We start from the raw sequence: 56,460 nt of genomic DNA on the forward strand, positions 1-56,460 counted from the left end.
CGGGCAGCAGCAGCCGCCCGCGGGCCAGCAGCCCACCGCCGGCACGGGCCAGCAGCCCGCCGACGGCCAGCACGGCGATGGCGGCAAGACGTTCACCCAGGCCGACCTGGACCGGATCATCTCCGACCGGCTGGGCAAGGCCGAGCAGTCCTGGCAGCAGAAGCAGGCCGACCAGAACAAGAAGATCGCCCAGGCACTCGGGCTCGCCCCGGACGAGGAGGTCGACCCGGCGAAGGCGCTCGAGCAGGCGCAGACCACCGCGACTCAGGCGCAGGAGCGCGCGGACCGAGCCGAGGCGAAGGTGCTCGCCGCCGCCGCCGGGATCAACCCGAAGCGGGTCGACGCGTTCGTGAAGCTGTGCGAGATCTCGGGCGCGCTCAAGGGGGTGGACCGCTCGGACGAGAAGGCGGTCGCCGCCGCGATCAAGGGCGCCGTCGAGAAGGGCGTCGAGGAGTACCCGGAGTTCAAGGGCGGCACGCTGCCGAACGCCTCCGGCGGGGACCGCTCGGGCGGCCAGCAGCAGACGGTCACGCTGGAGCAGTTCAAGGCGATGGACGTCGACGAGCGCACGAAGCTGTACAGGGAGAACGAGGGCCTGTACAAGCAGCTCGCCGCCGAGGCGAAGAAGTGACGCGCGGCCGGGCGGTGACACCGTCCGGCCACCTTCACATCCGGAGGGATTCCCCGGCTACTCCACCGGGCGCCGACGGGCGGTAAACGGGACGGGGCGCGCAAGCGCAGGAGGAGCAGTACCCGAGCACTCCCTCGGGCGCAGACGAGCGAATCGTCCGTCCGAAGGAGATTCCCCGTGGCGCAGACCACGAGTGCCGACCTCGAACCGATCATCCCCGAGGTCTGGGCCGACATGCTCGAAGCTGACATCCCCAACGCGATCCGGTTCGCGCCGCTCGCGAACGTCGACACCCGACTCGAAGGCCAGCCCGGCGACCGCATCAAGTACCCGTGGTGGCAGTACATCGGCGACGCGGCCGACATCGCGGAGACCGACGTCATCGTGCCGACCAAGATGGACACCGACGAAGAGTCGATGACCATCAAGGAAGCCGCGAAGGGCGTCGAGCTCACCGACCGCGCGCGGCTCTACCCGGTCGGCAACCCCGAGCGCGAGGCGCGCCGCCAGCTCACCCAGGGCGTCGCGCAGAAGATCGACAACGACCTCGTGACCGTCGCCGCCTCGCCCGGAAACGGGCTCGTCACGGTCGGCGGCGCCACCCCAGTCCCGTTCACCGTCGACAACATGCTCGACGGCATCGCCGCGTTCGGCGAGCTGGACGAGGGCGAGTGGTCCGACGCCTTCGCCGGCGTCGTGATCTCGCCGAAGGAGCAGATCGAGGTCATGAAGGACGAGCGCGTCCAGACCGGCGACAAGGCCGGCGCGAACGCCACGCTCTTCAACGGCGCGATCGGCTCCCTCTGGGGCGTGCCGATCCTCGTGTCGAACCGGGTCGCCACGACCGGCGCGCTGCTCATCCGCCGGAACAGCCTGATCCTGGCGTACAAGCGGCGCCCGATCGTCGAGACCGACCGCGATATCCTCGCCCGCTCGAACGTGATCACGACCAACGTGCACTACGGCGTGTTCCGTCCGAACCGGCGCAAGGGCGTCGCCAAGTTCGCCCCGCAGGCCTGACGCCGATGCTGTACCGACGGCACACGCAGGCCCGCCAGGTCGAGGCATCGAAGCGCGGCCCGGAGATGGACGACGGCAACGTCGGCTACGCCGAGACCACGCAGGGCCTCACCCCGCAGGGCGCGCAGGACAACGAGCAGGACCCGGACGGCGGTAAGCCGGCCGAGGATCCGCGGTCGAAGCCCGAGCTGCAGGAGGCGCTGAAAGCCCTCGGCAAGCCGGTCTCCGGCAACAAGGACGAGCTGGTCGAGCGGCTGGCCGAGGCCGAGCAGGAGCAGGCCGAGCTGCAGGCGCAGGCCCGCGAGCTGGAGCTTGACGACTCCGGCACGGCCGAGGAGCTGCGCGCGCGGATCGACGCGAAGCTCGCCGAGTAGGGAGCCGGGAACCCCCGGGCGTGAGGTCCGTGGTGGTGGATCGCCTGGGGAAGGTGGTCACGCACCGGGGGTTCCCACCCTGTCATCATGGAGACGGAGGAAGACGCATGCCGTGGTTAGCGCAGCGCGTGGGCGGTCACCCGCACTACGCCTCTGCCGGGTCCGGCCTGGAAGCCGTGTACCGGCGGCTCGGCTACGTCGACGTGCCCGCGCCGGGTGCCGACGAGCAGGACGAGCCCGCCGACACCGTCGAGCCGGACGACGCCGCTGACACTGCTGTCTCCTCCTCGCGCGACAGAGAATGACCGTTGGACCTGAGCGACCTCGGCCCCCTGCCCACCTACGGCGGCGCCGGGATTCTGCTGGTGATCATCGCCGTCCTGACCCGGCTGTGGCTGACCGGTGAGAAGCGCCATGCCGACGAGATCAACCGCATGCGGGAGGCGCACGCCGCCGAGTTCGCCCGCATCAATGACGCGCACGATGCCGAACTGGCCGAGGTGAAGGCGGATGTCGCCGAACTCCGAGAGAAGTACGACGCCCTCGACAAACGCTTCGACGACGAGCGAGAACTCCGCCGCCGAACCGAGGACCAGCTCGCCGCCGCGCTCCGACAGATCAGGCCGCCTGATGCGTAGGACGACAATCCTTGCTCTCATCATCTCCGTGCTCGCGCTCGCGGCGGCCGGCTGGGTGGTGTGGGCGCAGGTCGCGACCACGACGGACAAGGCGGCTGTCGAGGAGCAGGCGCAGTCCCTCGCTGACCGGGTCGCGGAGGCGTGCGCGAAGGGCGGCCAGGCGGCGGCCGAGTTGGGCCGCGCGTGCCAGCAGGCCGCTGAGGTGAAGCCCGGCCCGGACACCGCCGCGCCCGCCCCGACCGTCGACCCGGCCACCGTGCGGCAGGCCGCCCGCGCCGCGGTGCTCGACTACTGCGGCCAGCCGTCCGCCCCGTGCCGCGGTCCTGACGGTTCCACCCCGAACGTCGACGCCATCGTCGCGCAGGTGCTCACCCGCATCCCGGTCCCGAAGGATGGCACGGACGGCAAGGACGGTGACGACGCGCCGCCGCTGTCCGATGATCAGGTGTTCGCGCAGGTCGCCGCGTTCTGCAGTCAGCCGAGCGAACCCTGCCGCGGCCCGGCCGGCGCGAACGGCACGAACGGCGTCGACGGCAAGGACGGGCCGACGTGCCCGGAGGGCTACGAGCTGGGCGACGCGCTGATCACCGCGCCGAACGGCTCGACCTACCAGGGCAAGGCATGCATCGACCCAGGGACGTCGCAGCCGCCGACCGAGCCCACGCCGCCAGCCAAGCCGACTAGGTGACAGCGGGCCCGCAACGTAGCGGGCATGGCGGTCATCACGTTCGGGCTCGACCAGAGCCACCACCAGGACCGGCGGGTCAACCTGTCCCAGGCGCGACGCGATGGCGTCGAGTTCTGCATCCACAAGGCCGGCCAGGGCGGGTTCATGGTCGACGACGACTTCGCCTACAACCTGGCGATCGCCGAGAACGTCGGCATGCTCAACGCGGCCTACTGGTTCATCGACTCCCGTTCCACGGCGCAGCAACACATCGACCTGATCGTCAAGACCGTACCCAAGCGGGTGCCCATCATTCCGGACGTGGAGTCCATTAAGGACAACCAGGGGAGGATCGTCTCGGCGCCGTCGCTGGAGCTGACGTGGGCCGTCATCAACGGCCTCCGCCGGCTCGGCTACGTCGTGCCGATCATCTACCTGCCGAAGTGGTACTGGCAGACGTGGGGCTCGCCGTCACTGGTCGGCCTGCCGCCGCTGTGGTCCAGCCGCTACCCGGATATGCAGGTGGGCACGCTCGCCGAGGAGTGGGCCGACGTCCCGGCGCACTACTGGGACGGCTACGGCGGGCTCGGCGTCGCCATCCTGCAGTTCACCAGCAGCGGCCGGGTCGCCGGCTACCAGCCGCTGGACCTCAACGCGTTCCGGGGCTCCCGGGACGACCTCGCCCGACTGCTCGGGCTCGGAGGCGGCGCGAGCGTCGTGCCGTCAGCAACCCCTGTGGAGGATGACGTGCAGAAGGATCTGCCCGCTGGCGAGCGCATGTTCGTCCGCCTGTTCATGGCGGGCAAGCCCCACTTCTTCTGGTGGGAGATCAACGACAGCAAGCCGGACGGCACCCCACACCAGGGCGAGATCCTGGACGTGGCGTACATCAAGCGGACCCCGCTCAACAGCGACAAGCCGGACTACGGCCGCGTCGGCGACCACGGCTACCCGGACCTGCGCGGCACCTTCCACAAGGACCGGCCCGGCCCGATCCAGATCGCCGACGACGTGGCCTTCATGCGCCTGATCGTGTCGTGCACCGGCGAATCCACGATGGGCGTCGGCTGATGCCGGGCCAACACCGCGCCTGGCCGAAGGAGAATCCCATGAGCGACAAGCTCACCTCGATCATCCGTACCGTCGTCCCCGGCGCGTGGGCCACGCTGGTCGCCTGGCTCGTGTCGCTCGGCCTGCCGGCCTTCGTGACCGACTGGCTGACCGGGCTCGGCGGCAAAGTCACCAGCCTCGTCGCACTCGCGGCCGTGTACGCGTTCGTCCGCTGGGTCGAACCGCGGCTCCCGGCCTGGCTGACCACGCTGCTGCTCGGCTCGGCCAAGCCACCGACCTACGCGCCGCAGAACCCGGACGGCTCCGTCACCATCCCTCAGGACCCGAAGCCGCCGGCCGACGGTCTGCGGTTCGCGCCCGGCGAGACGTTCGAGTGAGCGGCCACACAGCGGCCGGGTACGTCCGGATCGACGACGTGCCCAGGCTCCGGGACGCGCTCGTCGACATCGACGCGCGACTCGACGCCCTCGAACACGCCGTCGCGTCGCTGGCCTCGGCGCTCGCCGAACGAGGAGTCATCACCGACGAGAGCACCGAGCAGAAGGACCCGTAACCGTCCCCGTCGCGCAGGTCGACATCGCCACCGCGGCCATCGACTCGGCCACCGGGTGGAAGTGGAAGGCGGGCAACACCGCCAACGGATGTCCCAGTGAGGAGATGACGAGATGATCTGGGCAACCCCCGACGAAGTGCGCACCTACCTCGACGTCGACCAGCTGCCGGACGGCTACCCGGACGACCAGTTGCAGCGCGACATCGACCGCGTCACCCGTCTGCTGGCGGCGAAGGTGGTGCGATTCCCCGCGCTCAACGAGCAGGACCGCCCCGAGGACCCCGAGGTGCGGGCACACGTGATCGCGGCCGTGGCCGAGCAGATCAAGCACGCCCGGAAGCTGGCCGCGGACCGCGCCGCGCTCGACGGCGCACTCGGCGGCATGGCCGACGTCCTCCGCGCCGGCGGGTCGATCTCGACGAAGACCCTGTCGGCGTCCGGCGCGTCCCGCTCCGGGTCGTCCGGCGCGTCGCAGCGGGCAATGGACGTCGAGAACCGGCTGTCGCTCGACACGATCGACGCGCTCGTGGCCGCCGGCATGCTCGGCGGGAGCGTGGCCGCATGGTGAGCCTGCTGTCCCTCGTCGGTACCCCGAACCCGGTGCTCATCCGCCCCAGCCTCGGCGACGGCGACGACGGCCCCGAGTACGGCCCGCCCGTCGCCGGGTACGCCCGGTGGGAGGACACCACCTCGCAGATCCAGACAGCCGACGGCCGTGTCGTCACGCTCACCGGCATCATCTACGCGCCGGCCGCGCTGGACCCGAAGGTCGGTGACCTGCTCGCGAAGGGCGGCGACGCGCCGGACTGGCGGCGAGTGGAGAAGGTCGACACGGCGACGTGGTTCGACGGCACGGTGCTGCATCACGAGGTGTCGGTGTCCTGATGGCCGACGACTTCGACGCGGCGCTCGACGCGTTCGACGACGCGATCCGCGCCGGGCTGGTGCGCGGGGTGCAGGAGGTCACCGAAGACCTCAAACGCGAGTCGCAGAACCTCGTGCCCTACGACCAGGGCGACCTGTCCCGCTCTGCCAAGACGTCGATGGACACCAGCGGACCGACCGTGCAGGGCGCGGTGTCCTACGACACCGCGTACGCGGTGCGGCAGCACGAGGAGACGACGTGGCGCCATCAGGACGGCCGGACCGCGAAATACCTCGCGACTCCGCTCCGGGCGAACTCGGGCCGCTACCAGGAGCACATCGCGCAGGCCATCCAAACCGAGACCGAGTAATTCTGTGGTCTGGATGCCGGTGTTACGAGACAGCCGGAATGGAACACGCTAAAGTCACAACTACGCCTCGTTCCTCTTCCTCGGGCAGCTGTCGAGGAAGAGGAAGGAGGTTAGGCGATGACGCGCAAGCGTAAGCCGCAGGAGATCCGGATAGCTGTGACCGTGCACGTGCACACCACAGCCACCCGGATCTTGGTGACTGTCGCACCGGTGTTTGCCCTGGTAGGAGCGCTGTACCGGCGATAGTTTCGTCACCGCCTGGGGCCGTCTCTACGGGCGGCTCCAGGCCCCACATCCTCAGCCTCACGCGGGCTTCCGTCATCTTCTCGCATGCAGTGCCAACATGACAACACGTCCGACATGTCAACATTTCCGGAATGACGACAGGTTCAACCTGCAACACGAACCATAGCGCAACATCCCGCGTTTTGAGAATTCTCAATTTTGGGGAATTCCCCTATTCCCGGACTAGCGGATTGCGGTTTGGTGACACGTGCAGACGACGCTCATGACGTGTTGGTGAAGGCGGCGGCTCTGCATGTGGCTTCGCTGGGCCATGCCCGCTACGGCGAGCTAGGCCCGACTTCCGCGCGCCGGGGCTTCGTCGTCGACATGCCGTCCACACCGGACGAAGCGGTGTGCGTCTACCCCAACCCCTCGTTCCCGCCCGACGACGACCTGTCCGGCTACGACAACCCCGAGCTGCAGATCGTCGTCCGGACCGCGAAGGACGCCGGGCACGAAGCAGGGTACGACGCTGCCGAAGCGATCCGGCGCGACCTGCGCGACACCGCGTCGGTCGTGTGGGCGGCAGGCACCGAGCACGAGCAGCACATCTTCTCGTGCGACGCCAACGAATCCGCGCCCGTGAACCTCGGGCCGGACGAGAACGGCCGGCCACGGTGGTCGGTGTCGTTTCAGGTCAAGACACTCCCGGAGGTATCACCGTGACCACACCCACCCAGCCGGCACCGCTGAAGAAGCGCGCGGTCCGGTTCCAGCGGCTGGAGATCAACACCGGCACCGAAGACACGCCGGTGTGGACCCCCGTTCGCGGCCTGACGACCGTCGAGCTGCAGGTCTCCCCCGAAGAGGTCGACGTCTCGGACTTCGACTCGGAGGGCTGGGCCGACTCGCTCACCACCTTCCGGTCGTGGAACGTCAACATCGAGGGCTGGGAGGGCTACACCGGTCCTGACGACGAGCCGATCGAGGACCCCGGCCAGGACGCGCTCAAGGCGAAGGGCCTGTCGACCGGCTCGGACGCCTACGTGGACGTGCGCATGTACCGCACGGACAACAACAAGGGCTACCAGGGGCGCGCGACGGCGAACTGGTCCGGCACCGGCGGCGGGGTGAAGGGCGTCACCCCGTTCAACTGCCCGCTGACCGGGTCGGGCGCCCTCACCCCCTACACCCACACCACCACCCCGTAACGGAGCGCCAGGACCGTGACCACCTTCCCCCAGCTCGACCACTTCGAAGCCGACACCAACGGCCAGACCGCGCGACTCACCATCCGCGGCACCACCTTCACCTTCGCCCGAGCCTCGGTGCCGATGGAACGCGGCATCCAGCTCATGCGGCTCAACGCCGAGTACCGCCGCGCCGCCAAGGCCCGCCGCGAGGGCCTGTCCTACACGCTCAAGGACGTCCCGTACGAGGGCGAGAGCGGGGACGACAGCACCATCGACGCCTACCTCGACCTGATCGGCGACCAGCGCCCAGTGCTCGCCGCGGCCGGGTTCAGTTTCGACGACATGCTGCACGTCGGCGAGGTGCTGTTCGCCTGGTTCACCACCGGCCCGGCCGGCGCCCAGCGGTTGTTCGACCTGTACTTCGGGGAGGCGACGGGCCGCCCCCCGGCCGACGCTTCGGCGTCGTCGAGTCCGCCGACGACATCCCCGACTTCATCGAGCCGGAAGAAGCCGGCCAGCTCGCGGGCGGCGGCTTCACGTGGTCGGAAATCCTCGCCGAGTGGGACCTCATCGAAGCGGAAATCCACCTCCACTACGGAGTAGACCTGGCGGAGCCGGGCGCGCTGCAGCGCTACTCGATGCGCTGGTTCTGCGTCCGGCTCTTCGGCCTGCCCGCGAACTCCCGCCTGTGGACGAAGCTGCGGCAGGATCACGATGAGCGAGACGCGTCCATTGAGGACATCGATCGCGAGTTGGGGATCGTCCGCGAGTAACACCCCGACCTCATTGTGCGTCCGTGGCCTTGAACGTCGGGAAGCTCGTCGCCCTCATCGAGGGCGACGACCGCAAATACCGTGCGACCGCGCGTAACGTCCGCTCGGACGCCAAGGCCCTCAAGCGGGACGCCTCGGTCACGCTGTCGATCGACGGCGACGACTCCCCGCTCAAGCAGGCCGTGGAGCGGGTCAAGGCCCGAACCGACGAGGTGGCCCGCCAGGAAGCCGTGGTCCAGGTCGACGCGGACATCGCGCAGGCGCAGGCCCGCATCCGCGAGCTGGAGGGCTCCCGCGGCAAGGTCGATATCGACGTCGACGCGGAGATCGGCAAGGCCGAGGCCAAGCTCCGCAGCCTGCAGCAGCGCCGCCAGAACCTTACCCTCGGCGTCGACGTCGAGGACGGCGGCGCGACCGCAAAGGCCGCCCGACTGGGCCGCCAGATGGGCGATGCAGCGAAGGTCGGCATCATCTCGTCGGGCGTCGGCACCGCGTTCGCCGCGGCGATGGCCGGCGCCGCCGCGGGCGGGCCGCTGCTCATCGGGCTCGCCGGCGCGTTCGGGCTCACCGCTGCCGCGGCGTTCCAGACCGGGAAGGCGCTCAAGGCGTACTCCGACGACCAGAAGGCCGCGGAGACCGCCAGCGCGAGCGCAGCAGCGACGGCGGTGTCGAACGCGATCGCGATCCGGAACGCCGAGGAGTCGATCGAGGACGCGCGCCGCGCCGCCGGGCGGGCCGCCGACGACGTGGCCGAGGCGGAGCGTCGCGCGGGAGAGGTCGCGGTCGACGCGGCCGAGCGGGTCGCCGACGCGCAGCGGAACGAGTCCAGGGCCGCTGAGGACGCGCGCCGGGCGACGGAAGCGGTGAACGACGCCCGCCGCGAGGCCGCCCGGATCATGGACGACCTGGCCGAGCGGGTCTCCGACTACGCCCTGTCCGAGGAGGACGCGGCGATCTCGGTCGAGGAGGCACGGAAGCGGCTCGACGAGGTCAACAGCAACAGCCTGTCCACCGACCTGGAGAAGCGGCGCGCCGCGAACGACCTGGCGCAGGCCGAGGAACGGCTCCGCGACACCCAGCGCGAGCACGCCCGCGACGCGCAGGACCTCGCCGAAGCCCAGGCAGCCGGTGTCGAGGGATCGAAGCAGGTCGTCTCCGCGAAGGAGGCTGAGCAGGCGGCGAACGATCGCCTGGCGGACGCGCAGCGCGCCGTGGCTGACGCGCAGCAGCAGGCCGAGCGGGACCAGGTCGCCGCGTCGAAGGCGATCAGCGACGCGCGCGAGCGGGAGCAGGACGCAGACCGCAACGTCGCCCGCGCCGTGCAGGGCCTCGCCGACGTGCAGGCACAGCAGGCCGCCGCCGCGCAGGCATCCTCGGCGAAGACGTCGAAGTTCGCCCAGGAGATGGCGAAGCTGTCCCCGGCTGGTCGCGACTTCGTCAACACGCTGCTGTCCATGAAGGACATGGCGACCCGGCTCGGCGCCGAGGTGCAGACCGCGACGCTGCCCGGGTTCACCAACCTGCTGGAGGCATCCAAGCAGCTCGAACCGGTCGCCACCCACGGCATCCAGGTCATCGGCGATGCCATGTCCGACACCGCCGACAAGGCCGCCGACCTGGCGAAGTCGCCTGGGTTCCAGGCGGACCTGTGGTCGTCGTTCGACCAGGGCGCCGACCTCGTCCGCGCCTCCGGCGACGCCGTCGTCGACGTCACCCGCGACTGGGTGCACTTCACCGCCCAGGCGCGCCCGGCGACGAACGGCATGATCGAGCTGATCGGCGACCTCGCCGACGGCACGGGCGACTTCTTCGACAACGCCGTCCCCGGCATGGACGCCTACGGCGACATCCTCAGCTCGGTCGGACAGATCGGGCGCGACAGCCTCGGTACGCTCGGCACGCTGCTCGCCAAGCTGGCGACCGAGGGCGCCCCGTTCGTGCAGCAGCTCGCCGACACCTGGCACCACTTCCTGGACTTCCTCGAGGACTTCTCGACCGGGTTCTTCCCGTCGTTCTTCGGCTCCTGGAACACGCTGCTGGACATCCTCGACGGGCTGATGGCCATGCTGGGGCCCATCGCGCCCGCGCTCGGCGGCATCGCGGGCGCCGTGCTGCCGTTCGTGACCGCGCTCAAGCTCATCGACAAGGTCACCTTCGGCGCGGTGACCGGGCAGATCCGCGGCATCAAGGCCGAGATGGACAAGGCGGACAGCACCCGCGAGAAGTGGGGCGCCGGCCTGTCCGGGATGATCGGCACGGTCTTCAACCCGTGGGGTCTCACGATCGGAATCGCGACCGGCGCGCTGGCCATGTTCGGGCAGAAGCAGCAGGAGGGGCAGAAGCTCACCGAGACCTACCGCGCCTCGGTGAAGACGCTGACGGACGCGATCCGGGAGAACAACGGCGTCATCAACGACCACGTCCGGGAGTTGGCCGCCCAGGAGTACGGCGGCAAGGGCGTGATCGACTCGCAGAAGACGATTCGCCAGACCGCGCAGGACCTCGGCATCAACCTCGACCAGCTCACCGACGCGTTCCTCGGTAACAAGGACGCACAGGCCGCGATCCAAGGCCAGCTCGACGGCATGAAGGTGAAGTGGTACGACGTCGCCGACGGGCTTGGCCAGGCCGGCCAGGACTTCCTGTACTGGATGGGCCTGGCGGACGAGGGTGGGTTCAAGGCCGAGGACTTCTCCGAGTCGCTGGGAGCGCTGTTCAACGAGATCAACAGCACTGCCGACGCCACCAAGGCCATGTCGTACGAGCAGAAGGTCGCCCAGGACGCGGCCGATGATCTCGACGCGGACTTCAAGACGCTGGCCGACACGTCGAAGGACGTCGCGACGCGCGGCCACGCGATCATCGACATGCTGCGCACGCTGTCCGGCCAGTCCCCGACCTACGAGGATGCGGTGAAGCGGACCAACGACCAGTTCCGCGACCTCGTCGACCTGTTCGGACAATCCATCGACAAGTCGAAGGGCTGGGGTGACGCACTTCTCAATGCGAACGGCTCGATCAACACGACCACTGAGAACGGCTCGCGCCTCTACGACACGATCAACGGCATCGCCGGCACCACCGCTGCCGCGGCCCAGGCCGCCTACGACTACGCGATCCAGCAGGGCCAGGACGTGCCCGCGGCGATGGCCGCCGCGAATGACGTCGTCACCGCCCAGCACGACCGGCTGATGGACCTCGCGGGCTCGATGGGCATCTCCCGCGACGCCATGCAGGAGCTGCTGAACAAGTACGCCCTCACCCCTGAGCAGGTCATGACCCTGATCGGGCAGCCCGGCATCGAGAACGCGAAGACCCAGACAGCCGACTACCGCGACAAGTTCCTGAACAGCATCCCGGGCAACAAGAACACCACGTTCACCGTCGACCCGACGCCGGCCTACAACTCGGTGTCCCAGTTCTACGACTGGTACTTCCAGGTCATCTCGAACCCCCTGCCCGCCCCGTCGATGGGTTCGCTGGACAACCTCGGCCTGCTGTCCGGCGGACGCGCCCAGGGCGGCCCGGTCAAGGCCGGCGAAACCTACCTCGTAGGCGAGGAAGGCCCCGAGCTCGTGACCATGCCCGGCAACGGCATGGTGTACACCGCCAGCGACACGGCGGACATCCTCGGCGCGCTCGAGCAGTCGCGCGCCAGCGTCGCCGCCGCGACCGCGCCGCGCGTCCCAGCACCACGCGGCGGCGCGAGCACAGGGGGCGCCGCGCAGGCCGCGGCACAGGCCACGCTGAGCCGCGTCGCGGCGATCGAGCGGGCGGTCGCGAGCATGGCGGGCGAGATGGCAGCGCTCGCGAAGCGCCCGGTCTTGCCGACGCCGGTTCGGCTGCTGGTCGACGGGCGGGAGATCGCCCGCGCGAACGACCGCGGTCGCCTGCTGAACTCCCGCACGTGACAGCGGACGGCGACGATCACGGGCGTGTGGATCGGCTACCCGTGGGACCTCCGGCGCATCCGGAACCCGAAACGCGGGCTCACCAAGCAGTGGCTCATGCCGCAGGTCGAGCACGCCGCGCTGTCCGGGGCGATCCGCACCACGTCGCGCCGCAACACGCCGCGCCGCTGGTCGCTGGAGCTGCCCTGGATTCCCGCCGCTGACGCCGACTGGCTCGGCGTGCTCGCTCGGAAGCTCTACGGGCCCGGTCCGTTCTTCGTGGTCGAGCCGTCCACCAGGAACTACCTGGCACCGCACCAATCGATCGGCCGCGGCCCGACCCGCCAGTGGGACGCCACCTCGGGCACCCTCGCTGCGCAGCCGGACCTGTCGGTCCTGTGGTCGGGCGGCGCGGCCGGGGCCGAACTCCGCTGGGTCCACCCCGTCTGGAGCCGCTGGCCAGTCGCGCCCGGCATGACCGTCGCGTTCCGCCACGCCGCCACCGGCCACACCGCCGGCATCACCTTCCACACGCGGGCGGGGGCCGTGATCAGCTCGATCACCGATGGGTCGGGCTCCGTTGCCGGGGTCGCACCCACAGGCGCCGTGTGGGCCGCCCCGAAACTCGTCAAGGCCGGCACCGGCACGCTGACCGTGCCCGCTGCGTGTTTCGCCTACGAACAGTCGATCGGCGCGGACTGGCCGGCGGGTGAGCACTGCGGCGCGTTCTCGATCAGCAGCCCGGAGACCGTCATCGAGAAGCTGCCGGAGGCCTCGGTGACGCTGGATCTGCTGGAGCAGTTCTGATGCAGCTCGCGACGAACACCGACCTGGCCGCCGCGGTCGCGGCGCCGGACGTTCTGGTCGAGGATCTGCTCGAGTTCGACTGGAACCGCGACGGCGCCTACAGCCACGCCTGGTCCGACCTGTCGTTCCTCGCCACGAGCATCACGGACACCGCGGCGACGATCGTGTCGGATCTGCCGGAGCAGGTGAACACGCTGACGGGGGCGTCGTCTGCCGAGCTGCAGGTGACGTTGGGTGGCGCGAAGTTCGGCGACCCGGACGTCGACGCGGCGTGGAACGCGTACCTGGCTGAGCAGGGGATCGCCGCGCACCAGCTGTTCTCGCCGTGGTGGACGGCGTCACCGCTGTTCGAGGTCGAGATCACCGGCGTCCCGATGCGCTACTCGCGCACCATCGCCACGGCGGCCGGGGACATCACCGTGCGCCAGTTCACCGGATGGTTGCGGGACTTCACGATCGACCGCACAAACATGCAGGTCAAGATCAACGCCTCCGACATCGTGGACCTCCAGGGCCGGTCGATCACCCTGCCGCTGTGGGCGCTGTCGCAGGACATCTACAACGCGCAGGTCGCAGTCGAACCCACGGCGCGCCCGATCTCCGCGACGTGGGTGGTCGAGGAGGCGCTGCGGCAGGCCGGCCGCCCCTCGGGGCCGGCGACGGCGCCGAACGCGATCGCATACGTGTCCTGCAACGGGGCGATCCTGCCAAGCTTCGGCTACGGCTCCTGTGCGGACAGTGGCGAGTACGCGAACGACTACGAGCAGGCCCTCTCCACGCTCGTGCCGAGTCTGTGGGAGGACGGGAAGTACGGGCTCGCCACCGTCTACAACCCGGTGCCGGCGACGGGGGCCGGGTTGTCCCGCATCCGGTTCCGCGCCAACGCAGTGGCGCTCGTGCCGACCGCCACCACCAGCCAAGGCCCGGCCACTATCACAGTCGGCGTGTGGGTCGAGTCCAACGGCGAGGCCGTCATCACCGCGACGCCCGAGACTTACTCCACCGGCTGGGACTACCTGGTCGCTGCGCTGCAGCTCGACGACGACTACGACACCGCCGGAAACCACATCGTCGCCGGCGGGGTGTCGTTCCACGTCTTCCGCAACGGTCAGTTCTACGTGCGGGTCAAGGAGTCCACCAACCTCAGCGGCACCCGGTCGTGGATGTGGGACTACCGGACCCCGCTCCCGGCGGGCTGGCACTACATCCACACCACCGTCCGGTTCACCAACTCCTCGATCACCGCGCAGTCCCGAGTGGATGGCGCGGTGGTCGCGACGACGTCCTCCACCGTGCCGGCCGCGGGCTTCCGCTACGCCGCGAGCGTGGGCATCAACGCGGTGTCCAACGTGGTCTTGTTCTACCCGAACATCCCGACGCAGCACTTCCAGATCTGCCACGCCCAGGGGACCGCGCTCGACTACGTGCCCGGCCAGGAACACCCGCCCACTCGGGACGGGCGACCGCTGTCGGTGGTGACGCCGACGCTGTCCGAGCTGTCCTGGATCCCGGACCGCTACGACAAGCCGGCGTGGGACGTGCTCAAGGAGGTCGCGGCGTCGGAGTTCGGCGCGCTCTACACCGACGAGTACGGCACCGTGCACTACTCGCCGCACTACGAGCTGCGCAACACCGTCCCCGCGGACGTCGCGAACGCCCGCGTCATCGACGACGACGACCTGCTCGATTTCGTGGTCATGCCGTCGGTGGACCAGTACCGCAACGCGTTGTCGCTGTCCGGCACGATGCGGCACCAGGTCGTGGACATCGTGTACCGGCCGCAGGACGCCAAGCAGTTCTACACCCCCAACTACTTCACAGCCGGGAACGAGATCGCCCTGTCCGAAGTGGTCGCGCTCGACACCAAACCGCGGCAGATCGTCGCGGACATCCCGGGCTACACCACCGACCGTCCCCTCCAGACCGAGGCGTCCGCGGTGTACAAGTTCGACCCCAGCATCGACGCATCGGTCAACCCGCACGACGGCTGGTGGTACACGGTGCGGCCCCGCGCCGACCAGCGCTCGTTCGACCTCATCCGCTACGGCGGCACCTTCGAAATCTACTGGGGCGCCTACAAGGGCGCGACCCGCGTGTCCGGGCAGATCGCCGGCCGCCGCTACTCCGAACGCAGCGTCACCCGCGTCGAGCTGCGCAACGAGGCCGAGATCGCCGCCAAGGGGTACCGGGTGCTCACCCTGCCGGACAACGACTGGCGGCAGACCGCGGAGACGATCAGCGCCATCGGGCAGGTGCTGCTGGACGACATCGCCACACCGGCGCCGCTGATCGACGGCATCCGGGTGACCGCGGACCCGCGGTTACAGCTGCGGGACATCCTCAAGCTGACCTCGGACGAGGGCATCACGGGAACGATCTATGGGCAGGTGATCGGCATCAGGCGCGAATCCGGCGCGGGCGGGGCGGTCGACACGCTGACGCTGCGCGTGCTCGGCCAGCCCGGCGCGGCTGTCTGGGACGATCCCGACTCCGGCTGGGACGTGGGAAGGTGGGCGGCCTGATGGCGTTCTCCCCGATCGACCAGTCGGTCATCAACGGGATCTTCATCCCGCGCAGCGGCTTCGGTCAGAAGGTCAAGGACAACTTCGACGACCACGAAGCGCGCCTCCAAACCCTTGAAAGCGGCGGGAGTGAGGACTCGCACACTGCCCGCTACATCCAGAACTCGCCGCAGACGAACCTGGCGGGCGGTTCGACGAACGCGATGGTGTGGGACTTCGCCCAGGAAGAGACCGAAGACCTCGTACTCAACAGCGCCAAGACCGTCTGGACCGTCAAACGCGCTGGCTGGTGGCGCGCCACCGCCAACACGCGCGTGCAGACCGGCACCTTCACCGGTGAGGCCGAAGTCTTCCTCGTCATTGGCGCGGTGGCCGGCTCGAACTCGATCCGCTACGCCGACAACAACGGCCGGACCACCGTCAACGGCGCGGTCGTGAAGGTGAACTGCTCGGTGGAGCGTCGCTTCGACGTCAACGACACCATCGCGATCAACATGACCGGCGGCAACGCGGGCACCCACCAGACGCAGCCGGTCAGCGAAGCGATCTTCGCCTCGTTCAGCTGGCTCAGGGCCTAACCGCGGCGTCGGAACTCGCGCGCCCACTCGCTGAGCAACGCCCGCGCATCGTCGCCCTCGTCCGCCTGCGCCCACAGCGCGTCGAGGTACTTCCGGTAGAGCGCGCCGTCGCCCGGGTCGCTCGTGACGACCTCGGTGTGCACCAACTCGACGGCGACCGTCTCGTCGCGCACGACGAAGCTGTGCGCCACCGCGGCCGGCAGGGGCCGCCCGGCCGGGATGATCCCGAACCTCACGATGCCCTGGAGTGCGAGTAGCCGGTCGATCTGGGCGAGCATCACCGCCGCCGGCGCGACCGGGTACCGGAACGGATGTTCGGTCGTGAGCAGTTCGATCTGCTTGCTCTCGTCGTACAGGATGTGCTGTCGCTCCATCCGGCGACGGACGGCGGCCTCGGTGTCGGGTGGCGAGTCGTGCAGCGCGCTCAGGGACCGGAAGACCCAGCGCGCGTAGTCGGCGGTGTGCGCGAGCCCTGGGACCAGGGTCAGCGCGAAGCTGCTGATGGTGGCCGCCTGTTGCTCGCTGACGGCAACCGCTTCCTGGACGGGGCTGTGCCCGCCGCGCAGCTGCCGGTTCCAGCGGGCCTCGTCCAGCCGGATCGCGCGCAGCTCGGCGCGCAACTCCTCGAGCTTGCCCTCCGGTAGGGCGAGGCCGCGGGCGATCGCGATCAGGTCCCGGTCCGACACGGCCTGCTTCGCGGACCAGATCCGCGACATCTTCGACGGGTGCCAGCCCAGCTTCTCCGCGAGCTGTTTCCCGGACACGTGCGCGCTCTCGCACAGGAGACGCAGCTCGTCTCCCAATGCGAGCCGCCGCTCGTTGATCTCGGTCAAGGGCTCCTCGTGGCGTAGTAGTCGGCGTGCCTGACGGCGGCTGGCCAGACCAGGTCACGGTACCGCCGGTGCTCGTCGACGACCGCGGGGTCGGTGCTGACCTCGAGGTCGGCGAGGAGTTTGTCGGTGCCGAACCTCATGATCGCCACGCGCTCGTCGTCGAACAGGTAGAAGTCGTAGTCCGGCGCCCGCAACTCGTGTGCCTGGCTCTCGGTGATCCACCGGATGTCCTCGCCGGCGTCGATGTTGCTCTGCGTCTGTTCCAGCAGCCAGCGCAGGTACTCCGTGAGCGGTTCCGTCAGCATCCGGACGCGTTCGAACCGCACGCCGCGGCTGGTGATGTCCCGGATGTAGGCGAGCCACGGCGCTTTGCGTGCAGGGTCGTCCGGCTGGCCGTTGCGCCAGCGCCGGAGGGCGGCCTCGTCGACCGCGTAGTCGCCTTGGCACTCCCAGCGCCAGGAGGAGATGCGGAACGAGCGGAACAGGTCGTTGAGCTGGTCGGCCGGGTTCATCGCCGCTCCGGGAAGAACGCGACGAGCTCCTTCGGGATCTCGACGACGGTCTCGTGGTCGGGGATGCCGTTGCCGCGCATGCGCAGCTCGGCGAGTGCTTCCTCGTCGAGGACGCGGGCGCCTTGGACGAGGTAGGTGTCGCGGTCGGTCTCGTAGACGGTGGGGCAGTTGCCGGTGTCGGACGTGGTGCCGAGGAACGTGACCTTCATGTCTTCCTCCCTGGTGGTCAACGCCCTACATCGTCGGCGCAATTCTCGCACAATGCCACCCGCCGATCGTGGCTAGCTCCCGACTAGCCGTTGACTCTGCGTGATCACGCTAGCCCGATCGGACGTTGCTGTGCGCGAATTGCGAGAAGTTGCTTGAATTGTGCGGCGTGGTGCGCCAGGCTTTGCCGCAAGCGACGTCCCGCCCGCTGCCAGTCGAACCCAGGAGGTGCGCCATGAACACCACCCGTAGACACCGGCTCCGTGCAGTGCGACGCTTCCGACTTCGGTTCTGGCGGCACCCTGTGCGCGAGCGCGTGATCATGAACGAGGCCCACGGTTGGCCTCGGGTTCCGGCGGCCCGTCGATGACGGTTCGCCTGGTGATCGCCCGACCTCTGCCCGGCACGGTCGGCGAGACGAAACGCGTCGCGCACCTCTTCCCGATCCCGGACAGCCCAGAGCCTCACGAACTGGTCGCGGCATGTGGCGCCCGCTTCGGACCGGGCGAGCTGGAACAACTCGAACAACCCGCCGGCATGCCGTGTACCGCATGCCTCGCGCGCGTTCCCGTCCCACACGACGTGTCAACGGCAGCGCCCGGGCACGCGCGGTCCGAGCACGACGGCACCGACTGCGAGTCGTGCACGCCCCCTCAACCAGCGCTAATCAGACCCCCGGCCGGTGCGGGTGACTTCCTCCCCGAAGATCCCCGATCCCCGCACCGGCCGGGCCCCATCGAGTAGGCAGCTCGCCGCATCCTCACTCTCGCGGCGGGCTCCGATGTAGCCGACGCCGCGGGAGAATGAACTGATGGCTGACCACCCCGGAAGCAGCCACGACGAGCCCGACCGTCCCACGCCGTGCAGCGAGTGCAGAGGCCAGGGCGAGGTCAGGACCGTCCGCCGAAGCGCCCAGTGGGGCGTTTCGATACGCACCGAGCGGTGCACGCGGTGCAAAGGAACGGGGGTCGAGCCCGACAACGAGGTCAGTTAGCGCTGGCGGCGCGCGGCGGCGGACTTCGCAGCGAGCGCGAGGAAGAACGCCTTTCGCGCGCTCTCGGCAGCATCGGCGCGCTGTCGAGGCGTCATCCTGCCTTCGGGATCGACCTGCTTCTCGAATCGGGCGAGCGCGGCTCGGCGAGCCGGCGCGGTGCGGGCGGCCCGGTCGGTCGTCTTTGCCCAGGATGTGTGGGCTGCGACCTGCGCGCGAAGGGTGCGCTGCGCTGGGGTCAAGCTGCTGGTCATGCCCACTAGCACAGCGCACCCGTGTCACTGTCAGACGCGGTCACCGAGGGCGAGCCGTCGGGCCGAAGCGTGCGCCCGTTCGTCGGCCGCGCTGGCGCCGTACCGGCCCAGCATCTCGCGAGACTTCCAGCCCATGATGCGCATCAGGTCGTTCTCGTTGCCCTCCTCAAGCTGCCAGTAGTGCGCGAAGGCATGGCGGAACATGTGCGGGTGGACGTGTCCGATGCCGGCCTGTTCGGCGCGGCGCGCGACCACGGCGCGGATGCCCTCGTGGGTCATGGCGCCCTGGCCGGTGGAACCGAGCCACAGCGCGGGGAGCGCTGCCTGGGGATGCCGAGCCCGGACCCGGATGTAGCGGCTGAGCGCTTGGGCGGTTTTCCCCCCGATGGGGATGATGCGCTCGCGCCTGCCCTTGCCGAACACCTTGATCTCCTCGGTGTCCAATCGCACGTCGTCGAGGTCGAGGTAGCTCACCTCGGCGCGCCGCCCGGCGGAGGCAGCGAGGACCCTGATGATCGCCGCGTCGCGGCGGGAAACGAAGTCGCGGCCCTCGCAGGTGGCGAGCAGTTTCGCGACGTTGTCCCGGTGAATGATCGGGATCAGGGGCGGCTCGTAGTCGGGCGCGTTGACCTTGAGCATCGGCGAGACGTCGATTTCCTCCTCCTTGACGAGCCATTCGAAGAAGGTGTTGAGGCTGCGGTAGTGGTTGTGCGCGTTCCCGGCGCTGGTCTCCTTCCGCACCTTCGCGAAGTAGTCGCGCAGCTCACTCTTAGTGATCGTCGTCGGATCCTTGGGCTCGGCCAGCTCGGATGCCCAGGTGCCTGCCTGGTAGATCACGCCGAGGTAGATCCGGATGGTGTTCTCGGACTTGTTGTCCGATTCGAGGGCGCGGCGGTACTCCTGTGCGAGGACCCCCCAGAGGCCAGGTGCGTACTTGTACTTGCCCGTCATGTTCTCCACCTTGGTGTCGAAATGTCACCAAGCGAGCGTGTTGGAAGCGCTGTGCTCGCTCAGTGACGTACTCGGGCGAGTACGTCAGACCCGGATTTGCACTGGTCAGGTCCCTATTGCGGAAGCGGAGGGATTTGAACCCCCGGTCGGTTTCCCGACGCTCGCTTTCAAGGCGAGTGCATTCGGCCGCTCTGCCACGCTTCCCTGGTGCTCAGGGTAGCGGCTCAGCCGCCCAGGCCGGCGAGGTGCTCGTCGACCCGGGAGAAGACCCTCGCGAGCACCACCTGCTCCTCGGGGGTCATCAGGTCGATCAGGTGGGCCCGCACGCCGTCCACGTGCGTCGGCGCGGCTTCCTTCAGCAGGGCTTCCCCGCCGGGCGTCAGTTCGGCCACCACGCCGCGCTTGTCGTCGGGGTCGGGGGCGCGCCGGGCCAGCCCCGCGGCCTCCATGCGGGCGATCTGGTGCGACAGCCGGCTCTTCGTCGAACCCATCGTCGTCGCCAGCTCGGACATCCGCATCCGCTTCTCCGGCGCCATCTCGAGGCACACCAGCACCTCGTAATCGGTGAGCGAGATGTCGTGCGCGTCCGCCAGCTCGCGGTGCAGGCGTTGGCGCAGCCGCAGCGTGGCGACGATGTACGCGCGCCACGCCGACATCTCCGGCTCGGTGAGCCAACGGACCTCGCTCATGTACCGAACAGTAGCCCGGAACTCGAATTACCAACCAACGAGGGATAACGGCTCGGTTGAGGAATCGGCCGCACAGGCGCAGACTGGGGACAACGGCGGATCGGTCACCGGTCCCCGGGACGCACTACCCGGGTGCGGCCCACCGAGCCGTCCGCCGGGAGAGGGTCAGGTGGTTCAATGACGAGAAGTTCCTCGCGGTTGACTACCGGATACAGCTGTGGACCCACAGCCGGGATGCGGTGAACCCAGTCCGGCTGTGACTGTGAGCAGCACGGGTTTCCATCTCGATGCGCCTCGACCATCGCTTGCGCACGACGGCGATTTCGAGCCTGCCTCAGTGCGGTCTCCGTGTCCGCACAGCAGTGCGACTCGCCGGCCCGCGAAGTAGTTGGCCGCTGACTACAATGAACAACCTCGGTAACCCTGGGTGCGGACCGCTGTGGTCCGCACCCAGGCTTGTGTGAGGGAGTTCGCGGTGAGGTTTGACGAAGGCGCCGGGCTGGACACGTCCGAGGTCGACGACCTCCGCGGCGGCGGAGGCGGCATCGGGAGCCGCGTCGCGCTCGGCGGTGGCGGGCTCGGCATCGTCGGCGTGATCATCTACTTCGTGCTCTCCCAGGTCGGCGGCGTGAGCCCCAGTGGTGCCGGCACCCTGGGCCAGCTCGGGTCCGGCCAGCAGGTCAGCAACGGCACCCTCGCGCAGGAATGCCGCACCGGCGCGGACGCCAACGCGAACCACGACTGCGCGATCGTCGCCATCGTGAACTCCATTCAGGACTACTGGAGCGACCAGTTCGCCCGCTCCGGCCGCACCTACCGCGCCGCGCAGACGAACTTCTTCAGCGGGGGCGTGCGCACCGGCTGCGGCGGCGCCACCTCCGACGTCGGCCCGTTTTACTGCCCGGCCGACTCCGAGGTCTACATCGACCTGTCCTTCTACGACGAGCTGCGCACCCGGTTCGGCGCCGAGGGCGGCACGTTCGCCGAGGCGTACGTCCTCGCCCACGAGTACGGCCACCACGTGCAGAACCTGCTCGGCACCTCCCGCCGCGTGGGCAACGACACCGGGCCGACGTCGGGTTCGGTGCGGCTCGAACTGCAGGCCGACTGCTACGCCGGCGTGTGGGGCAACCACGCGACCACCACGCCGTCGTCATCCGGGAAGCCGCTCATCACGGAAGTGACGCAGGACGACATCGCCCGCGCCCTCGACACCGCCTCCCGCATCGGCGACGACTACATCCAGTCCAACCTCGGCGGCGGAAGGGTGGACCAGTCGCAGTTCACGCACGGGACGTCGGCGCAGCGGGAGAAGTGGTTCAGCACCGGCTTCCAGACCGGCGACCCGGCGCGGTGCGACACGTTCGGGACCAAGAACCTGGGTTGACGCCCGATCGGGTCGGTCGGTTCGTGGGGGCAGATGGAGCAGTCGTGGGGTGACAACGGGCATCTCGCGCTGTGACGGATGGGCCGCTCGCGCGGCGAGGAACCAGGCGGAACCCAGGCGGGCTGCACACGAGCGGGCATCTCGTGCGGCAGCGAACGGACACCTCGCCCGGCGACCAACACCGCACGCGCACGAACGGGCATCTCGCGCCGCAGCCGATGGACCGCTCGCGCGGCGAGGAACGGCGCGGTGCCCACGCGGGCCGACTCGAGCGGGCATCTCGTACGACACCGAACGGACACCTCGCCCGGCGACCAACACCGCACGCGCACGAACGGGCATCTCGCGCCACAGCCGATGGACCGCCCGCGCGACGAGGAACCGGGCGGAACCCAGGCGGGCCGCCCACGAGCGGGCATCTCGTGCGACAGCGAACGGACACCTCGCCCGGCGACCAACACCGCACGCGCACGAACGGGCATCTCGCGCCACAGCCGATGGACCGCCCGCGCGACGAGGAACCGGGCGGAACCCAGGCGGGCCGCCCACGAGCGGGCATCTCGTGCGACAGCGAACGGACACCTCGCCCGGCACACCATGGAACCTTCCACGCCACAACCGAAGGAACCCACCCGTGCAGTGACGACCGGACAACTCATTCGGCGACCGAAGGACCACTCGCGGGGCGACTAACGGGCATCTCGCGCGGCAACGGATGGACCCCTCGCGCGGCGACGAACTGAGCGGAGCCCACGCGGGCTGCACTCAAGCGGACATCTCGCGCGACAGCGAACGGTCACTTCGCTCCGGCACGCAAGGAACCTTCCACGCCACAACCGAAGGAACCACCCGTGCAGTGACGACCGGACAACTCATTCGGCGACCGACGGGCCACTCGCGGGGCGACGACCGGACAACTGAGTCGGCGACCGGCGGACACCTCAGGCGGCGAACGATGGACCAGTCGCACGAGGACTAACGGGCATCTCGGGCGGCAACCGAAGGATCACTCACGCGGGCGCAATCGGCCGCTCGCAGCCACCACGTGGACCACGTGGTGGGGCGCCACCCGCTGCCAGGGCGGCACCCCACCACGAAAATGATCACGCCACGCCAGCCCCTACCCACGTAGGGAACACGCCGCGAAACCGATGCCGCCGCGACAAAACTCCACCACGAGAGAGCCCCGCCGCGGCAAAGCCTCGCCACGAGAGCCACAGCACGAGAGAGCCACACCGCGAGACGGCCACACCGTGAAAGGGATCACGCCGCGGACAGCTCCGCCGCCTTCGCTGCCACGGCTTGGCGGTGCGGTTTTGCGGCTGCCTCGCCGGGCGAGACGCCGTTCACGGACTCCGTGCTCAGCGCGAACGTGCCCACGGTCCAGGCGATCGCGTCGGCGTTGCGGTCCAGTGCCACCCGATCGACGTTCCCGAGGTTGTCGCACCCCTGGTGGTAACACGGGTCGTACGCGACGCCCGCCTGCCCGCCCCACTTGGCGGCCTGCTCGGGTGTCTTCGTGTCCTCCGCGCCGGTGAACAGGCCTCCTGACGGGATCCCGACAGCGATGAACTCACCGTAGTCCGAACGCCCGTCGAAGTCGGTGCCCTCCGTCGGGACACCGCGACCGTTCAAGTAGCCCGTCAAGGCCTGCTCGATCTGCGCCGAACCGTACGGACCCGGCCCGGACCCGACCCCATCGGAATCGTCGCCGTCGTAGGCGAAATACCCCGCGTTCGGCGAGCCGATCATGTCGAAGTTCATGTACAGCGCGATGTCCAGCTGCTGCTCGGCACTCAACGAGTCCACGTAGTGCGTCGACCCGACGAGACCGAACTCCTCCGCGCTCCAGAACCCGAACCGGACCGCGTTCTCCACCTTCGGCTTCCCGCCGAGCTGCAACGCGATCTCCAGCAACGCCGCCGAACCGGTGCCGTTGTCGTTGATGCCCGGCCCCTCCGGAACGCTGTCCAGGTGCGCGCCGGCCATCACGACGTTGTCCTTGCGACCGGTCTTCGTCTCCGCGATCACGTTGTACGACGTGCGCTGCTCCTGGAACTCGCGCAGGTCCAGCGTCACCGTCGCGCCGTTCTGCCCGGCCAGCGCCTGCCCGTCGGCCTGGGAGATGCCGCCCGTCGGGATGCGCGCGGACGCCGGATCGCCGAGCGTGCCGTTCAGCGGGCCCGCCTCGTTGTTGTAGATCACCGCGCCGACCGCGCCCGCGTCCGCCGCGGCCGCCTGCTTCTGCGCGAACGGGCACGAACCACGCGACACCAGCACGATCTTGCCCGCCACACCGGCGTAGTCCGACACCTCGCACCCCGGGCTGGCGTCCACCGGCACCACGGCCAGCGGCGCCGTGATCCCACCCGCCGGGGTCGACGGCGAGTAGGTCATCACGATGATCGGCACCTCCGCACCGCCCACCGCCAGCTTCTGCGCGACCGTCTCGGTGTAGGTGAACGGGAACTCCTGCCGCGTCACCGCGTACCCGGCGGCCTCCAGCTTGCCGGCGATGTACTCGGCCGAGGCGGCGTGCCCCTCGGTGCTCGCGGCGCGGTTGCCGCCGTGGCTGTCGGCGATGCGCTGCAACGCGATCAGGTGCCGGTTGATCGCACCGGCATCGGTCTTCTTGACGAGCTGGTCGGGTAGCCGGGACGGGGCTGCGGTGGCGACCGGGGTGGCGGCCGTCGCGAACGCGGCGGTCAGCACCAGGGTGGCCAAGGGTCTCTTGGACCGAAGCGACATGGGCAGTCACTTTTGTCCCGATCGCCCGGAAGGTCAATCGTGCATTCGGTCTACCCCGGCAATAGGGTCGGGCCATGCATGCGATCAAGCTCCGTGAACCCGGCGGCCCGGACAACCTGGAGTGGGTGAAGGTCCCCGACCCGCGACCGGGCCCCGGTGAGGTACTCGTCGACGTCGCCGCGAGCGCGGTCAACCGGGCGGATCTGCTGCAGCGCCAGGGCAACTACCCGCCGCCGCCCGGCGCGAGCGACATCCTCGGCCTCGAATGCTCGGGCACGATCGCCGAACTCGGCGAGGGTGTCGAGGGCTGGCAGACCGGTGACGAGGTGTGCGCGCTGCTCGCCGGCGGCGGCTACGCCGAACGGGTCGTGGTGCCCGCCGGGCAGCTGCTCCCCGTGCCCGGCGAGGTCGACCTGATCACCGCGGCCGGCCTGCCGGAGGTCGCCTGCACGGTGTGGTCCAACGTCGTGATGCACGCGAACCTCGGCGAGGGCGAGGTGTTGCTCGTCCACGGCGGTGCCGGCGGCATCGGCACCCACGCCATCCAGGTCGGCAAGGCCCTCGGCGCGACGGTCGCGGTGACCGCGGGCTCGCCCGAGCGGCTGGACCGCTGCCGCCAGCTGGGCGCCGACATCGCGATCGACTACAAGCAGCAGGACTTCGTCGAGGAGCTCCAGAACGAGACCGGCGGCGCCGACGTCATCCTCGACAACATGGGCGCCAAGTACCTGGACCGCAACATCTCCGCGCTCAGGACCGGCGGCCGCCTCGTCATCATCGGCATGCAGGGCGGCGTCAAGGGCGAGCTGAACATCGGCAAGCTGATGGGCAAACGCGCCAGCGTCGCGGGCACCACCCTGCGCGCTCGGCCGGTCGACGACAAGAGCCGCATCGTCGCCGACGTGCGGGAACGGCTGTGGCCGCTGGTCGCGCAGGGCACCGTCCGGCCGATCGTCGGCCAGGTCGTGCCGATGTCGGACGCGGCGAAGGCGCACCGGGCCCTCGAAGAGGGCGGCGTGTTCGGCAAGGTGCTGCTGTCCGTGCGCGGTTAGCGCAGCTCGTCCAGCACCCGCACCAGCTGGTTCACCTCGAAGACGTTGGAGTAGTGGGCGAGCGCGATCCGCACCGCGCCGCCCACCTCCCCGACGCCCAGCGCGGCGAACACACCGGACGTGCCGACGTCGGCGAACGCGCACAGGCCCTGCGAGGCCAGGTACTCGGCGACCTCGTGCGCCTTCTTGCCCATGACGGTGAACGCGAGCGCCGGCACGCGCCGCATCGCGTCGCCGATGACCATGACGTGCCGCAGCGCCCGCAGCTCCGTGCTGAGCTGCGCCAGCAGGCCGGCGTGGTAGGACTTCGCCGACCCCAGCGAGGTGACCAGCCGCTCCCGGCGCGAGCCGGTGGCGGCGTCGTCCAGGCCGGCGAGGTAGTCGATCGACGCGATCAGCCCGGCGAGCAGCGGGTACGCGTGCGGCCCCAGCTCCAGCCGGGCCGGGCCGCGCGCGTCCGGGTCGAGCGAGGTCGAGGGCAGCCGTTCGAGCAGGTCGGGGTCGCGGAACACCAGCGCGCCGACCGCCGGACCGCCCCAGGCCTGCGCGGACACCACGAGCACGTCGGCGCCCAGCGCGTTCAGGTCCAGCGGCAGGAACGGGGCCGCCGCGGTCGCGTCGACCACCACGAGCGCGCCGACCCGCTTGGCGAACTCGGCGATGGTCGGCACGTCCGGCCGGGTGCCGACCGACCCGGAGGCGGCGGTGACGGCGACCGCCTTGGTGCGCGCGTTGACGAGGTTCTCGTACTGCCAGGCCGGCAGCTCGCAGGTCTCGATGTCGATCTCGGCCCAGCGCAGGACCGCCCCGACGCGCTTCGCGGCGTGCTGCCACGGCGCGATGTTGGGCTGCTCGTCCAGGCGCGAGACCACCACCTCGTCGCCCAGCGTCCAGCGCTCCGACAGGGCGTCGACAAGTCGACGCAGCAACACCGCCGCGCTCGATCCGAGCACGACGCCGGCCGGATCGGCACCCACGAGGTCGGCCACCGCCCGCCTGGCCGCGGTCACGATGCTCTCCGCGCGCTGGGACGCCGGGAACGCGCCACCCGGACCGGAGACCGGGGCGCGCATCGCCGTCGACACGGCCGAGGCCACCTGTTCGGGTACCAGCATTCCGGCAGGGCCGTCGAAGTGGATCCAGCCGTCACCCAGCGCGGGGAACAACCCACGAATTCGAGCGACGTCGAACGCCATGGACAACACCGTACGGACGAGTAGTTTCGCGGTGCGTCCGGGGTTGGGCTGTTGCCCGCCGCGGATGCGCGAGACCGCTAGGCTCGAACCCAGCGCGTTGCCGAAGCAGCCAGGATGGAGCAATGACGGAGCCGAAGTTTTCCGAGTCGCCCTCGCCCGACGAGCAGCCCCACCGCGTGGTCGTGGTGGGTCCGGACGGTTCCCCGGTCGGCACCGCCCGGATCCCGACGGAGGGGGAGGACGAGCGCCAGGAGTCGGTCGGTGACCTCGTCGAGGAGCCCGCGAAGGTCATGCGGATCGGCACCATGATCAAGCAGCTGCTGGAGGAGGTGCGGGCCGCTCCGCTGGACGACGCCAGCCGCGACCGCGTCCGCGAGATCCACCAGACCTCGATCAAGGAGCTCGAGCAGGCGCTCGCGCCGGAGCTGCAGGACGAGCTCGAGCGACTGGTCCGGCCGTTCACCGACGGCAGCACCCCGTCCGACGCCGAGCTGCGGATCGCGCAGGCCCAGCTGGTCGGCTGGCTGGAGGGCCTGTTCCACGGCATCCAGACGGCGCTGTTCGCCCAGCAGATGGCCGCGCGGGTGCAGCTGGAGCAGATGCGCCGTGGCCTGCCCGCCGGGCGCGGCGGCGCGGAGGGTCAGCCGCCGGGGATCAGCGGGACCGGCCAGTACCTGTAGCTCACCGCTGCCCGCGCGACGGTCACCGGCCGGCGCGCGGGCAGACCGCGACGTCGTCGTCGACGAGCGCACGGGTGCAGTCGAACCGCTCCAGCACGGCTGCCGTCATCTCGGGCGGCAACTCGCTCGAGTCGATCCACAACGGCTGCAGCACCACGTAGCGGACGGACTCGTCGGACAGGCACGCCACGTTCTCCGCGTAGCTCGCCGTGCCCCGCAGCGACTGCTGGTAGGTGCCGCTGCGCAGGTGGGCCGGGGACGGGTACGCGCACGGCGTCGGGTTGCCGAGGAAGTAGGCGATGTCGCCGAAGGCCAGGTAGACGACCGGCGTGTCCGCGCCGATCCGGTCGCGCACCGCCAGCAGCTCCTCGGTGAACTTGTGCTCGATGTCGACCCGGCCGGCGTTGGTGTAGTCGGCGTGCACGCCGTCGAACGAGTACGGCGTGGTCGGCAGGACCGGCACGGTCAGGGCGAGGAGCCCGACCAGCACCGGCACCGACAGCAGCTGCCGCCCGTGGCGCCCCGGCTCGACCGCGCAGGCCAGCGCGGACAGCACCACCAGGCCGCCCAGCAGCCCGAACGCGACCAGGCCGTGCCCGGACCGCCAGGCGAACGAGGCGCCGAGGAACACCCGCGCGGCGAACAGGACCACGACCGTCGCCCCGACCAGCGTCCACGGCGGCCGCCCGTGCACCAGCGTCCACCGCGCGATCGCCAGCGCCCACAACGCCGCCGCGAACGGGACCAGCGCGGCCAGGTGGTACTGGGCCCACTGCCCCTGGACCACCGCGGCGCCCAGCACCGCGGCCACGGCGAGCACGGTCAGCACCAGCCATGTCCACCGCCGCCGCGACACCCGCAGCAGCACCACGAGGCTCGCCGGCAGCAGCGCCACCATCGGCACCAGCACGGCTTCGTTGGCGGCGAGCCGGACGACCGCCCCGGCGCTCCGGGACGCGGCCTCGTCGAACAGCCACGCCTCGCGCAGCCACCGCCATTCGCGCGGCGCGAGCAGGCTCAGCCCGAACAGGGCGGCCCCGGACACCACCGCCGTCGCACCGGCGACCAGCGCGCGCCGCCGGTCGAGCACCGCGACCACGCCGAGGGCGATCAGCGCGGTCGGCAGCGTCGTGTACTTGACCAGCACGGCCAGCGCCAGCAGGAGCCCGGCGAGCACCGCGGTCGACGGCGTCAGCGCGGCCCCGACGGCGGCCACCGCGAACACGGCCGCGACCCACTCCGGTTGCAGGAAGTCCCAGTTCGGCGCCAGCGCCAGGGCCAGCCCGACGGCCGCGGCGACGGCCGAGGCCTCCCCCGGCCGCACCCACCGCGTCAGCCCGGCCCGCAGCCACCACGCGGCACCGGCGACGAAGGCCAGCGCGACCAGCCGGACCAGGCCCTCGCCGGTACCGACCGAGCCCACGTCGACGGCGCCGAGGCCGTCCATGAGCCAGCGGTAGGCCAGCGGCCGGTCCACCCACACGTCGGTCGAGCCGCCGGTGACCCGCAGGCCGCCGAGCACGTACCGGACGTCGAAACCGAGACCGATCCACGCGACGGTCAGGGCGACCGGCAGCGCCGCGACGCCGGCCCAGACCCAGCCGCGGACGGGCGTGCGACGCGCCTGGTCGGGGACGGTTTCGGCGAGGTCCACCACGATCACCCTTCGTCGTCGAGGCGACGACTGTAACCAGGTTCGGCGCCCGCGGCGACGGCGGCCACCCGGGCGCGCGGTGACCCACCGTGCCACACGGTGATTTCACAGTGTCACCAGGGGAATCGGACGTCTCCGCCCTGCCCGGAGTGCGCGTGTCCCGCTCGCTACGCTAGGTCCCGTGCAAGCCATCAGCACGGTCGACCAGACCAGCGACGACCTCGCCCGCGCGGCGGAGCTGCCGCCGTTGTCGGACAGCCGCACCTTCGGGCGCGCCGTCGCCGACATCAAGGAAGGCCTCCGCGAGCGCGAACTGTGGAGCCACCTCGGCTGGCAGGACATCAAGCAGCGCTACCGCCGGTCGGTGATCGGCCCGTTCTGGATCACCATCAGCCAGGGCGTCATCGCGCTCGGCCTCGGCCTGCTGTACTCGCAGCTGTTCAACATGAACATCGGGACGTTCCTGCCCTACATCAGCGCGGGGTTCATCGTCTGGGCGTTCATCCAGGGCTGCCTGACCGAGGGCATGGAGACGTTCATCTCCAACGAGGGCCTGATCAAGCAGATCAAAGCGCCGTTGACGGTCTACGCGCTGCGCACGGTGTGGCGCCAGACGCTGATGTTCGCGCACAACCTGATCGTCATCGTGGTCGTGGTCGCGATCTTCTTCGGCAACCTCGCGCACGGCTACTCGCTGACGACCGAGAGCGGGCACTGCACCGCGGACACGAACCTCATCTGCCACCCCGGCCTGGGCTGGTACACGCTCAGCGCGATCCCGGCGTTCTTCCTGCTGGCCGTGAACGGCCTGTGGGTGACGTTGCTGCTCGGCATCGTCTCGACCCGCTACCGCGACCTGCCGCAGGTGATCAACTCCCTGGTCCAGCTGCTGTTCTACCTGACCCCGATCGTCTGGCCGATCGACCAGCTCAAGGGCGGGGCGCGGCAGGGCGTCAGCTGGGCGGAGCCGATCATCAAGCTCAACCCCATCTACCACTTCGTCCAGATCCTGCGCGCGCCGCTGATCGGGCAGGCCGTCAGCATCTGGAGCTGGGTCGCCGTGGGCGGCATCACGATCGTGGGCTGGCTGCTCGCGCTCGTCGCCATGCGCAACTACCGGGCCCGCGTCTCCTACTGGGTGTGAGAACAGACCATGGTCAGCATTGATGTGCAGAACGCCTACGTCGACTTCCCGATCTTCGACGCCAAGACGCGTTCGCTGAAGAAGAAGGTCCTCGGCAAGGTCGGCGGCAAGATCGGCACCGAGTCGAAGGTGCCGATCATCGAGGCGCTGCAGGACATCACCCTGTCGCTGCGCGAGGGCGACCGGGTCGGGCTGGTCGGCCACAACGGCGCCGGCAAGTCGACCCTGCTGCGGCTGCTGTCCGGCATCTACGAGCCCACGCGCGGCCTGGCCCGCGTCGAGGGCAAGGTCGCGCCGGTGTTCGACCTGGGCGTCGGCATGGACCCGGAGATCTCCGGCTTCGAGAACATCATGATCCGCGGCCTGTTCCTCGGCATGACGCGCAAGCAGATGGAGAAGCGGGTCGACGACATCGCCGAGTTCACCGAGCTGGGTGATTACCTCGCGATGCCGCTGCGGACCTACTCGACCGGTATGCGGGTGCGGCTCGCGCTCGGTGTGGTGACGACGATCGACCCGGAGATCCTGATCCTCGACGAGGGCATCGGCGCGGTCGACGCGGCGTTCCTCAACAAGGCGCGGGACCGTCTGGTGGATCTGGTGAACCGCTCCGGCATGTTGGTCTTCGCCTCGCACGCCGACGACCTACTCTTGGAGCTCTGCACGACGGCCATCTGGATGGACGAGGGCCGGATGAGGATGCGGGGCGGCCTGCGCGAGGTGCTCACCGCGTACAAGGGCCGCGACCCGTTCGAGAACATCAGCACGGAAACCGCCGCGCGGCTCGAAGCCGCGCCGGTGGGCCAGGGCGGGGAGTGACATGAGCGGTCCGGAGCAGGCTCCGATGCGACCGGGCGGCGTGGCGGCGGTGGTCGTCACGCGGCACCGCCGTGACCTGCTCGCGGACTCGCTGAAGATCATCGCCGCCCAGACCCGCCCGGTCGACCACCTCGTCGTCGTGGACAACGGCCCGGACCAGCCGGCGCGCGACGTCGTGGAGTCCTTCCCCGGCCGGTACACGTACCTGCCCTCGCACCACAACCTCGGCGGTGCGGGCGGGTTCGCGCTCGGGATCCTGCACGCGCTCGCGCTGGGCGCCGACTGGGTGTGGCTGGCCGACGACGACGGCCGCCCCGCGGACGAGACGGTGCTGTCGGTGCTCCTGGAGGAGGCCGAGAAGCGCGGTCTGGCCGAGATCTCGCCGATGGTCACCAACATCAACGCGCCGGAGAAGCTGGCGTTCCCGCTGCGGCGCGGGCTGACCTGGAAGCGCTCGTCGTCCGAGCTCGGCACCGACTTCCTGCCGGGAATCGCGTCGCTGTTCAACGGCGCGCTGTTCCGGTCGTCCACTTTGGATGTCGTCGGCGTGCCGGACCTGCGGCTGTTCGTGCGGGGCGACGAGGTCGAGGTGCACCGGCGACTGGTCCGGTCCGGGCTGCCGTTCGGGACGTCGCTGCGCGTGTCGTACCTGCACCCCGACGGGTCGGACGAGTTCAAGCCGATGCTCGGCGGGCGGTTCCACGCGCAGGACCCGGACAACGAGGTCAAGCGCTACTACACCTACCGCAATCGCGGGTACCTGCTGTCCCAGCCGGGGATGCGCAAGATCGGGGCGCTGGAGATCCTGCGGTTCGGCCTGTACTTCGTGGGGGTCAAGCGGGATCCGGGCGCGTTCGTGCAGTGGCTGAAGCTGGTGCGCCAGGGGCAGCGGGAGCGCTTCTTCCGCTACTGAGGCGGCTTGCGCTGTGCGCGAACTCTGTTGCCGCACAAGATCGGCTCCTGGTGTGCTGGTGGCATGGCTGATGAGAAACCCGCGCTCGTCCTGCACCTCGCCACCGGTGGTGAACCGCTGCTGTTCGCCCTGCCGCCCGAGGGCGTCGACGAGCTCGAAAAGGACCTCCACCTGCACCTCGAACACGGATCCGTGCAGACCGTGACGACCAGAGAAGGCTCGAAGGTCACCGTCAACTTCGCGCACGTGGCCGTCGCCTACATCGACGACCTGCAGCGGAAGAACAAGGTGTTCGGGCTGCACTGACCGGCAGCCGGTCAGCCGGGGTGGGCGCGCAGCCAGGCCAGCACCTGCCCGGCATGCTCGTCCGGCGGGAAGACCGGGTAGAAGACGTGCTCGACCACCCCGTCGCGGACGATCAGCGTCAGCCGCTTGTAGAGGGTGAGACCGGCTGTTTCGAAGGTGGGCAGGCCGAGCGCGCGAGCCAGGCTCAGCGCCGGATCGGCCAGCAACCGGAACGGCAGGTGGAGCCGTTCGACGGCCTCGCGCTGGTAGTCGCTGTCCTGGCTGGACAGGCCGAACACGCCCGCCGCGCCGGCGGCGAGCAGGTCCTCGTGGTGGTCGCGGAAGGCGCACGCCTCGGGGGTGCATCCGCGCGCTCCGGGGATCGCGTCCCAGCCTTCCGGCAGGTCGGTGCCCGGGCGGCCGGTGAGCGGGTACGCGTAGACCACCGTCCGGCCCGCGAGCGCGTCGAGGCGCACGGTCTCGCCGTCGGTGGCGCGTAGCTCCAGGGGCGGCACCCGCGCGCCCGGCAGGTGCGCGGCGGCGCCGTCGTCCTCGGGGACGGGCAGGTCGGCGGGCAGGTTCGTGAAGCCGGTCATCCGTCCCATCGTCGCCCAGAAAGCCCCGGAACGAAACCGGCCCCGCTCACCGGGGCGAGCGGGGCCGGGGGAACCTCAGAGGCGGTAGAGGCGCTTCCAGTTCTCGCGGCTGGTGAGCTGCGGCAGGGCGCGCTTGTACTGCTCCTGCACCGCGTGGCCCTCCTTCCGGAGGCGGTTCAGCGTCTTCACCGCGCGCTTGCCCAGCTCGAACATCCGCTCGCGGTCGTACTTGCGCACGCGCACGCCCTCCTGGGACGCGTCCGTCACCACGGCCGTGTCGAACAGCGCCAGGTGCCACCAGGTGGCCTCGTCGCTGGGCACGGCGCCCAGCGCGAAGCGGGAGCGGCCGCGCAGCCGGTCGACCACGCGCTTGATCAGGATGAGCCGCTGCAGCGCCGGGCGCGGGGCGGCGTTGATGATCCCGATGTCGTTCGACGCGATGCCGGGCACCTCGGTGGCGTCGTGCCGTTTGGTCTCCGGGTACTGCGCGCGGATGGCCCTGATCTCCTGCATCGCGGCCACGCCGCCGTCCTCGAGGATCGACGGGCCCTCCAGGAAGTCCTCGACCGCCTTGATCAGCGTGTGCGTCAGCCCGTACTGCATGCCCAGCAGGTAGCGCACGACCTGCGCCATCAGCGTCCGGCACACCACGGCCAGGTTGAAGTCACTGTGCAGGGCCGCGGTGATGATCGAGTTCCGCAGGTTGAAGTACCGGTGCCACTCGTCCCAGTCCTTCCAGTGGAAGTCCGCGTGCCACACACCCGCGCCGGGCAGCGTGACCGTCGGGAAGCCGTGCGCCCGCGCCCGGTAGCTGTACTCCGCGTCGTCCCACTGGAAGAAGAACGGCATCGGGTAGCCGACGGCCTTGACCACCTCGTACGGGATGAGGCACGACCACCAGCCGTTGTAGCCCGCGTCGAGCCGCTTCTCCTGGCGGTTCGGCTTGCCGGTCTCCTCGTCCACGCCGAGCAGGTCGGCCGTGTGCAGGCTGTGCTCGACCGGCACGCCCGGCTCGAGCGAGTTCAGCCGCGCGTACTCCGCCCCGACGTGCAGCTGGTGCGGGTGCAGCAGGTTGAGCATCTGGCCGCCGACGATGATCGGGTTCGCCGCGAGGTTCGAGAACGCCGTCATGCGGACCACCAGGTCCGGCTCGAGCAGCACGTCGTCGTCCATGAACAGGACGTTCGCGTGCTCGGTCTCGGTGTGCCCGGCGACCTCGTACAGGCCGCGCGTGAAGCCGCCGGCGCCGCCGAGGTTGGGCTGGGTGATGTAGTGCAGCTTGTCGCCGAGGTCGGCCGCGACCTGGGCGAACCCGTCGCGCGAGTCGACGCGGTCGGTGCCCTGGTCGGCGACGTAGATGGCGTCCAGGGTGTCCAGCGACTGGAGGTCACCGGCCAGTGCCTGCAGGTTCTTGAGGCAGTCGTCGGCGCGGTTCATCGTGCAGATGGTGACCGCGGTCGGGCGGATCTTCGCCGGCGGCTCGACCGTCCAGCGCACCCGCTCGACGGTCAGCCGCTGCCCGGCCTGGGTCTCCAGGTCCAGCCACAGCGCGCCGCCGTCGTAGAACTTGTCGATCTTCGCGTCGAACGCGACCACGGTCTGGTCGGCGCCCTCGACCTCGCGGGCCTCGATGGTGCGCGGCTCGCCCTCGGAGTCGGAGGCGCGGACGGCGAGCTGGCCGGCGCCGCTCACGACCGCCTCGACGCGCACCTGGCGCACCTTCGTCCAGCGCTGCCAGTAGCTGGCCGGGAACCGGCCGAAGTAGGTGTTGCCGGAGACCCGCGCCGACGGCTCCAGCGTGACGCCGTCCCGGCCGCGGTTGACCACGCCCTCGAGCACCTCGGAGTAGAGGTCCTTGGACACGACGGGCGACGGGCCGGCGTAGAGCCCGCGCTGGGCGGTCAGGCGACCCTCGGGAACGTGTTCGGCGAACGTGGTCTGGTCCTCTTTCGCCTGGGCTCCGTTGGTCTTCGCCTTCGCGGCGGCAGGCCGTCCCGCCGCAGTCTTGCCGGCCATCAGTTCTCAGTCCTCCAGGGGAATCCGACTCGCGTCCGCCAAGTTACACGGGTCGCCTGTGGAGGAATCACGCGCCGGACTCCGGCGAAACATCGGTCACACCTTCTTCGCGGAAGACAACCCACTTGAGCATCACGAAGTTGATGGCCGTGGCGGTGCCCTGGGAGATCACCCAGGCGACCGTCGGCTTGAACCGGAACTCCCCGAGCACGTGCAGCATCAGGGCATTCACGCCGACGGCGACGAAGAACGTGACGCCGTAAAGCAGGACGAAGCTGCCGACCTGGCCGGCGCCCTGCTTGCGGCCGGCGGAGAACGTGAACTTCCGGTTAAGGAAAAAGGCGGTGGTGGTGCCGACGATGAAACTGATCGCGCGAGCGACGGTGTCCCACGGAGCGTAATCAAGGCCGAGCGCCCGTAACGCCGTGTAGGTACCGAGATCGAGTAGCGCGCAAAACCCGCCGATGACCGCGAATCGCACCAACTGGCCGAGCAGGCCGGGGCTTTTCGCGGTCACTGCCTGCTCCTGCGGTTCCGTAGACACCACTGCACTACCTCACCAGCGTGCGATTTTCCGGGACCGGAAAAGTGTAGAAGCGCCTCCGCGAAAGCCGCCCCCCGGGGATCGTTACCCTGGTCCGGGTGAACACGACACCGCATACCGAGCGGCGGACACTCACCGGGTGGGGTCGCACCGCCCCGACCATCGCTGACGTGCTGACCACGCCGGACGTCGAGACGATCGCCCGCGCGGTGGCGCAGGCCGGCGAGCGCGGCGTGATCGCCCGTGGCCTCGGCCGCTCCTACGGGGACCCGGCGCAGAACGCCGGTGGACTCGTCATCGACATGACCGCCCTGAACACGATCCACTCGATCGACCCGGACACCGGCGAGGTCGACCTGGACGCCGGGGTGAGCCTCGACCAGCTGATGAAGGCCGCGCTGCCGCACGGGCTGTGGGTTCCGGTGCTGCCCGGAACGCGCCAGGTGACCATCGGTGGCGCGATCGCCAACGACATCCACGGCAAGAACCACCACAGCGCGGGCAGCTTCGGCAACCACGTGCTGTCGATGGACCTGGTCACCGCGGACGGCCGGATCCGCACGCTGACCCCCGACGGCCCCGAGTCCGAGCTGTTCTGGGCCACGGTCGCCGGCATCGGCCTGACCGGCATCATCGTGCGCGCGAAGATCCGGATGAAGAAGACCGAGAGCGCCTACTTCGTCGTCGACGCGGACCGCACGTCGAACCTGGACGAGACGCTGGAGCTGTTCACCAACGGCTCCGACCTCAACTACGACTACTCGATGTCGGTGCCGGACCTGATCAACGCCGACAGCCGCCTCGGCCGTGCCACGTTCTCCCGTGGCTCGCTGGCCCGGCTGGACCAGCTGCCGCCCAAGCTGCGGGCGAACCCGCTGAAGTTCGACGCGCCGCAGCTGATGACGCTGCCCGACATCTTCCCCAACGGCCTGGGCAACAAGCTCACGTTCGGGATGCTCAACAACGTCTGGCAGCGCACGGTGCCCAAGGGCGGCGCGCGCGGCAAGATCCAGAACCTGACGCAGTTCTACCACCCGCTGGACATGCTGAGCGAGTGGAACCGCGCCTACGGGTCGAAGGGCTTCCTGCAGTACCAGTTCTCCATCCCGTTCGGACGCGAGGACGCGCTGAAGGACCTGTGCCGCAAGATCGCGACGTCCGGGCACTACTCGTTCCTCAACGTGTTCAAGCGCATGGGCGAGGGCAACCGCGCGCCGCTGTCGTGGCCGTCGCCGGGCTGGATGCTGAGCGTGGACTTCCCCATCAAGGACGGCCTCGGCCGGTTCTGCACCGAGATGGACGAGGACGTGCTGGCCGCCGGCGGGCGGCTCTACACCGCGAAGGACTCCCGCACCACGCCGGAGACCTTCGCGAAGATGTACCCGCGGCTGGAGGAGTGGCGCAAGGTCCGCCAGTCGGTCGACCCCGAGGGCGTGTTCGCGTCCGACATGAGCCGGAGGCTTGAACTGTGATCGACGCTGTTGGCAACCCCCAGTCGCTGCTGCTGCTCGGCGGCACCTCGGACATCGCGCTGGCCATCGCGCGCAAGTACCTGAGCGAGGCGCCGGAGCTGCGCGTCGTGCTGGCCGCGCGGGCCTCCGAGCGGCGCAAGCAGGCCGCGGAGAGCCTGCGCGCCGCCGGCGCCGAGGTGTCCGAAGTGGACTTCGACGCGAAGGACACGGCGTCCCACCCCGCAGTGCTGGACCAGGCGTTCGCGCACGGTGACATCGACGTGGCCGTCGTGGCGTTCGGCCTGCTCGGCGACAACGAGGAGGCGTGGCAGAACCACGCGGTCGCGGTCGAGCTGGCGACGGTGAACTACACCGCGGCGGTGTCGGTCGGCGTCGCGCTGGCCGAGCGGCTGAAGAAGCAGGGCCACGGCACGGTGATCGCGCTGTCCTCTGTGGCCGGTGAGCGCGTGCGGCGGTCGAACTTCGTGTACGGCTCGACGAAGGCCGGGTTCGACGGGTTCTACCTGGGCCTGGGCGAGGCGCTGGCGCCGTCCGGGGTCAAGGTGACGGTCGTGCGGCCGGGCCAGGTCAAGACGAAGATGACCGAGGGCCTGGGCAAGGCGCCGCTGGAGCAGACGGCCGAGCAGGTCGCCGACATCGCCGTCGACGCGGCCCGCAAGGGCAAGGAGCTGGTGTGGGCGCCGGCCCCGTTCCGCGCGGTGATGTCGGTGCTGCGCCACGTGCCGCGGCCGATCTTCCGCAAGCTGCCGATCTGATCGTTCCCGACGAGAAACGCCCCGGTCACCGCGAGGTGGCCGGGGCGTTTTCGCGTCACTGGCTCAGCCAGTAGCCGTACGAGGTGTAGTCCGGGTAGGGGTTCAGCAGCGGGCGGGGCTGCTGGACCTCGATGCGCACCGACCCGGAGGTGATCAGCTCACCGGGGATCGTGTAGGTGTAGGTCGACCAGACGCCGTCGCGCTCGTCGCGGATCCAGGTTCCGGCCTCGGCGCCGTTGACCAGCACCCGCATGTCGAACACCGTGCCGTGCATCGCCGTGCGCGAGGTGATCGTCAGGGGGCGGCCGGGCACCAGGTTGTGCGCCGTGAACGCCTCGCCGCCGACGATGGAACGCGAGCTGTCCACCACGTCGCCCACCCGGCCCAGCGACGTCCACGGCTGCGTGCCCACCTGGGCCAGAACCGGCTGGTACCCGTGGTCGCCCTCGCTGGTCAGGTCACCGACGTTGACGTAGTCCCGCAGCTCGCCCGGCACCGCCTGCTCGTCGCCGCTGCCGGCGAGCGACCAGTCGGCCCGGTAGACGTTCATCCGCCGGAACGGCACGATCAGCCGCCCGCCGAGGTCCGGCGCCGCCTGCACGTCGAAGCTCATCTCCGCGGGCGTCTTCAGCACGCCCACGTCCTTCAGCGGCTCCATCGACGGCCCCGGCCACGGGTCGTACACCGCGAAGTAGCCGGGCCGCTGCGCCGCGGGCAGGTGTTTGAGCGCCTCGTACAGCGAACCGGTCCCGTTGTTGGCCGGCGCGGCGAAACCGTTGGTGCCGAGCCCGATCAGGTCCAGCACCCGGTGCTCACCGAAGTACGCGACCGCGCCGACGTCCTTGACCGCCACCGTCGCGCCCGGCGGCAGGTTCCCGCGGATCCACTGCGCCACCGACACGTCGGTGTCGCGGATCGCCGCCGTCGCCCGGCCGAACCGGATCGACCAGCCGGGAAGCTCCACCAGCGTCAGCACCAGCACCACCACCAGCGCGCCGTGCAGCCCGATCCGGCGCACCCGCGTCTGACGGGCGAGGCGGCTCAGCCCGTACACACCGGTCACCACGAACAGCACGAACACCGGCAGGAACGGCTGGACGTACCGCAGTTCGTGCACCAGCGCGGTGTTCAGAGTGGACACCGACACCAGGATCAGCAGCAGGCCCGCGGCCACCGCGTACAGCATCGGGCGCCAGGTGCGCCGTGTCAGGAACACGTAGACCATGCCGGCGGCGAACACCAGCAGCGCACCCGGGAACGCGTAGTCCTGCGCCTCGAACCCGAGGAAGTTGCCCACGAACGCGCGCACGTTGGCCAGCGTGCGGTCGGCGAACTCGCTGAGCCAGAACACCGGCCGGTCGTGCAGGAACGACTTCGACTGGATGCCGTTCGCGGTCGCCGTCCCGGTGGCGATCTTGTAGAACAGCAGCTGGGCGGCACCGACCGCGACCGGCAGCAGTGTCCACAGTGCACGCAGCACGGTACGGCGCGCACCCGCCACGCGCCGGTCCACCCACAGCGTCCACAGCGCCGCGAACACCAGCGCCACCGCCAGGATCAGCCCTTCGGTGCGCGCCAGTGCCAGCAACGCGCCCAGCACCGGCGTCCACCGGAACCGCGCCCACGGCTGCTCGGTCACGAACGCCAGCAGCGTCGCGACCACCAGCAGCGCCACCAGCCCGACTTCCATGCCGCTGGCCGAACCCCAGGCCAGCGGGCCGCTGACGGCGACCAGGACACCGGACCACACGCCGACCGGGCGGGACACCAGTCTCCCGCCCAGCACCGTGACCAGACCCGCGGTGAGCGCGAAGCACAGCACACCGAACCCGACCGCGAACGCCAGGAAGAACGTGCCCTGGAAACCCAGCACCCAGGCCGCGCCGAGCACCAGCGCGTACAGCAGGCTGCTCGCGCCCGCGCTGACGTCGTCGCCGGTGTTGAACTGGAAGAAGTGCCCGAGGCCGAGCTGGCGGCCGTACTGGAGGTGGATGTAGACGTCGTCGAGCGGCGCGATCAGCTTGCCCTGGTTCCAGCCCAGGCCGCTCAGCACGAATGCGGCGCCGACCACGGCCGCGAGCAGCCCGGTCAGCCAGAACGCGGGATCGCGGCGCACGCCCCGGCGGGGCCCGGGCGTGCGGTCGACCTCGTCCGAAATGTGCAGAACCTGGGTCACTTCACGCACACGCCCGGACCCGGTTTCGTCGTTGGCTCATCGGGCCAGGCTATCCCGCGACTCCCGCCACTGGTCGAACAGCAGGTCCCGGTGCATCTCGTGGTAGCGGCTCAGGTCGAACACGTGCACGGTCTTCGCCCAGCGCAGGTTCTCGTCCGGGCGGAACCCGTCGGCCTCCGCGCGCTCGAAATCCGTGCCCAGGTAGTAGACGCCGACCGAACCGTCCAGCGAGATCCCGGCCACCTCACACGAATACCCGAGGTACTCCGCGCGCGTGGTCACCTCGGCGACCCGGCCGCCCTCGGTCTCCAGCACCCCGGACCGCGGGCGACCGGCGACGACCGCCGCCTGCCCGTTGGGCCAGCCGCCGTGGAGCGGGATGCCGTCCACCGGGCGCGGGAACCGGGCCGCGCGCCAGCGCGTGAAGAGCAGGTCGTTCTGCCGTTCGGCGTACTGGCGGAGGTCACGCAGGTCGACGGTTTTGTAGTACTCGTAGGAATGTTCCTGCACGAAACCGTTGATCGTCGCCCATTCCTGGTCCCATTCGGCGTCCAGGACACGAGCGGTGCCGTTGTCGAAAGCGGTGTCGATCATGACGCGGTGGTCCCGGTAGGTCGCGTAGACCTGGACCGAGAAAACGCGTTCACACATCTCCACCGGAACCGCCCCGGTGAGCTCCGGCCGGTGACAGGGCTCACGGAGCTGCGGAAAGTGCACGTAGTTCTCGCCCGCCGCATACGAAACCGGGTACGACACGCCGTCGACGACGGCGATCGTGCCGCTGCGGTACAGGGGGTAGGTCACGCCGGTTCCCCCTTTGCGTTTACCCGACTACTGACTGGTGTGTGCGCAGCAGTTTACGAGAAACTCACACGTTCAGCTAATCGGCTGCGCCGAACGGTCCACGATGACCGCGAACGGCCCGACGTCGCGGCGCTCGAATCCCGGCCCGGAGAACAGTTCCGGCGCGAACGTGATGTCGTCGACACGCAACGGGACCGCGCGCGGGAAGGTGTCGGTCGCGATCGGCATGACGAGCGTGCCGTCGGCGGCGCGGCGCAGCACGAACACGTTGGGCGCCTCGTGCGGGTTCGTCCGGAGCTTGGCGATCAGGCCGGCGGAGTCCCGGGCGGTCGCCCAGGACCGGATCTCGTCGTTGCGCTGCGTGTACCCGGCGAGCGGGTTCGCGTAGTGCGGCGTGGTCTGCTGGAAACCCCAGTACGGCTGGAACGACAGCAGCCGGTCGTACGCCGAGAGCACGATGTTGCCGGTCGGCGGTCGTCCGGTCAGCTCACCGATCGTGGCGATCAGCTGGGGGGTCCAGTACCCGTCCTGCGCCGGGTCGTGGCCGTAGTTTGCGTTCCAGCCGTCCGGGTAGTAGTCGGACTCGGCGGTGTCGACCGTGTCCTTCATCGTGGTGCCGACGACGGTCTGCGTCACCGACACGGCGCCGAGCACCGCGAGCACGAACGCCACCGTCCGCACGGGGCGGACGTGCTCGGTCAGCTTCGGCAGGGCCCGCACGAGTTCGGCCAGCGCGAACACCCCGGCGACCGCGAGTGCCACGTCCACCGTCACGATGAACCGGAACGACAACAGCGTCGTGCGGACCAGCAGCGCGAGGCTGGACAGCGCGAACCACAGGTAGACCAGCGCGGTCAGCACGAGCAGCACGAGCGCGACCGGTTCGCGGCGCGCGCGCACCACCAGCCAGACCAGCCCGGCCAGGCACAGCACGCCGAAGAAGCTCGCGGTCTGGAACGGCATCGGGAAGTAGGCGCTGATCTCGGGCAGGAAGTGCGCCGCCACGTTCGGCTTGCCCAGCCCGCCGGCCAGGATGAACGGGCCCCAGGTGATCAGCGACAGCAGGCCGGTGACCACCCCGATGCCGACCAGGCGCAGCAGCAGCCGCTTGAGCACCGCCCCGACGGGTTCCCCGTCGCGGACGTCCAGCGCGAGCGCGACCAGCGCCAGCACCACCACGGCGAACACGCCGAACACCAGGTGCAGGGTGTAGGTGACCCCGGAGAACCCGAGGTAGACGCCGATCAGCACGAGCGTCCAGGCCGGCACCCGCTCGCGGCGGCGCAGCACGGCCCACGTCAGCACGAGGATCGGCGGCAGCCAGGCCGTGGTCGGCCACGCGTACGGCTCCTCGGGCCCGAGTGCGACGAACCCGGCCAGCACCGTGGCCACCGACGCCAGCAGCGCCATCCGGCGCCGCACGACGAGGCTCCACAGGACGAACGCGACCACCCCGGCCACCGCGGCCCAGGTGATCGAGTACGGCTTGTAGGCGGCCCAGCCCTCCAGGCCGAGCAGGTTCGCGAACCGCCCGCCGAGCCAGAACCAGCCGCCCGGGTAGTAGGCGGCCAGTCCGTGGTAGTTCACGTCCGCCAGGCCGGCGGTCTCGGTCAGCCGCTCCATGTACTGCAGGCGGAACGTGTTGTCCACGCTCGACCCGCCCAGGAAGAAGCGGGTGCCCTGCAGCGGGATCGCCAGCAGCAGGGTGGACAGCGCGGTCAGCGCCACCCAGCTGCCACCGACGCGCACCCACGACGGCCAGCGGGCCGCGCCGCTGTACCACAGCGAGCCGAACAGCACCACGACGATCACCGCGACGGCCAGGTTCACCAGCGCGTCCGGCACGTACGTGCCCGGGTCGACGCTCAGCTTGTTCGCGCCGAACTGCAGCACGAGGCTGACGACCACCGCCGCCACGGTGCCCAGGACGAGCTCGGCCAGGGTGCGGCCGGGTCCGAGCCGGGTCAGTGGGTGGCGCGGTGCGGGTTCGGTCGCCGTGTCGTCGCCGGGACGGGCCAAGGTGGTCGTCACAGGTAGAAGGTGACCCCGAGGGTGGCGACCCACAGCACACCCAGGACCTGCAGGACGCGGTCCTTGAGCACGATCTCGTCCGGCGCGCCCGCGGTGCCGCCGTCGACGTCGACCGCGTAGCGCAGCACGGCGATCACGAACGGCACCATCGAGATGACCGGCCAGACCGACTGGTCGGCGCCCTCCCGCAGCTCGAACGCCCACAGCGAGTACGACATGATCAGGATCGCCGCCGCGGTCGCCCACACGAAGCGCAGGTAGCTGGCCGAGTACTTCTTCAGCGACGAGCGGATCTTCGCGCCGGTGCGCTCGAACAGCATGATCTCGGCGTAGCGCTTGCCCGCGACCATGAACAACGAACCGAACGCCGTGACCAGCAGGAACCACTGCGACAGCGCGATACCGGCGGCCACACCACCGGCGATCGAGCGCATCAGGAAGCCCGACCCGACGATCGCCAGGTCGATCACCGGCTGGTGCTTGAGCCCGAAGCAGTAGCCCAGTTGCACCGCCTCGTAGACGCCCAGCACGATCGCCAGCTCCGGGCTCGCCAGGAACGACAGCGCGAGCCCGACGCCGAAGAACAGCACCGCGGCCACGTAGGCGACCGGCACCGGCACGATCCCGGCCGCGATCGGCCGGTTCCGCTTCGTCGGGTGCGCCCGGTCCGCCTCGACGTCGACCGCGTCGTTGATCAGGTACACCGACGACGCGACCAGGCTGAACGCCACGAACGCGATGACCGCGTCGAGGAGCACCGAACCGTTGGTGATCTGGGCCGCGGTGAACGGCGCGACGAAGACGAGGACGTTCTTCGCCCACTGCTTCGGCCGCGCGGTCTTGGCGACGCCGAGGACCATTCCCACCGGGCCGCGCTTGACGGACGGGGCCGGTTCGGCCGCCGTCTCCGCCGTCTTCGCCTCGGCCTTCTCGCTGGTTTCGTCCACGATCTCGGCTTCCGCGGCGTTGTTCACTGATTTGGTCACGGGTGGTTCCCTACCCCTTTTTGCGGATTTTCCTGCGCAGCAGACCTCCGACCACACCGCCGAGAGCGGCACCGGCGAGCACGTCGGTCGGGTAGTGCACCCCCAACACGAGCCGGGACGCCAACATCGGCGGGACGAGCGCGGGAACCAGGTTACGCCCGGTCAATCCCGAGTAGAGCACCGCCGCCGCCGTAGTGGACGTGGCGTGCGAGGACGGGAAGCTCAGCCGGCTCGGCGTGCCGACCAGGACCTCGACGCTCGGGTCCTCCGGCCGGGGCCGCCTGACCACGCGTTTCACCGCGATCGAGGCGCCGTGCGCGGCGACCACGCCGGCGGCCGCGACCAGCCAGTCCTTGCGGCGCTCGCGGTCCACCGCGGCGCCCACGAGACCGGCGGCGAACCATCCGATCGCGTGCTCACCGAAGTGGGACAGGCCGCGGGCGGCCTTCACGGTCACCGGGCGCTTGAGCGCGCCCTGGACCCTGGAGAGCACCTGGATCTCGGCGGCGCGCTCCGGCTTCTTCTCAAGCATCGATGCTCCCGTCCAGGGGGGCGCCGTCGGTCAGGTGCGGGGCGATCTTGTTGTCGAACATCGACAGCGCCGAACCGATGGCCATGTGCATGTCCAGGTACTTGTAGGTGCCCAGGCGGCCGCCGAAGAGGACGTTGCGCTCGCGCGCCTCGGCCTTGGCCAGCTCGCGGTAGCGCTCGAGCTTGGCGCGGTCGTCCGGGGTGTTGATCGGGTAGTACGGCTCGTCGTCTTCGTTGGCGAAGCGGGAGTACTCCCGGACGATGACCGTCTTGTCCTTCGGGTAGTCCCGCTCCGGGTGGAAGTGGCGGAACTCGTGGATCCGGGTGTAGGGGACGTCTTCGTCGTTGTAGTTCATGACGGACGTGCCCTGGTAGTCGCCGGTGGGGACGACCTCCTGCTCGAAGTCGAGCGTGCGCCAGCCCAGGCGGCCCTCGGAGTAGCCGAAGTAGTGGTCCAGCGGGCCGGTGTAGACCGTCGGCGTGCCGGCCGGGATGTGCTCGCGGACGTCGAAGTAGTCGGTGTTCAGGCGGACGTCGATCAGCTCGTGGTCGGCCATCCGCTCCAGCCACGCGGTGTAACCGTCGACCGGCAGGCCCTCGTAGGTGTCGTTGAAGTACCGGTTGTCGAAGGTGTAGCGCACCGGCAGCCGGGTGATGTTGCCGGCCGGGAGCTCCTTCGGGTCGGTCTGCCACTGCTTCGCGGTGTAACCGCGGAAGAACGCCTCGTACAGGGGGCGGCCGATGAGCGAGATGGCCTTCTCTTCGAAGTTCTGCGCGTCCTTGCTGTCGATCTCGCTGGCCTGCTCGGCGATCAGCTCACGCGCCTCGTCCGGGGTGTGCGACCGGCCGAAGAACTGGTTGATCAGCGCCAGGTTCATCGGCAGCGGGTAGACCTGCCCGCGGTACTTGCCGAACACGCGGTGCTGGTAGCCGGTGAACTCGGTGAACTGGTTGACGTAGTCCCAGACCCGCTTGTTCGACGTGTGGAACAGGTGCGCGCCGTAGCGGTGCACCTCGATCCCGGTCTCCGGCTCGGCCTCGGAGTAGGCGTTGCCCCCCAGGTGGGAACGCCGCTCCAGCACGAGCACCCGCTTGCCGAGCTGGCTGGCCGCACGCTCGGCGACCGTGAGCCCGAAGAAGCCGGAGCCGACGACGACCAGGTCGTACCCGGCGAAACCGGCGTCGGTGGAGTCAGTGTTGCTCGTGTGCTCGCTCACGGGAAGCGAGGGTACCGACGCTACCGAGGGCAACCGCACCCACGTTGTCTATCGCGTGCCGCGCAGGCCCGGCAGGACGTCGGACACCACTTCTTCCAGCACCGATTCCCGGCCCGCGTACGGGCCGGCGGAACGCGGCCAGTGGACGACCACGTCGGTGAAGCCCAGCTCGCCCGCGCGGCCCGCCGCGTCGACGAACGCCTGCTTGCTGACCAGGGAGAACACCGGTGCGGCGTCGAGGCTGAGGTAGCGGTGCACCTCCTCGCCCGCGCGGTCGTTCGCGGCCAGCACCTCGTCGAACCGGCGCGACAGCTCGGCGACGCCGCGCCACCACTCGTCGAGCGTTTCGGCCGCCCGCCCGGTGGTCACCCAGCCGCCACCATAAGTTGCGGCAACCTTCATCGCGCGCGGCCCGTTCGCGGCGATGAGGAACGGAATCCGCGGCCGCTGCACGCATCCGGGCAGGTTCCGCGCGCCGCGCGCCGTGTAATAGGTCCCGTCGTGGTCGTACCCGTCGGTGATCAGCAGGCCGTCCAGCGCCTCGACGAACTCGGCGAACCGGTCGGAGCGCTGCCGCGGGGTCAGCTCCGCGCCCCCGAGGACCTTGGTGTCGTAGCCCAGGCCGCCCGCGCCGATGCCCAGGACGAGCCTGCCGTCGGCCACGTCGTCGAGGGTGATCAGCTCGCGCGTGAACGGCACCGGGTGGCGGAAGTTGGGCGAAGCCACGAACGTGCCGAGGCGGATGGTGGAGGTCACCATCGCGGCGGCGGTCAGCGTCGGCACCGCGGAGAACCAGGGGCCGTCGACCAGTGACCGCCAGCCCAGGTGGTCGTAGGTCCAGGCGTGGTCGAAGCCGTACTCCTCGGCGGCCCGCCACTTCGGCTCGGCCGCCCACCACCGGTCCTCGGGAAGAATCACGATGCCAACGCGCACCGACCCACGCTATCGGCCACCGCCGACAACCCGGCCATCCGCACCCCGGGGACAATGGGGGTGTGGAGAAACCCCTGCTGATCGCGTCGGACGTGGACGGCACGCTGCTCGACCCCCTGGAACGGATGTCGCCCCGCACCGTCGACGTGCTGCGCCGCGTCCACGAGGCGGGGGTCCCGGTCGTGCTCGCGACCGGGCGTCCGCCGCGCTGGATCCCGTCCGTCGCCCAGGCCGGCGGGCTGACCGGTTACGCCGTGTGCGCGAACGGCGCGGTGCTGTACGACATCGGCGCCGACGAGGTGGTCGGCGTGCACGGCGCGCTGGATCCGATGCTGCTCACCGACGCCGTCGAGGAGCTGGCCAGGGTCCTGCCCGGCTGCGGGTTCGCCGCGGAGCGGGTCGGCAGGCACGCGATCGATCCGGACGTGCAGCACCTGGTGATCGAGCACGGCTACCACAACCCGTGGGGCGACGGCGAAGGCGTGCCGGTGTCGCGGGCGGAGATCGTGGGGCGCCCGGCGGTGAAACTGCTGGTCAGCCACCCGGACATGACGTCGGACGAAATGGCGCGGGCAGCCGGCGCGGTGCTCGACGGGTCGTTCGACATCACCTTCTCCGCCGGTGGCGGGCTGATCGAGCTGGCCGCGCACGGCATCACGAAGGCGACCGGGCTGGCCGAGGTCGCGCAGCGGTTCGAGGTGCCGGTCGAACGGATCATCGCGTTCGGCGACATGCCCAACGACGTGGACATGCTGCGGTGGGCCGGGCACGGCGTGGCGATGGCGAACGCGCACCCGGACGTGCTGGCCGTCGCGGACGAGGTGACCAGCCCGAACAGCGAGGACGGCGTCGCCCAGGTGCTCGAGCGCTGGTTCTAGCCGCAGGGCACGTAGGTCCAGCGCTCGTCGCCCGCGAGCAGGGCCAGGATGCGGGTTTCGGCGTCGCCGCGCAGGTAGATCGTGAGCCAGCTCGTGTCGGCGCGGCGGAACGTGGCCACGTCGTAACGCTCCGCGTACCTGGCGGCGATCTCGCAGTCCTGCCCCGGCGCGTACCAGGCGAGCGGCGCAGCGAGGACCGGCAGGCCGAAGTCGGCGACCGGCGCGACCGAGTCGTCCGGCTCCCGTCCGGTGACACCGGTGATCGTCATCCGCGCCCCGGCCCGGTAGGCGAGGGCGGCGTTGCCGAACGTGTCGATGGTCGAACCGGCCGGCAGGCTGTCGCGCAACCAGTGCCCGATCTCCGTGGTCTGGGACGACCGCAGCCGGTCGGTGTGGACGACCTGCCGCGCGGCGAACGCGGCGGGCACGCTGACCGCGCACAGCACGAGCGCGACGACGGGCACCGCACGCCGCTCGGCCAGGCCGGGGCGCGGGTGCGGCGAGGGGCGGCGGCGCGTGCCGAGCCTGCCGAACAGCACGGCCGCCCCGACCGCGAGCAGGGTGCACAGGAGGAAGCCGTACGGCAGGTGCGCGGAATCGGGCCAGGCGGCCCCGACCCGGTCGTAGTAGGTGGCCTCCCAGGCCCACCACGGCACCAGGAACACCAGCGCGCCCAGCAGGTACCCGGCGGGCGCCCACCAGCTCGAGCGGCGGCGCACCGCGGTGTAGAGCAGCCACACCTCGCCGAGGAGCGCGAACACGACGCCGTCGGACCGGGTCATCACGGCCAGCGCCGCGAGGACGCCGCCGACCAGCGGGTGCCCGCTCACCAGCGCCAGGCACCCGGTCAGCACGAGCAGGACGAACAGCGCGGTCTCGGTGCCCGCCTGACCGTGGGCGGCCAGCAGGCTCGCGCCCGCGGTCAGCAGCGCGGCGATCACACCGGCACCGCCCGCGAACCGCTTCGCCAGCAGGTACGCGACCACCACGCACCCGAGCGTGGACAGGACGCCGAGCACGACCGCGCCGGTGACGACGTCCGCCCCGAACATCGCCCGCGGCAGGGTGACCAGCACGAGCCACACGAAGTTCGGCAGGCCCTCGACCCGCTCGCCGATCGTGTAGACCGCGCCGTAACCCTCGGCGATGTTGCGGGCGTAGCGGAACGTGATGAACGCCCCGTCCGGCACCGTCGCCACGACGAGCTGCAGGACCAGGGCGAACACCAGCGCGAGGAGGACGATCCAGACCCGGCGGGCCTGGCGGGTCTGGACGCGCGGCCACACCCCCACCGCGACTCCCGCCAGCGCCAGCCACGCGGCGACCAGGGCACCAGGCACCTTCTCACCCTCCGTGACGCCGCTCCACCCTTGGCGTGAATATCGTTCCGGCGCACGAATTGTTTCGTTTCGGAGCCCCTTCGGAGCGAGTGTCACTCGCGCGGGGTCAGATGCCGTCGGCCAGGGTCTGGTAGTCGATCTTGCCGCTGGCCAGCAACGGGATCGTGTCGATCGGGCGCACGTCGAAGCCGGAGGCGTGCAGGTGCAGCCGGTCGGAGAGCGCCTGGGACGCGGCCTTGCAGGTCTCGGCCGTCGCGCCCTCCGCGTACAGCACCACCTTGTCGTCGGCCGGGACCGCGGCCACGATGTCGATCCCGAGACCGGTCGCGCGCGTGGCGTGTTCCAGGTCGTCGAGGTTGATGCGGTTGCCGAACACCTTGCCGATCCGCTTCAGGCGGCCGGTGATGAACAGGAACCCCTCCTCGTCGAGGTACCCGATGTCGCCGGTGGGCAGCACGCCGTCGCACTCGTCGCCCAGCGCGAGCTGCGCGGCGTTCTCGGCGTAGCCCATCATCACGTTCGGCCCGCGGTAGATGATCTCGCCGGTGATCTTGGGGTGCGTGGTGTCGCCGCCGTCGGCCCGCCGCACCGCGAACCTGCCGCCGGGCAGCGCGGGGCCGACCGAGCCGATCTTCTCGGCGAGCCGGTCCCACGGCATGATCGACATCCGCGGGGCGGCCTCGGTCTGCCCGTACATCACGAACAGCCGCCCGCCCGCCGAGCGCATCAGCGTGTCGAACTCGGCGACCAGCTCGGGCCGCATCCGCCCGCCAGCCTGGGTCAGGGTGTGCACGCCGGGGTTGGCCGCCGGGTCGAACTTGAGCTTCCGCAGCATTTCGTAGTGGTAGGGCACGCCGGCGACGGAGGTGCACTCGTGCGCGGCGACGGTGTCCCAGAAGCCACGGCCCAGGATGCCGTCCCGCTCCACCACCACGGTCGCGCCGCTGATCAGGTGCGAGTTCAGCACGGACAGCCCGTAGGCGTAGTGCAGCGGCAGCGTCGTGGGCGCGACCTCGCGCTCGTCGATGCCGAGCACGTCGGCGATCGCGTGCGCGTTGGTCAGGATCGCCTTCCGGGACAACCGGACCAGCTTGGGGTTGCCGGTCGACCCGCTGGTGGGCAGCAGCACGGCGAGGTCGGGGTGCGGGCGGATGCCGTCGGGGTCGAGGCGCAGCCAGTGCCCGTCCGCGGCGCGGTACCCGGCCGGTGGTTCCGCCGCGGGCGCGTCCAGCACCGCCGCCGGGCGGTACCGCTCCATCAGCATGGTCAGCAGCGGCACGTCGAGCTTGGGGTCGATGAGCGCGACCGCGCGTGACGCCTCGACCGCCGCGAGGTAGCGCAGCACACTGGCCGAATCGACGGCGGTGCGGGCGAACAGCACGCCGTCGGGCAGGGCCGCGAGTGCGTCGGCCTGCCGTTCGACCTCGGTCATCAGCGCGGCGCCGTCCAGGACGGTGCCGCTTTCCGCGTCCACGAGCCGGGCGCCCGGAGCCAGCAGGGTCATCCGTACAGTCTGACCGATGGCCGTGCCGCGTCCAGGCGCGCATGACCGCGATCACCGTGCCACCGGACGGGCTCTTCCACAGTGGACAACGGAACCCGGCCCGGCCGAGGGCCCGGCACGGTCGCGCGCGCTGTCCGCGCGGTACCGGGCTGATCCGCTATACGCTGGTCGCGTGGTGAACCGGGTTGTGGTCGTCGGTGGCGGGATCATCGGGCTCGCGGTCGCGGAGGAGCTGACCCGGCGCGGGTCGGCGGTGACCGTGCTGGAGAAGGAGGACCGCTGGGCCGCGCACCAGACCGGTCACAACTCCAACGTCGTGCACGCCGGCCTGTACTACAAGCCGGGCTCGGCCAAGGCGCGGATGTCCGTCGCGGGCAATCGGTCCATTGTGGACTTCGCGCGGGAGCACGGGGTGCCGGTCGAGGTGTGCGGCAAGCTCGTCGTGGCGACCAGCGAGGCCGAGCTGCCCGCGCTGGGCGTGCTCGCCGAGCGGGCCGAGGCCAACGGCGTGCCGGCGAAGCTGATCAGCGCCGCGGAGGCCCGCGAGTACGAGCCCGAGGTGTCCTGCGTGCGGGCGCTGCGGGTCTCCTCGACCGGGATCATCGACTTCCCCCGCGTGTGCACCGCGCTGGTGCGGCTGCTCACCGAACGGGGTGCCGACCTGCGCCTGGGCACGGCGGTGCGGGGCATCCGGCGCGGCTCCACCACGAACGTGGAGGTCGCCACCGGCGACGAGGTGCTGCGCGCGGACGCGCTGGTCAACTGCGCCGGCCTGCAGTCCGACCGGGTCGCCGAGCTGGCCGGGCTGCGGCCGAGCGCGCGGATCGTGCCGTTCCGCGGCGAGTACTACGAACTGCGGCCGGAGCGGCGGCACCTGGTGCGCGGGCTGATCTACCCGGTGCCCGACCCGGCGTTGCCGTTCCTGGGCGTGCACCTGACCAGGATGCTCGACGGCAGCGTGCACGCCGGCCCCAACGCGGTGCTGGCGTTGCGGCGCGAGGGCTACCGCTGGCGGGACATCTCCCCCGCCGACATCGCCGACGTCGCCCGCTTCCCCGGTTCGTGGCGGCTCGCGAAGAAGTGGGCCTACCCGACCGGGCTGGACGAGGTGCTGCGGTCGCTGTCCAAACGCCGGTTCGCGGCGAGCCTCGCGCGCCTGGTCCCGGCGGTCGGCCCGGACGACATCGTGCGGCACGGCTCCGGGGTGCGCGCCCAGGCGCTGCGCCCGGACGGCTCGCTGGTCGACGACTTCCTCATCGAAACCGCGCCGCACCAGGTGCACGTCCTCAACGCACCCTCCCCCGCGGCGACGAGCGCGCTGGAGATCGCGAAGTACGTGGCCGACCAGGTGGCGTGAACCAGCCGGTCAGCGCTGCGGCAGGTGCCCGGCGACCACGGGCGCGGCGCGTTCGGCGACCGTGCACGACTTGCCCGGGTCGCCCAGGTTCTGGCTCGTGATGACGACGAACTCCGTCTCGCCGAGCTCGACCGCCAGGTTGCACAGCCAGTCGCCCATGATCGACGAGTAGTGCTGCCAGGTGATGCCGCCCAGCTCCTCCTCGCCGACCGGCCGGGAGGCGAAGTACTCCGCCATCGTCTGGTCGGTGCCGTAGTAGGCCTGCAGGGAGTCGTCGAGGCTCGCGGCGGGGTCGAGCGACTTCCAGTCGCAGCCCGGTGGCACCCGCTGCTTGGGCTGGCCGGGGATCGGCGTGCCGGGGCCCAGGCCGAGGTCGGCGGCTTCGTCGGTGGTCAGCAGGGTGCACGGGTCGGTGGAGCTCGCCGGCGCGACGGTCACCCGCCCCGGCGCCGGCTGCGGTGTCCCGGCGACCGTGGTCGTACAGGCACTGGCCAGGCCGGCCGCGGCCACCACCGCGGCGATCCGCCACCTCACTGAAGCCTCCCGGAGCAAGGTTTAACCGCTCGGTAACGCGCGGCGTCATCGGTTGTCCCACGCCGAACCTAGCCTGGCGGGCGCCCCGAGGAGAGGGAGACGTCGTGATGGCCGCTGATCCATTCGAGATCACCCTGCCGGTCCAGACCGGGATCGGCGTGATCGCGCCGTTCGACTTCGCCCTCGACCGCGAACTGTGGCGGTGGGTGCCCGAGCACGCGTGCCTGCACACGACCCGCCTGCCCTACCTGCCCGAGCCGGTCACCGTGCAGCTGGCGGAGGCGCTGGCCGACCCGCACGGTGTCCGCCGCGCCACCCGCGACCTGCTGGTGCCCGAACCGGAGGTCGTCGCCTACGCGTGCACGTCGGGCAGTTTCGTCGACGGCGCCGCGGGCGAGGCCGCGCTGGTGGCGGCGATGCTCGATGCCGGCGCGCCCCGCGCGATCACCACCTCCGGCGCGATGGTGAGCGCGCTGGAGGCCCTGGGCGCGCGCCGGGTCGCGGTCGTGACGCCGTACGTGGACGCGGTGACCGGCCGTCTGCTGTCGTTCCTCGCCGAGTACGGGATCACCGCGACCGCGAGCATCGGGCTGAACATGCTGGGCGGGATCTGGAAGACGACCTACGCGCACGTGCTGGCCGCGGTGGCGGAACTGGACACCGCCGGCGCCGACGCGTTGTTCGTGAGCTGCACGAACGTGCCGACGTTCGACGTGATCGAGCCGCTGCGGCGACGGCTGGGCATCCCGGTGCTCACCGCGAACCAGGTGACCATGTGGTCGGCACTGCGCGCGGCGGGCCTGCCCGATCCGGCGGCCCCGGTCGTGCCGGTGGGGCTGCCGCGCCCGGCGTGACCGGGTTGCGCGAAACCCGCTGGTCGGCCTCGTTACGCTGGAGCGCATCCGTACCGGCTCGTACCTGGAGTACTGATGCACGACCCCCGCCAGCTGCTCGACCCCGATGTGGACGCGGCCGCCAAGCTGCGCCGTCGCGGTTACGTGCTCGACACCGACCACCTGGGCAAGCTGGTGAGCAGGCGGTCCTCCGTGATCGGCGAGGGCGACCAGGCGCGGGCCGAGTCGAAGAAGGCCGCCGCCGAGGTCGGCGCCGCCGCCAAGCGCGGCGAGGACGTCACGGCGCTGCGCGAGCGGGCGCGTGAGCTGAAGAACCGGATCAGCCGGCTCGAGGAGGAGCAGCGCGAGGTCGAGGCGGAGCTCAACGAGTTCCTGCTCGGCATCCCGAACCTGCCGCTCGACGAGATCCCGGACGGCGCCACCGAGGAGTTCGCCGAAGAGGTGCGCCGCGTCGGCACGCCGCCCGAGTTCGGCTTCGAGCCGCTGGACCACGTCGACCTCGGCGAGCGCGCCGGGTTCCTGGACCTGACCCGGGCGACCAAGCTGTCCGGGCCGCGGTTCGCGGTGTTCAAGGGCGCCGGATCGCGCCTGCAGCGGGCGCTGGCGCAGTTCTTCCTGGACATCCACACCGGCGAGCACGGCTACACCGAGTTCAGCCTGCCGTCGCTGGTCACCCGGCAGACCATGACCGGCACCGGGCAGCTGCCGAAGTTCGAAGAGGACCTGTTCCGCACCGGTGTCGCCGAGCGCGAGCTGTTCCTCATCCCGACCGCCGAGGTGCCGCTGGTCAACCTGCACGCGGGCGAGATCCTGCCGCTGGAGGACCTGCCGCTGCGGTACACCGCGCACACGCCGTGCTTCCGTTCCGAGGCCGGCTCGTACGGCAAGGACACGCGCGGCCTGATCCGGCAGCACGAGTTCTCCAAGGTCGAGCTGGTGCAGTTCGTCGAGGAGGAGCGGTCGCGCGAGGCGCTGGACGAGATCCTGGCGCACGCGGAGGCGCCCCTGCAGCGGCTCGGCCTGCCGTACCGGGTGATCAAGCTGGCGGCCGGTGACACCGGGTTCTCGGCGCAGATCACCTTCGACATCGAGGTGTGGCTGCCCAGCCAGGGCACCTACCGGGAGATCTCGAGCGCCTCCGACACGGGCGTGTTCCAGGCCCGGCGGGCGAACATCCGCGGCAAGGGCAAGGACGGCAAGCGCGCCCAGATCGCGACGCTGAACGCGTCCGGGCTGCCGATCGGGCGCACGCTGGTGGCCGTGCTGGAGAACAACCAGCAGGCCGACGGGTCGATCCGCATCCCCGAGGCGCTGGTGCCGTACACGCGTTTCGAGGTCATCAACCCGGACGGCAGCACTTCCTGAGCCCGCTCGGCCGGGGCGAACAGCACCCGGAAAACGAGAGCTCCTCGGGAAATCCGGGCGGCTTCCCCGGGCGACCGAGTCAGCTGTCCACCTTGGACAAGCTCCCCGACGCGCGGGGGACCCTCACGTGAGTGATCCCTGATGGTGTCAGTTTCGCACCCCCGCCGGGCTGTGAACACCTGTCTTGGCTCAACAACGGGGAAGGAGCGAGCCATGACTGGCACCATGCGTCCGGAAGAACTCATGGAGAACGCGGTCGTGGACAACCACGGCCGCAAGATCGGGAAGGTCGGCACCGTCTACGTCGCCGACGACACGCAGCAGCCGGAGTGGGTCACGGTCCGCACCGGGATGTTCGGGCACAAGGAAAGTTTCGTGCCGCTGCAGGGCGCCACGATGGACCGCGACGGCGTGCACGTCCAGGTGTCCAAGGAAAAGGTGTCCGAGGCACCGCAGACGGACGGCGACCGGCATCTGTCCGAACAGGAAAGTGCCGAGCTGTACCGGTTCTACGACATGCCCGCGCCCCGCGGCAGCCGGGAGAACCGCGGCACCACGGGCAACCAGCCGCCGAAGCCACAGCCCGGCAAGCCCGGCAGGCGCGGCACCGCGGGTGAGTCGATGACCCGCTCGGAGGAGCGGCTCAACGTCGGCACCGAGCGCGTCGAGACCGGCCGCGTCCGGCTGCGCAAGTACACCGTCACCGAGGAGCAGCAGGTCAAGGTCCCGGTGACGCACGAAGAGGTGCGGCTGGAACGCGAACCGATCACCGATGGCGACCGCACCGGCGCCCGCATCGCCGACGAGGAGCAGGAAGTCACCCTCCACGAGGAGCGCCCGAAGGTCGAGAAGGAGACCGTCCCGGTGGAGAAGGTGCGGCTGGCCAAGGAAACCGTCCGTGACGAGGAGACCGTCTCCGGCCAGGTCCGCAAGGAACGCGTCGAGATCGACGAGGACGGCAAGGGCCGGCACCGCAACCGCTGACGCCGCTCCCCCGATGTGGCGTTCCCAGCGCCCACCGCCGCGAACGCCGCATCGGGAAAGCCGTCAGCCGGTGACGAAGCGCGCGATGATGCCGCCCAGCTCCTCGCCCTTGTCCTCCTGCAGGAAGTGCCCGGCGTTCTCCAGGGTGCGGTGGTCCTGGCCGGCCGCGCCCTTCATCGTGCGCCGCAGGACCGCCGCCATCGGACCGGTGATCGGGTCGCTGTCGCCGAAGGCGCACAGCAGCGGGATGTCCGAGTCGGACAGTACCGACCACGCGCGCCGGTTCGCCTCGCTCGCCGGGTCGTCGGGGCTGGTCGGCACCAGCCCGGGCATCGCGCGCGGGCCGGCCTTGTACATCTCGTTGGGGAACGGCGCGTCGTAGGCCGCGCGTTCGGCGTCGCTCAGCTTGGTGCGGCAGCCGGACTGCACGAACCGGCCGATGTCGAGCACCGGCGCGTTCTGCACGGCGTCGTGGAAGGCCCACCACTCGCGCGGCATGTCCTGGTCGCCGGTGGGCAGGCCGGTGTTGGCCGCGACCACCCGCGCGAAGCGGTCCGGGTTCTCGGCGACCACGCGCAGCCCGATCAGGCCGCCCCAGTCCTGGCCGACCAGCGTGACGTCCCGCAGGTCGAGCGCGTCCAGCGCGAACGAGCGGATCCACTCGACGTGCCGGGCGTAGGTGTGGTCGGCGGCGTCGACCGGTTTGTCGGAGCGGCCGAAGCCGATCAGGTCGGGCGCGATCGCTCTGATGCCGGCGTCGGCCAGCACGGGCAGCACCTTGCGGTAGAGGAACGACCAGCTGGGCTCGCCGTGCAGGAGCAGCACGACGGGACCGTCGAACGGGCCGGCCTCCACGTAGGAGATCCGGACGATGCCGTCGTGGTCGCTCTCCAGGTCGCAGTAGAGCGGCGGGTGGTCGAAGTCGGGGAGGTCGGTGAACCGGTCTTCGGGAGTCCTCAGCAGGCGCACACACCCACCCTAGGGGCTTCGCGTCAGCTGATCGAGACCGCGACGACGAGACCCAGCGCCAGGTGCGCGGCCGCGACCACGATGCTCGCCGGCGCGAACGTCCGGCTCTCCATGGTGGCCCG

58 protein-coding genes and 1 tRNA gene (2 of these 59 cut by a window edge) are annotated in these 56,460 nt (G+C 70.3%); 34 read left to right on the top strand and 25 right to left on the bottom strand.

Going from position 1 to position 56,460, the window contains the following annotated elements:
• The 19 genes from FB470_RS09760 to FB470_RS09850 all read left to right on the top strand — a co-directional run.
• Positions 1–631 carry the 3' portion of a hypothetical protein gene (locus tag FB470_RS09760; protein WP_306990562.1) on the top strand. Its footprint begins 95 nt before the window's first position, so the window shows 631 of its 726 coding nt (coding positions 96–726); the start codon falls outside the window, past its left edge; it ends in the stop codon at positions 629–631.
• Between the two features lie 177 nt (positions 632–808).
• Complete coding sequence (locus tag FB470_RS09765; RefSeq protein WP_306990564.1) at positions 809–1,651, top strand: phage major capsid protein; 843 nt, start codon at positions 809–811, stop codon at positions 1,649–1,651.
• Between the two features lie 5 nt (positions 1,652–1,656).
• Entirely contained in the window at positions 1,657–2,025 is a 369-nt protein-coding gene (locus FB470_RS09770; protein WP_306990566.1) for an SAP domain-containing protein, read from the top strand.
• Between the two features lie 107 nt (positions 2,026–2,132).
• Positions 2,133–2,330 (top strand): hypothetical protein, encoded by a 198-nt coding sequence (locus FB470_RS09775; RefSeq protein WP_306990567.1) that lies wholly within the window; start codon positions 2,133–2,135, stop codon positions 2,328–2,330.
• Positions 2,331–2,333: 3 nt separating this feature from the next.
• Entirely contained in the window at positions 2,334–2,663 is a 330-nt protein-coding gene (locus FB470_RS09780) for a hypothetical protein (RefSeq protein WP_306990568.1), read from the top strand.
• On the top strand, positions 2,656–3,351 hold the full coding sequence (locus tag FB470_RS09785; protein ID WP_306990569.1) for a hypothetical protein: 696 nt from the start codon (positions 2,656–2,658) through the stop codon (positions 3,349–3,351). Before FB470_RS09780 ends, FB470_RS09785 begins: the two co-directional genes overlap by 8 nt.
• Before the next feature lie 24 nt (positions 3,352–3,375).
• Positions 3,376–4,401, top strand: coding sequence for a glycoside hydrolase family 25 protein (locus tag FB470_RS09790; RefSeq protein ID WP_306990570.1), 1,026 nt, complete (start codon positions 3,376–3,378; stop codon positions 4,399–4,401).
• Positions 4,402–4,439: 38 nt separating this feature from the next.
• Complete coding sequence (locus FB470_RS09795; RefSeq protein ID WP_306990571.1) at positions 4,440–4,778, top strand: hypothetical protein; 339 nt, start codon at positions 4,440–4,442, stop codon at positions 4,776–4,778.
• Entirely contained in the window at positions 4,775–4,954 is a 180-nt protein-coding gene (locus FB470_RS09800) for a hypothetical protein (protein ID WP_306990572.1), read from the top strand. Before FB470_RS09795 ends, FB470_RS09800 begins: the two co-directional genes overlap by 4 nt.
• Positions 4,955–5,066: 112 nt before the next feature.
• A complete protein-coding gene (locus FB470_RS09805; RefSeq protein ID WP_306990573.1) occupies positions 5,067–5,522 on the top strand; it encodes a hypothetical protein in 456 nt (151 codons plus the stop codon).
• Positions 5,516–5,839 (top strand): hypothetical protein, encoded by a 324-nt coding sequence (locus tag FB470_RS09810; RefSeq protein ID WP_306990574.1) that lies wholly within the window; start codon positions 5,516–5,518, stop codon positions 5,837–5,839. The genes FB470_RS09805 and FB470_RS09810 overlap by 7 nt, the downstream gene beginning before the upstream one ends.
• Positions 5,839–6,189 carry a minor capsid protein gene (locus FB470_RS09815; protein ID WP_306990575.1) on the top strand — a complete coding sequence of 117 codons (351 nt, stop codon included), beginning with the start codon at positions 5,839–5,841 and terminating at the stop codon, positions 6,187–6,189. Before FB470_RS09810 ends, FB470_RS09815 begins: the two co-directional genes overlap by 1 nt.
• Positions 6,190–6,702: 513 nt before the next feature.
• The gene (locus tag FB470_RS09820; RefSeq protein WP_306990576.1) at positions 6,703–7,140 is read left to right on the top strand and encodes a minor capsid protein; all 438 of its coding nucleotides are present in this window, start codon (positions 6,703–6,705) and stop codon (positions 7,138–7,140) included.
• Positions 7,137–7,625: a phage tail tube protein gene (locus FB470_RS09825; protein ID WP_306990577.1), complete on the top strand. Its 489-nt coding sequence runs from the start codon at positions 7,137–7,139 to the stop codon at positions 7,623–7,625. Before FB470_RS09820 ends, FB470_RS09825 begins: the two co-directional genes overlap by 4 nt.
• Before the next feature lie 15 nt (positions 7,626–7,640).
• Positions 7,641–8,210, top strand: coding sequence for a DUF7426 family protein (locus FB470_RS09830; RefSeq protein ID WP_306990578.1), 570 nt, complete (start codon positions 7,641–7,643; stop codon positions 8,208–8,210).
• A 193-nt stretch (positions 8,211–8,403) separates the two neighbouring features.
• Complete coding sequence (locus FB470_RS09835; RefSeq protein ID WP_306990579.1) at positions 8,404–12,291, top strand: hypothetical protein; 3,888 nt, start codon at positions 8,404–8,406, stop codon at positions 12,289–12,291.
• Between the two features lie 24 nt (positions 12,292–12,315).
• Positions 12,316–13,077 (top strand): hypothetical protein, encoded by a 762-nt coding sequence (locus FB470_RS09840; RefSeq protein WP_306990580.1) that lies wholly within the window; start codon positions 12,316–12,318, stop codon positions 13,075–13,077.
• Complete coding sequence (locus FB470_RS09845; protein WP_306990581.1) at positions 13,077–15,599, top strand: hypothetical protein; 2,523 nt, start codon at positions 13,077–13,079, stop codon at positions 15,597–15,599. The genes FB470_RS09840 and FB470_RS09845 overlap by 1 nt, the downstream gene beginning before the upstream one ends.
• Positions 15,587–16,177 carry a hypothetical protein gene (locus tag FB470_RS09850; RefSeq protein WP_306990582.1) on the top strand — a complete coding sequence of 197 codons (591 nt, stop codon included), beginning with the start codon at positions 15,587–15,589 and terminating at the stop codon, positions 16,175–16,177. The genes FB470_RS09845 and FB470_RS09850 overlap by 13 nt, the downstream gene beginning before the upstream one ends.
• On the opposite strand, the gene FB470_RS09855 is transcribed toward FB470_RS09850, so the two are convergent.
• The 3 genes from FB470_RS09855 to FB470_RS09865 are packed head-to-tail and all read right to left on the bottom strand — an operon-like array spanning position 16,174 to position 17,731.
• Positions 16,174–17,010 carry a helix-turn-helix domain-containing protein gene (locus tag FB470_RS09855; RefSeq protein ID WP_306990583.1) on the bottom strand — a complete coding sequence of 279 codons (837 nt, stop codon included), beginning with the start codon at positions 17,008–17,010 and terminating at the stop codon, positions 16,174–16,176. The two genes, FB470_RS09850 and FB470_RS09855, sit on opposite strands and share 4 nt — an antisense overlap.
• The gene (locus tag FB470_RS09860; protein WP_306990584.1) at positions 17,007–17,522 is read right to left on the bottom strand and encodes a DUF6879 family protein; all 516 of its coding nucleotides are present in this window, start codon (positions 17,520–17,522) and stop codon (positions 17,007–17,009) included. The genes FB470_RS09855 and FB470_RS09860 overlap by 4 nt, the downstream gene beginning before the upstream one ends.
• A complete protein-coding gene (locus tag FB470_RS09865) occupies positions 17,519–17,731 on the bottom strand; it encodes a hypothetical protein (protein WP_306990585.1) in 213 nt (70 codons plus the stop codon). The genes FB470_RS09860 and FB470_RS09865 overlap by 4 nt, the downstream gene beginning before the upstream one ends.
• Before the next feature lie 809 nt (positions 17,732–18,540).
• Between FB470_RS09865 and FB470_RS35735 the strand changes: the two genes are divergently transcribed.
• Entirely contained in the window at positions 18,541–18,723 is a 183-nt protein-coding gene (locus tag FB470_RS35735; protein ID WP_370876458.1) for a zinc finger domain-containing protein, read from the top strand.
• On the opposite strand, the gene FB470_RS09870 is transcribed toward FB470_RS35735, so the two are convergent.
• The 4 genes from FB470_RS09870 to FB470_RS09885 all read right to left on the bottom strand — a co-directional run bounded on the left by FB470_RS09870 (position 18,720) and on the right by FB470_RS09885 (position 20,614).
• A complete protein-coding gene (locus tag FB470_RS09870; protein WP_306990586.1) occupies positions 18,720–18,974 on the bottom strand; it encodes a hypothetical protein in 255 nt (84 codons plus the stop codon). The two genes, FB470_RS35735 and FB470_RS09870, sit on opposite strands and share 4 nt — an antisense overlap.
• A 30-nt stretch (positions 18,975–19,004) precedes the next feature.
• On the bottom strand, positions 19,005–19,925 hold the full coding sequence (locus tag FB470_RS09875; RefSeq protein ID WP_306990587.1) for a tyrosine-type recombinase/integrase: 921 nt from the start codon (positions 19,923–19,925) through the stop codon (positions 19,005–19,007).
• A 119-nt stretch (positions 19,926–20,044) separates the two neighbouring features.
• Positions 20,045–20,129: transfer RNA gene (locus FB470_RS09880), tRNA-Ser, on the bottom strand.
• Between the two features lie 20 nt (positions 20,130–20,149).
• A complete protein-coding gene (locus FB470_RS09885) occupies positions 20,150–20,614 on the bottom strand; it encodes a MarR family winged helix-turn-helix transcriptional regulator (RefSeq protein WP_306990588.1) in 465 nt (154 codons plus the stop codon).
• Between the two features lie 475 nt (positions 20,615–21,089).
• Here FB470_RS09885 and ypfJ point away from each other — a divergent pair, with 475 nt between their 5' ends.
• Positions 21,090–22,001, top strand: coding sequence for a KPN_02809 family neutral zinc metallopeptidase (ypfJ, locus tag FB470_RS09890; RefSeq protein WP_306990589.1), 912 nt, complete (start codon positions 21,090–21,092; stop codon positions 21,999–22,001).
• A gap of 1,263 nt (positions 22,002–23,264) precedes the next feature.
• Here the strand turns inward: ypfJ and FB470_RS09895 are convergent.
• Positions 23,265–24,749 carry a M28 family metallopeptidase gene (locus FB470_RS09895; protein WP_306990590.1) on the bottom strand — a complete coding sequence of 495 codons (1,485 nt, stop codon included), beginning with the start codon at positions 24,747–24,749 and terminating at the stop codon, positions 23,265–23,267.
• A gap of 74 nt (positions 24,750–24,823) precedes the next feature.
• On the opposite strand from FB470_RS09895, the gene FB470_RS09900 reads away from it, so the two are divergent.
• Positions 24,824–25,801, top strand: a complete 978-nt coding sequence (locus tag FB470_RS09900) for an NAD(P)H-quinone oxidoreductase (RefSeq protein ID WP_306990591.1) — start codon at positions 24,824–24,826, stop codon at positions 25,799–25,801.
• Here the strand turns inward: FB470_RS09900 and FB470_RS09905 are convergent.
• Complete coding sequence (locus FB470_RS09905; protein ID WP_306990592.1) at positions 25,798–26,997, bottom strand: cysteine desulfurase-like protein; 1,200 nt, start codon at positions 26,995–26,997, stop codon at positions 25,798–25,800. The two genes, FB470_RS09900 and FB470_RS09905, sit on opposite strands and share 4 nt — an antisense overlap.
• Before the next feature lie 122 nt (positions 26,998–27,119).
• On the opposite strand from FB470_RS09905, the gene FB470_RS09910 reads away from it, so the two are divergent.
• Positions 27,120–27,677, top strand: coding sequence for a bacterial proteasome activator family protein (locus FB470_RS09910; RefSeq protein ID WP_306990593.1), 558 nt, complete (start codon positions 27,120–27,122; stop codon positions 27,675–27,677).
• 22 nt (positions 27,678–27,699) lie between these two features.
• Here the strand turns inward: FB470_RS09910 and FB470_RS09915 are convergent, their stop codons facing one another.
• The gene (locus FB470_RS09915) at positions 27,700–29,331 is read right to left on the bottom strand and encodes a hypothetical protein (RefSeq protein WP_306990594.1); all 1,632 of its coding nucleotides are present in this window, start codon (positions 29,329–29,331) and stop codon (positions 27,700–27,702) included.
• A 181-nt stretch (positions 29,332–29,512) separates the two neighbouring features.
• On the opposite strand from FB470_RS09915, the gene wzm reads away from it, so the two are divergent.
• The 4 genes from wzm to FB470_RS09935 all read left to right on the top strand — a co-directional run bounded on the left by wzm (position 29,513) and on the right by FB470_RS09935 (position 32,513).
• Positions 29,513–30,475, top strand: a complete 963-nt coding sequence (gene wzm, locus FB470_RS09920) for a galactan export ABC transporter permease subunit Wzm/RfbD (protein ID WP_306990595.1) — start codon at positions 29,513–29,515, stop codon at positions 30,473–30,475.
• A 9-nt stretch (positions 30,476–30,484) separates the two neighbouring features.
• Positions 30,485–31,294, top strand: coding sequence for a galactan export ABC transporter ATP-binding subunit Wzt/RfbE (wzt, locus tag FB470_RS09925; RefSeq protein ID WP_306990596.1), 810 nt, complete (start codon positions 30,485–30,487; stop codon positions 31,292–31,294).
• Between the two features lies 1 nt (position 31,295).
• A complete protein-coding gene (glfT1, locus tag FB470_RS09930) occupies positions 31,296–32,207 on the top strand; it encodes a galactofuranosyltransferase GlfT1 (protein WP_306990597.1) in 912 nt (303 codons plus the stop codon).
• 63 nt (positions 32,208–32,270) lie between these two features.
• Entirely contained in the window at positions 32,271–32,513 is a 243-nt protein-coding gene (locus FB470_RS09935; RefSeq protein ID WP_306990598.1) for a hypothetical protein, read from the top strand.
• Between the two features lie 11 nt (positions 32,514–32,524).
• On the opposite strand, the gene FB470_RS09940 is transcribed toward FB470_RS09935, so the two are convergent.
• From FB470_RS09940 to FB470_RS09950, 3 genes are all read right to left on the bottom strand, one after another.
• Positions 32,525–33,088 carry a peroxiredoxin gene (locus tag FB470_RS09940; RefSeq protein WP_306990599.1) on the bottom strand — a complete coding sequence of 188 codons (564 nt, stop codon included), beginning with the start codon at positions 33,086–33,088 and terminating at the stop codon, positions 32,525–32,527.
• Positions 33,089–33,163: 75 nt separating this feature from the next.
• Positions 33,164–35,104, bottom strand: a complete 1,941-nt coding sequence (locus tag FB470_RS09945; protein WP_306990600.1) for a glycosyltransferase — start codon at positions 35,102–35,104, stop codon at positions 33,164–33,166.
• A gap of 67 nt (positions 35,105–35,171) precedes the next feature.
• Entirely contained in the window at positions 35,172–35,651 is a 480-nt protein-coding gene (locus FB470_RS09950; RefSeq protein ID WP_306990601.1) for a GtrA family protein, read from the bottom strand.
• Positions 35,652–35,746: 95 nt separating this feature from the next.
• Between FB470_RS09950 and FB470_RS09955 the strand changes: the two genes are divergently transcribed.
• The gene (locus FB470_RS09955) at positions 35,747–37,120 is read left to right on the top strand and encodes an FAD-binding oxidoreductase (protein WP_306990602.1); all 1,374 of its coding nucleotides are present in this window, start codon (positions 35,747–35,749) and stop codon (positions 37,118–37,120) included.
• On the top strand, positions 37,117–37,875 hold the full coding sequence (locus FB470_RS09960) for a decaprenylphospho-beta-D-erythro-pentofuranosid-2-ulose 2-reductase (protein WP_306990603.1): 759 nt from the start codon (positions 37,117–37,119) through the stop codon (positions 37,873–37,875). The genes FB470_RS09955 and FB470_RS09960 overlap by 4 nt, the downstream gene beginning before the upstream one ends.
• A 55-nt stretch (positions 37,876–37,930) precedes the next feature.
• On the opposite strand, the gene FB470_RS09965 is transcribed toward FB470_RS09960, so the two are convergent.
• From FB470_RS09965 to FB470_RS09995, 7 genes are all read right to left on the bottom strand, one after another.
• Entirely contained in the window at positions 37,931–40,051 is a 2,121-nt protein-coding gene (locus FB470_RS09965) for a DUF3488 domain-containing protein (protein WP_306990605.1), read from the bottom strand.
• 36 nt (positions 40,052–40,087) lie between these two features.
• On the bottom strand, positions 40,088–40,855 hold the full coding sequence (locus tag FB470_RS09970; RefSeq protein WP_306990606.1) for a hypothetical protein: 768 nt from the start codon (positions 40,853–40,855) through the stop codon (positions 40,088–40,090).
• A 72-nt stretch (positions 40,856–40,927) separates the two neighbouring features.
• Entirely contained in the window at positions 40,928–42,886 is a 1,959-nt protein-coding gene (locus tag FB470_RS09975) for an arabinofuranosyltransferase (RefSeq protein ID WP_306990607.1), read from the bottom strand.
• On the bottom strand, positions 42,883–43,833 hold the full coding sequence (locus FB470_RS09980; protein WP_306999160.1) for a decaprenyl-phosphate phosphoribosyltransferase: 951 nt from the start codon (positions 43,831–43,833) through the stop codon (positions 42,883–42,885). The genes FB470_RS09975 and FB470_RS09980 overlap by 4 nt, the downstream gene beginning before the upstream one ends.
• Before the next feature lie 49 nt (positions 43,834–43,882).
• Positions 43,883–44,404, bottom strand: coding sequence for a phosphatase PAP2 family protein (locus FB470_RS09985; protein ID WP_306990608.1), 522 nt, complete (start codon positions 44,402–44,404; stop codon positions 43,883–43,885).
• Positions 44,397–45,620: a UDP-galactopyranose mutase gene (glf, locus tag FB470_RS09990; protein WP_306990609.1), complete on the bottom strand. Its 1,224-nt coding sequence runs from the start codon at positions 45,618–45,620 to the stop codon at positions 44,397–44,399. The genes FB470_RS09985 and glf overlap by 8 nt, the downstream gene beginning before the upstream one ends.
• A gap of 48 nt (positions 45,621–45,668) precedes the next feature.
• Positions 45,669–46,553: an LLM class flavin-dependent oxidoreductase gene (locus tag FB470_RS09995; RefSeq protein WP_306990610.1), complete on the bottom strand. Its 885-nt coding sequence runs from the start codon at positions 46,551–46,553 to the stop codon at positions 45,669–45,671.
• A 62-nt stretch (positions 46,554–46,615) separates the two neighbouring features.
• On the opposite strand from FB470_RS09995, the gene FB470_RS10000 reads away from it, so the two are divergent.
• A complete protein-coding gene (locus FB470_RS10000) occupies positions 46,616–47,431 on the top strand; it encodes an HAD family hydrolase (protein WP_306990611.1) in 816 nt (271 codons plus the stop codon).
• Here FB470_RS10000 and FB470_RS10005 read toward each other — a convergent pair.
• On the bottom strand, positions 47,428–48,771 hold the full coding sequence (locus FB470_RS10005) for an ArnT family glycosyltransferase (RefSeq protein WP_306990612.1): 1,344 nt from the start codon (positions 48,769–48,771) through the stop codon (positions 47,428–47,430). The two genes, FB470_RS10000 and FB470_RS10005, sit on opposite strands and share 4 nt — an antisense overlap.
• 106 nt (positions 48,772–48,877) lie before the next feature.
• On the bottom strand, positions 48,878–50,275 hold the full coding sequence (locus FB470_RS10010; protein ID WP_306990613.1) for an AMP-binding protein: 1,398 nt from the start codon (positions 50,273–50,275) through the stop codon (positions 48,878–48,880).
• A gap of 16 nt (positions 50,276–50,291) precedes the next feature.
• Between FB470_RS10010 and lhgO the strand changes: the two genes are divergently transcribed.
• The gene (gene lhgO / locus FB470_RS10015) at positions 50,292–51,632 is read left to right on the top strand and encodes an L-2-hydroxyglutarate oxidase (RefSeq protein WP_306990614.1); all 1,341 of its coding nucleotides are present in this window, start codon (positions 50,292–50,294) and stop codon (positions 51,630–51,632) included.
• Positions 51,633–51,641: 9 nt separating this feature from the next.
• On the opposite strand, the gene FB470_RS10020 is transcribed toward lhgO, so the two are convergent.
• Positions 51,642–52,166 carry a DUF3558 family protein gene (locus FB470_RS10020; protein ID WP_306990615.1) on the bottom strand — a complete coding sequence of 175 codons (525 nt, stop codon included), beginning with the start codon at positions 52,164–52,166 and terminating at the stop codon, positions 51,642–51,644.
• A gap of 107 nt (positions 52,167–52,273) precedes the next feature.
• Between FB470_RS10020 and FB470_RS10025 the strand changes: the two genes are divergently transcribed.
• The 3 genes from FB470_RS10025 (at position 52,274) to FB470_RS10035 (ending at position 55,369) form a co-directional block, all read left to right on the top strand.
• Positions 52,274–53,020 (top strand): maleate cis-trans isomerase family protein, encoded by a 747-nt coding sequence (locus FB470_RS10025; protein ID WP_306990616.1) that lies wholly within the window; start codon positions 52,274–52,276, stop codon positions 53,018–53,020.
• Between the two features lie 75 nt (positions 53,021–53,095).
• Positions 53,096–54,385, top strand: a complete 1,290-nt coding sequence (gene serS, locus FB470_RS10030) for a serine--tRNA ligase (protein WP_306990617.1) — start codon at positions 53,096–53,098, stop codon at positions 54,383–54,385.
• A 213-nt stretch (positions 54,386–54,598) separates the two neighbouring features.
• Entirely contained in the window at positions 54,599–55,369 is a 771-nt protein-coding gene (locus FB470_RS10035) for a PRC and DUF2382 domain-containing protein (RefSeq protein ID WP_306990618.1), read from the top strand.
• A gap of 63 nt (positions 55,370–55,432) precedes the next feature.
• Here FB470_RS10035 and FB470_RS10040 read toward each other — a convergent pair whose 3' ends face one another.
• Positions 55,433–56,338 carry a haloalkane dehalogenase gene (locus tag FB470_RS10040; RefSeq protein WP_306990619.1) on the bottom strand — a complete coding sequence of 302 codons (906 nt, stop codon included), beginning with the start codon at positions 56,336–56,338 and terminating at the stop codon, positions 55,433–55,435.
• 23 nt (positions 56,339–56,361) lie between these two features.
• Positions 56,362–56,460 carry the final stretch of a DUF350 domain-containing protein gene (locus FB470_RS10045; RefSeq protein ID WP_306990620.1) on the bottom strand. 354 nt of this gene lie beyond the right edge of the window, so only the last 99 of its 453 coding nucleotides appear in the window; its start codon lies off the right edge, out of view; it ends in the stop codon at positions 56,362–56,364.

Source organism: Amycolatopsis thermophila, from assembly GCF_030814215.1.
In the GTDB taxonomy this organism is placed as follows: domain Bacteria; phylum Actinomycetota; class Actinomycetes; order Mycobacteriales; family Pseudonocardiaceae; genus Amycolatopsis_E; species Amycolatopsis_E thermophila.

Excerpts from the sequence above, each read along its gene's own strand:
- FB470_RS09790 (WP_306990570.1), top strand. The coding sequence starts at position 3,376 with ATGGCGGTCATCACGTTCGGGCTCGACCAGAGCCACCACCAGGACCGG.
- FB470_RS10035 (WP_306990618.1), top strand. The coding sequence starts at position 54,599 with ATGACTGGCACCATGCGTCCGGAAGAACTCATGGAGAACGCGGTCGTG.
- FB470_RS09845 (WP_306990581.1), top strand. The coding sequence starts at position 13,077 with ATGCAGCTCGCGACGAACACCGACCTGGCCGCCGCGGTCGCGGCGCCG.
- FB470_RS09795 (WP_306990571.1), top strand. The coding sequence starts at position 4,440 with ATGAGCGACAAGCTCACCTCGATCATCCGTACCGTCGTCCCCGGCGCG.
- FB470_RS09775 (WP_306990567.1), top strand. The coding sequence starts at position 2,133 with ATGCCGTGGTTAGCGCAGCGCGTGGGCGGTCACCCGCACTACGCCTCT.
- lhgO (WP_306990614.1), top strand. The coding sequence starts at position 50,292 with ATGGCCGTGCCGCGTCCAGGCGCGCATGACCGCGATCACCGTGCCACC.
- FB470_RS09870 (WP_306990586.1), bottom strand. The coding sequence starts at position 18,974 with ATGACCAGCAGCTTGACCCCAGCGCAGCGCACCCTTCGCGCGCAGGTC.
- FB470_RS09860 (WP_306990584.1), bottom strand. The coding sequence starts at position 17,522 with ATGAACCCGGCCGACCAGCTCAACGACCTGTTCCGCTCGTTCCGCATC.
- FB470_RS09770 (WP_306990566.1), top strand. The coding sequence starts at position 1,657 with ATGCTGTACCGACGGCACACGCAGGCCCGCCAGGTCGAGGCATCGAAG.
- FB470_RS09895 (WP_306990590.1), bottom strand. The coding sequence starts at position 24,749 with ATGTCGCTTCGGTCCAAGAGACCCTTGGCCACCCTGGTGCTGACCGCC.
- FB470_RS09945 (WP_306990600.1), bottom strand. The coding sequence starts at position 35,104 with ATGGCCGGCAAGACTGCGGCGGGACGGCCTGCCGCCGCGAAGGCGAAG.
- wzt (WP_306990596.1), top strand. The coding sequence starts at position 30,485 with ATGGTCAGCATTGATGTGCAGAACGCCTACGTCGACTTCCCGATCTTC.
- glfT1 (WP_306990597.1), top strand. The coding sequence starts at position 31,296 with ATGAGCGGTCCGGAGCAGGCTCCGATGCGACCGGGCGGCGTGGCGGCG.
- FB470_RS09865 (WP_306990585.1), bottom strand. The coding sequence starts at position 17,731 with ATGAAGGTCACGTTCCTCGGCACCACGTCCGACACCGGCAACTGCCCC.
- FB470_RS09815 (WP_306990575.1), top strand. The coding sequence starts at position 5,839 with ATGGCCGACGACTTCGACGCGGCGCTCGACGCGTTCGACGACGCGATC.
- FB470_RS09875 (WP_306990587.1), bottom strand. The coding sequence starts at position 19,925 with ATGACGGGCAAGTACAAGTACGCACCTGGCCTCTGGGGGGTCCTCGCA.
- FB470_RS09985 (WP_306990608.1), bottom strand. The coding sequence starts at position 44,404 with ATGCTTGAGAAGAAGCCGGAGCGCGCCGCCGAGATCCAGGTGCTCTCC.
- FB470_RS10010 (WP_306990613.1), bottom strand. The coding sequence starts at position 50,275 with ATGACCCTGCTGGCTCCGGGCGCCCGGCTCGTGGACGCGGAAAGCGGC.
- FB470_RS09910 (WP_306990593.1), top strand. The coding sequence starts at position 27,120 with ATGACGGAGCCGAAGTTTTCCGAGTCGCCCTCGCCCGACGAGCAGCCC.
- FB470_RS35735 (WP_370876458.1), top strand. The coding sequence starts at position 18,541 with ATGGCTGACCACCCCGGAAGCAGCCACGACGAGCCCGACCGTCCCACG.
- FB470_RS09935 (WP_306990598.1), top strand. The coding sequence starts at position 32,271 with ATGGCTGATGAGAAACCCGCGCTCGTCCTGCACCTCGCCACCGGTGGT.
- serS (WP_306990617.1), top strand. The coding sequence starts at position 53,096 with ATGCACGACCCCCGCCAGCTGCTCGACCCCGATGTGGACGCGGCCGCC.
- FB470_RS09905 (WP_306990592.1), bottom strand. The coding sequence starts at position 26,997 with ATGGCGTTCGACGTCGCTCGAATTCGTGGGTTGTTCCCCGCGCTGGGT.
- FB470_RS09810 (WP_306990574.1), top strand. The coding sequence starts at position 5,516 with ATGGTGAGCCTGCTGTCCCTCGTCGGTACCCCGAACCCGGTGCTCATC.
- FB470_RS09900 (WP_306990591.1), top strand. The coding sequence starts at position 24,824 with ATGCATGCGATCAAGCTCCGTGAACCCGGCGGCCCGGACAACCTGGAG.
- FB470_RS09885 (WP_306990588.1), bottom strand. The coding sequence starts at position 20,614 with ATGAGCGAGGTCCGTTGGCTCACCGAGCCGGAGATGTCGGCGTGGCGC.
- FB470_RS09785 (WP_306990569.1), top strand. The coding sequence starts at position 2,656 with ATGCGTAGGACGACAATCCTTGCTCTCATCATCTCCGTGCTCGCGCTC.
- FB470_RS09940 (WP_306990599.1), bottom strand. The coding sequence starts at position 33,088 with ATGACCGGCTTCACGAACCTGCCCGCCGACCTGCCCGTCCCCGAGGAC.
- FB470_RS10025 (WP_306990616.1), top strand. The coding sequence starts at position 52,274 with ATGGCCGCTGATCCATTCGAGATCACCCTGCCGGTCCAGACCGGGATC.
- FB470_RS09805 (WP_306990573.1), top strand. The coding sequence starts at position 5,067 with ATGATCTGGGCAACCCCCGACGAAGTGCGCACCTACCTCGACGTCGAC.